This window comes from Streptomyces sp. AA4, assembly GCF_000158875.1.
GTDB lineage: Bacteria > Actinomycetota > Actinomycetes > Mycobacteriales > Pseudonocardiaceae > Amycolatopsis.
The window spans coordinates 6290829-6347421 of the sequence record NZ_GG657746.1 but is presented as its reverse complement, the minus strand read 5'-3'; the positions used below and the strand labels follow the sequence as shown (position 1 = coordinate 6347421).

Genomic DNA, 56593 nt, shown 5'->3' with positions numbered 1-56593 from the left:
GAGCCGCTTCGTTGCGCTCGCCGAAGTAGCGCAGCCTCGTCATGTCGGTGTCGAAACCCTCGCCGCGCCATTGCGCAGAGATGCGGTCCAGGCGTTCCTTCGTCTTGTCCTCTTCGCCGGGGCGCGGGTTGGGCCGGTTTTCGGTGGCGACGCGGCTGCCCGGCGCGCTGAGTTCGGTGATGGTGTCCAGCAATCGATCTTGCGCTTCGGGCGGCAGATATCCCAGCAGGCCCTCGGCGCTCCACGCGGTCGGCCGCGCCGGGTCGAAACCGGCGGCACGCAGGGCGGCGGGCCAGTCTTCGCGCAGGTCGACGGCGACCGGCCGCCGGTCGGCGGTGGGTTCGGCGCCCAGTTCGGCCAGGGTGCGGGCCTTGAACTCGACCACCGGTTCCTGGTCGATCTCGTACACGACGGTTCCGTCCGGCCAGGGCAGCCGGTAGGAGCGGGAGTCCAAACCGGACGCCAGGATCACGGCCTGGGCAATGCCCGCGGCGGCCGCGTCGAGGAAGAACTCGTCGTAGAACTTGCCGCGGATCTTGGCCGCGTCGACCCAGACCTGCCCGACGAGGGTGCCCGACGCGGTCTCCCCGGACGCCAGTTTGGCGAGCAGGTCGACGCCGACCGCCTGGACGAGCGGTTCGGCGAACCGGTCGGAGAACAGCGTGCCGTCCTCGCGGGTCGCGATCGCCCGCGCCGCCGCGGCCATCGTCGCGGTCGCGCCGACACTGGACGCCAGGTCCCAGGTGTCTCCGTCGTGCCGGGCAGAAGTCATTGTGCCGCCTCGTCTTTCGCCGGGTGCCGAGACCGCAACCTACTCCGATCTCGACACCGTGTCGCACAGTTCGCCAGGTTTCTTCCGGCACCGCGTCGGAGCGTCCGGCCCGCCGTGCTGCGTAACGTGCGGGGCCGTCGAGGCGGTGAGGAGACGACATGACGGCTGCCGCGCGGTTGCTGGAAACCTTGGCGCAGTGGGGAGTCGAGCACGTTTTCTGCTGTCCCGGCACCAGTGAGATACCAGTGCTGGAAGCTCTGATGACCAGCCGGGGCGCACCCGAGTTCGTGCTGACCACCCATGAGGCGATCTCGGTGTCGATGGCCGACGGCTACGCGCGCGCCTCCGGCCGGATCGGCGTTGCGTACCTGCACACGAACGTCGGGGTCGCGAATGGTTTGGCGCATCTGTACGCGGCGCAGGTCGCGCGCAGCAGCGTCGCGATCCTCGCAGGAATCAAGGGAACTGCGACGCTTCCGCACCGCGCGTTGACGACTTCGCCGCGTCTGCTCGAAACGGCCGCACCGTACGTCGGCCACGCCTGGCAGAACCTCCGCGCCGAGGACCTGCTGGAAGATCTCAGCCGGACGCTGTGGCATACCACGGTCGTTCCGGAGCAACCGGCGATTCTCGCGATCCCGCAGGACCATCTGGTCGCGGAACCCGGGGTCGCGCCTCCGGTCCGCTGGGGCGCCCGGCAAGGTCCGGCGGCGGAGGCGGTTCGGCACGCGAGCGCGCTGCTCGACGCGGCACGGCGGCCGGTCGTGGTCGCGGGGTCGGACGTCGCCCGCCGCCGAGCCGAGGCGGACTTGGCCCGGCTGGCGGAACGGCTCGGCGCGCCGGTGTTCGTGGAGTCCCGGCGCGACCTCGAACGCTGGTCGTTCCGCACGGATCATCCGCTCTACGCCGGACTGTTCGAGCCCCGCGCGCCGTTGCTGGCCGAAGCCGACTTGCTGGTGCTCGCGGGCATGCCGACGCCGTTGGAGTTCTCGGCCGAGGTCGCGGCGCTCCCGCCCGGCGTCCCGATCCTGCATCTCTCCGAGGACGCTGCCGAGCCCGGCCGCCGCTATGTCCCAGCCGGAGCTGTCGTCGGCGACACCGCGGCGGTGCTTCGCGGACTAGCCGAAGGGGTTCGCCCGGAGTGCGCGCCTTCGCGGAGCGAGTGGCTTGCCCGAGTGCGCAAGGACAGCGAGGACCGACGCTCCCGCTGGGAGGCCGAAGTCCCGGTGGACGGGGAGTTCAGTGCCGCGGTGGCGATGCGCACCGTTGCGGACGTCATCGGCGGCAAGCGTCTGCTGGTCCTCGACGCGGTCACCTCGACCCTGCCGTTGCTGCGTTTTCTCCAGCGCACGCGGGCGGATTCGCTGTTCGCCACGGCAAGCGGTTCCCTTGGCTGGGGAATGGGCGCCGCGGCAGGCGTTGCGATGGCGCGGCGCGAGCGGGTGCTCGCGGTGGTCGGCGACGGCGTGGTCCAGTTCGGGGTGCCCGCGTTCTGGACCGTGGTACGCCACCGGCTGCCGGTGACATATCTCGTGGTGAACAACGGGAAGTACCAAGCCGTCGTCGCCGGTCTGCGGAAGAGCGGAGGCGAGCGGGCGGAGTATCCGCTCACGGACATCAGTGGCGTTGAGATATCAACGTTGGCGCAAGCGTTCGGCATCAAGGCGTTGACGGTCGACGACGCCGACGGGCTGCGGGCCGCACTCGCCGAGGACCCCGGCCCGGAGGACGGCCCGCGGCTGATCGAGGTCCGCGTGAATGACCAGCTGTGGCAGTGATTCCGACCGTCTGATTCCGACACCGTGTCGGGTCGCGGGCGCGGGATTTGCGTCGCCGAGGCGATGAAGCGAGGGCTCGCGCCGACCTAGCATCGCGGCGATCTCCGCACCCGCACCAGGATTGGCAGGCGACGACGATGGCCCGGTGGGATCTCAGCGAGGCAGACGGGCATCTCTACTCCGGCGGTTGGCGTACCGGAGGGGGAGGCACGGAACCGGTCGTCTCCCCGGGCGACGGCGGGAAAGTGGGCCTGGCCGGCCTCGCTGACCAGCACGACGTCGAACGGGCCGGAGCCCGCGCCGCACAGGCGCAGGCCGGATGGAGCCGAGCGTCGTACCGGACCCGGGCCGACGTCCTTACGCGAGCCGCGGACGCGTTGCGCGACATCCGCACCGACGTCGAGGACGTCCTCGTCCGCGAAAGCGGTTCGCTGCCCGCGAAGGCGAAGCACGAGGTCGACAAAGCGATCGACGAACTGATCGCCGCGGCCGGGCTGGTCACGATGTCGCAGGGCGACCTTCTCCCGGTGGAAGACCCGGCGACGCTGGGTCTGGCCCGGCGGATCCCGGTCGGCGTCGTCGGGGTGATCGCACCCTGGAACGCGCCGCTCATGCTCGCCGTGCGCTCGGTCGCCCCGGCACTCGCGCTGGGCAACGCGGTGCTGGTCAAACCGGACGTGAAGACCGCTTTCTCCGGCGGCGCGGTGCTCGCGCACATCTTCGAGCAAGCCGGTCTGCCCGACGGCGTGCTGCACGTCCTCCCGGGCGGTGCGGCGACCGGCGAGGCGGTGGTGCGTTCGCCGCACACGAACGCGATCTCGTTCACCGGCTCGTCCGCCGCGGGGCGCCGGGTCGGCGAGATCGCGGGCGGCCTGCTCAAGCGGGTAGTGCTCGAACTCGGCGGCAACAACGCGTTCATCGTGCTGGCCGACGCGGATCTCGACCGCGCCGCGGCCGGTGGCGCCGCCGGGACTTTCCGGCACCAAGGCCAGATCTGCATGGCCACCGGACGGCATCTCGTGCACGAAAGCATCGCCGACGAATATGTCGCACGGCTCACAGCAGCGGCGGAGAAACTGCGGCTCGGCGACCCGAAGACACCCGGGACAACGCTCGGCCCGCTGATCACGACCGCGCAGGCCGAGCGGGTGCACGGCATCGTCGAGGCCGCGGTCGCCGACGGCGCGCGGGTCGTGCACGGGGCCACGCACGACGGCGCGTTCTACCAACCCACTGTCCTGGACGGCGTAACAGCTGACAACGCAGCTTTCCGCAGTGAGATCTTCGGCCCGGTCGCGCCGGTAACCCGCTTCTCGACCGAAGAAGAAGCACTCGAACTCGCCAACGCGACCGAATACGGCCTGTCCGCGGCGATCCACAGCCGCGACGTCGCGCGTGCCCTCGGCTTCGCGTCCCGGTTGCGCGCCGGGATGGTCGCGCTCAACGGCCAGACCATCTACGACGCGGCGCACATCCCGATGGGCGGTCTCGGCGCGTCCGGCAACGGCGGACGGCACGGCGGGCACTGGAACCTGGACGAGTTCACCTACTGGCAGTGGGTGACGGTTCCGACCGTCCAGTCCTGAGCGTTTCCGACACCGCGTCGGACTTTCCTACACGGTGTCGGACGCCCGCGGCGGAGATTCCCGCAGCGGACCGATTCGCCGGCGCGGCGATTTCCGTAGCTTCGAATCGTCGCCCGGTGCGGGCCCGTCACAGACAAAGGAGTCGGAGTACATGGACATTTCCGGTGCCACCGGGGCGCTGACCGGCGAGCAGTACAAAAAGAGCCTCGACGACGGCCGCGAGGTCTGGCTCGACGGCAAGCGGATCGGGAACGTCGCGGAACACCCCGCGCTCAAGCCGACCGTCGACGAGTTCGCCCGGCTGCTGGACCTGCGGTTCGCCACCCCCGAGGGGCGGGCGGCGACCCTGTTCAAGTCCGAGGAGACCGGCAACGAGGTCAGCTACGCGTTTTCGCTGCCGAAGACCCCGGAGGAATTGCGCGCCAAATTCGCCGCGTCGGAATGGTGGATGCGGGAAAGCCTCGGGCAGCTCGGCCGTTCGCCCGACTTCATGTCGAATGTGGTCGCGGGACTCGCGGATTACGCCGACGAACTCGAACAGAACCGCGAAGGGTTCGGCCGGAACGCGCGCGATTACCGCCGGTTCGCGATGGAGCACGACCTCGTCCTGACCCACGCGCTCGGCGACCCGCAGATCGACCGCAGCGCCAGCCCGCTCGACGACCCGGACCTCGCCCTGCGGGTCGTCGAGGAGCGCGAGGACGGCGTCGTCCTGCGCGGCGCGAAGCAACTCGCCACGCTCGCGCCGTTCTCGCACGAGGTGCTGGTATATCTCAACGGCGTCACCGCGGCGCGCGGCGCGGAGGACTTCGTCATCTGGTTCGCGCTGCCGATGAACGCGCCGGGCCTGAAGATCCTGCTGCGCGAACCGCTCGGCGCGCCGGAGAGCGGCCACTCGCATCCGCTCGGCAACCGGTACGACGAGCAGGACGCGATGCTGTTCTTCGACGACGTTTTCCTGCCGCGCGAACGGATCTTCCTGCTCGGCGACTCCCTGCGCGCGCTCAAGGGCCTCGGCCGGATCAACGTCTGGAGCCTGCAGAGCACGCACATCCGCTTCCTCGCCCGGATGAAGTTCTTCACCTCGGTCGCGAAGAAGCTCGCGCACTCCATCGGCGTGGACACGTTCCGGGGCATCCAGGAACAGCTCGGCGAACTCATCTCCTACGTCCAGACGCTCGAACTGGCGATCAAGGGCGCCGAGGCCGACGCGGTCGTGACGCCGGGCGGGCACCTCGCGCCGGGCAATACCAACGGCGTCGGCTTCTGGTCGGCTGACATCTCAGCGCGGATGGTTCAGATCTTGCGCCAGGTCGCCGCTTCCGGCCTCATCATGCAGCCGACCGAAGCCGACCTGGCGAACCCGGAGCTGCGCCCGTTCCTGGACCTCTACATGCGCGGCCACGACATCGGAGCGGCGGAGAAGGCGCGGCTGTTCCGCCTCGGCTGGGAACTCGCCGGCTCGAGTTTCGGGATGCGCCAGGAACTGTACGAGTACCTGCACCGCGGCGACCCCGGCGCGGGCCGCACCCGGCTGCTGCGCTTCTACGACACGTCGGCGACGGACGCGCGCGTCGACGAACTCATCAGCAAGCCGCTCGGCTGAGACCGCAAGGAGCATCCCGTGATCATCGACGTCCACGGCCACATGTCCGCGCCGGACGCCTACTACGCCTGGAAAGCCTCGCTGCTGTCCCACCGCGGCGCGCACGGCGGCAAATCCCCGGCCATCAGCGACGACGCGCTCGCCGCCGCGTACCGCCATCCGCACCCGAGCTTCGGCGACATCTCCCATCTGGCGCACCTCGACGGCGCCGGGATCGACCTGCAGATGATCTCGCCCCGCCCGTTCCAGATGATGCACAGCGAACGTCCGGCCAAGCTCGTGCAGTGGTTCACCGAGGAGACCAACAACCTCATCCACCGCGCGACCGAACTGTTCCCCGGCCGGTTCAAGGGCGTCGCCGGACTCCCGCAGAGCCCGGACCTGACGCCGCGGGACTGGACCGCCGAACTGCGCCGCGCGGTCACCGAACTCGGCTTCGTCGGCGCGATGCTCAACACCGATCCGCACGAGGGCACGGAAACCCCGCTCGCTCTCGGCGACCGGTACTGGTACCCGGTGTACGAGGTGCTGTGCGAACTCGACGTGCCGGTGCTGCTGCACGCGGCCGGATGCAAGCCGCCCGCGCGCGAGCCGTACAGCCTGCACTTCATCCAGGAAGAAACCATCGCGGTGTGGAGCCTCGTCAACTCGACCGTGCTGAAGGATTTCCCGGAGCTCAAGGTGATCGTCTCGCACGGCGGCGGCGCGATTCCGTACCAGGTCGGCCGGTTCCTGCCGTCGGTGGTGCGCACCGGAGTGTCCTATCTGGACAAACTGCGCCGGCTGCACTTCGACTCGTGCCTGTACACGCGGGACAGCCTGGAGCTGCTGATGAAGGTCGTCGGCACCGACCGGGTGCTGTTCGGCTCGGAGAAACCGGGCACCGGCTCGCAGCTCGACCCGGACACTGGCCGTTGGTTCGACGACATCCATCTGCTCATCGACGACATCGCCTGGCTCGGCGAAAAGGAGCGCGCCGACGTCCTCGAGAACAACGCCCGCGCGCTCTTCCGGCTCTGAGGGGAAGGTCATGACCGAGATCGTCGCCGGGATCGGCACCTCGCACGGACCGCAGCTGAAGGCGCCACCACCGCACGCCTGGGATACCAGAGGCACGGCGGACCGCGCCAGCAAAGCGCTGAAGTTCCGCGGCGAGACCTACACCTACGAGGAACTGCGCGAGCTGCGGGAGGACTTCTCGAACGAGATCGCCCCCGAGGTGATGGCGCGCCGGTGGGAAAGCTGCCAGCGGTCGATGGACCGGCTCGCGGACTTCCTGCGCGCCCAGGAGGTCGACGTCCTCGTCATCGTTTCCAGCGACCACAAGGAAACCTACGGCGACGAATGGCTCGCTCCGTTCTCGGTGTTCTGGGGCGACGAGGTCGCGCACGTGCCGTTCACCCGCGCGCAGCTCGACGCGATGGCCCCGGGCCTGGCCGAGGCCGCGGCCGGCGACGTCCCGGACCGCACGATCATGCGGCCCACCCACCGCGCGCTCGGCAAGCACATCATCCAGTCCACGCAGGCCGACGACTTCGACACTGGCGCCACCGAGGTCATCCCCGCCGGACGGTACGAGAACCACACGATTCCGCACGGCTTCGGGTTCATCTACCAGCGGTTCCTCGGTCAGGAATCGACGTTGCCGATGGTGCCGATCTTCATCAACACGTTCTGGGAGCCGAATCCGCCGGGCGCCAAACGCTGCTACGACTTCGGGCGCGCGGTCGGCCGGGCGATCCGGTCGTTCCCCGGCGACCTGCGCGTCGGCGTGGTCGCTTCGGGCGGGCTCAGCCACTTCGTGATCGACGAGAAGCTGGACCAGGAGTTCCTCCAAGCCCTGCGGGACCAGGACGCCGGCTACCTCTCGTCCGTTCCGGCCGCCGAGATGCGCTCCGGCGCGTCGGAACTGCGCAACTGGATCGCGGTCGCCGGCATCGCCGACGAGGCGGGGCTCGCGGTGACGAGCGTGGACTACGAGCCGTGCTACCGAACGGAAGCCGGCACCGGCAACGCGATGGGTTTCCTTACCTGGGAACGGAAGTGACTATGTCTCCCGAAGAAATCATCACCGCACTGCGTGGGCTAGACAGCTGCGCGGTGTCCGATGCACTGGACACCCTCGGCCTGCCCGGCGCGGTCACCGCGCTCAAGCCGATGTGGCCCGTCGGCACCGTCCTGGCCGGTCGTGTGCGCACCGTCACCGCCGCGCCGAAAGCGACCGCCGGACCGGCGACGCACATCGCCACTCCGCTGGTCGCGATCACCGAGCCGGACGACGTCGTGGTGATCGACAACCACGGCCGCACGGACGTCTCGTGCTGGGGCGGGCTGCTCGCCGAGGCTGCCGTCCGGCGTGGCGTGGCCGGCGTCATCGTGGACGGCGCCTGCCGCGACGTCCAGGAGAGCGAAGCCCTGAAGCTCCCGGTCTTCGCGCGCACGGTTGTTCCGGTCAGCGCGCGGGGCCGCATCGTGCAGGCCGCGATGGACGAGCGTATTCAGATCGCTGGTATCTCAGTTGCCCCGCGGGACTTTGTGCTCGCGGACGGCAACGGCGTCGTCTTCGTCGCCGCTGGAGACGCCGAGCGCGTCGTCGGGCTCGCGCAGCGGATCGCCGAAAGGGAAGCCCGGATGGCGGAGGCGGTCCGGGCCGGCCGTGACGTGCAAGAAGTCATGCACGATTCCCAGTTCCCCTCAGTCACCGTGGAGCAGCGCTGATGTCTCTCCTCGACCGCTTCTCCGTGCTCGGCACCGCGACGGTCTCCGACGCGCTCGACAAGCTCAAGCGCCCGGGCAGCCTGCTCGGTCTCGCCCCGCTCGCGGACGGACAGCGCATGGTCGGCCGCGCGTTCACCGTGCGGTACGTCAGCGCGCAGGTCCCGGCGGGCACCGTCGGCGACTTCATCGACCAGGTCGAACCGGGCCAGGTGATCGTGCTCGACAACGACGGCCGGGTGGACTGCACGGTGTGGGGCGACATCCTGACCGCGGTAGCGCACCAGCGTGGTATCTCAGGCACGGTCATCGAAGGCGTCTGCCGCGACACACACCGCGCACTCTCCGTCGGCTACCCGATCTACAGCCGCGGCCGCTTCATGCGCACCGGCAAGGACCGGGTCGAGGTCGCCGAGGAACGCGGGCCGGTGACCATCGGCGGCGTGACCGTCCGGCACGGCGACATCCTGCTCGGCGACTCGGACGGGGTCGCGGCGATCCCGCAGGATTGCGAGGACGACGTCCTGGAGGTCGCCGAGATGATCCAGGCTCGCGAGGAAGCGATCCTCGCCGCCGCGCTCGGCGGCGCGACGATCGCCGAAGCCCGCGCGAAGTACGGCTACCACGATCTGCAGCGGGCGGACGCATGACCACGTTGGCGGAGGACACCAAGGAACTGCTGACGCTCGGCACGGCGACGCTGTACGAGGCTTCCGGTCTCGACTGCTTCCTCGACGCCGCGTTCCGGCCAGCCTGGGACGGTGCGCAGCTGGTCGGCCGCGCGGTGCCGGTGTCGGCGCAGATCGGCGACAACCTCGCGCTGCACCACGGCATCGAGGCCGCCGGACCCGGGGACGTGCTCGTGGTCGACGCCGGTGGCGCGCCGTTCGGGTACTGGGGCGAGGTGATGGCGGTCGCCGCGCAGGCGCGCGGCATCGCCGGTCTGGTCATCGACGGCGGCGTCCGCGACACCCAGCAACTCGCGTCGCTCGGGTTCCCGGCGTTCAGCACGGCGATCTCGATCCGCGGCACGATCAAGAACTGGCCGGGAACCGTCGGCCGCCCGATCACCTTGCGCGGCCGGGTCGTGCGCCGCGGCGACGTCGTCGTGGCCGACCGGGACGGGATCATCGTGTTCCCGGCGGACGAGTACGACCGGGTGCTCGCCGCGTCCCGGGCGCGGGCCGAGAAGGAAGCGTCCTATCTGGACCGTCTCCGGGCCGGAGAGACCACTGTGGACATCTACGAGTTCCGCCATCTCGGCGTTCCGGACGAGGCGAGGTGCGCCCCATGACCTCCGACCAGCAACGGATCGACAGTTTCCGCCAAGCCGCCGGGCGATTCGCTTCCGGGGTCACGGTGGTGACCACCGCACTCGACGGGCACCTTTACGGAATCACTGCGACGTCGTTCGTTTCCCTTTCGCTGAACCCGCTTCTGGTGACGGTCTCGATCAATTCGCACAGCCCGATCCTCGACGAGATCCGGGCGAGCGGGGTCTTCGCGATCAATGTGCTCGGCCGTCATCAGCAAGACGTGTCCGCGTGTTTCGCCCGACGGGGTCGCGGCCGGAGCAAGGAACGGTTCGACGAGGTCGAGACGCACACCGAGGCCACCGGTGCGCCGGTCGTCACCGGCGCGCTGAGCTGGTTCGACTGCACCGTGCACACGATGCTCGGCGGCGGCGACCACATCATCCTCGTCGGCGAAGTCGTTTCCGCGGGCGGCGGCACCGGGCAGCCGTTGCTGTACTGGTCCGGCGAATACCGCGAACTCAGCACGGCGGAAGAGGCCGAGGCGGACATCGGCCGGATCGCCGATTCGCTTTCCATCCAGCTGCATTTGCACGGGATGCGAACCGAACAGCTTCTGGAGGCGCAGCACGCGGTCGAACCCGCGGCCGCCGCGCTCGCCGCCCGGGCCGCGGCGGACGACCAGGTCGCGCAATTGCGGGCGCTGGTCGAGGAATCGGAGAAACACGTCCACGACGCCAGCCGGTACAACCCGCTGTCGCTGGAATTCCACGCCCGGCTCGGCTTGCTCAGCGGGAACCCGGCGATCGCCGCGTCGGTCGGCGCGCTCAACCGGCCGCGCGAGAGCGTGTATGCCGTGCACACCAATGCCGAACGGGCGACCCGCGCGGTCGACGCGCACCGCCGCATCCTCCAGGCCATCGAGGACCGGGACGAGGACGCCGCCCGCCGGCTGATGACCGAGCACCTTGGCGTGGTGGCGCAAGGAATGCCGTGCTGAACGGAGAAACCATGGACGCGGACGTCCTCATCGTCGGGGCCGGTCCGGTCGGCCTCGTCGCCGCTTTGGATCTGAGCAGCCGCGGCGTTTCGGTGCTCGTCGTCGAGGAGCGGGAGTTTCTCGAACCGCCGAACGTCAAGTGCAACCACGTCGCCTCGCGCACCATGGAGAGCTTCCGGCGGCTCGGGATCGCGGCGGAGGTGCGCGCCGCCGGACTGCCGCGCGACTACCCGCAGGACGTCGCGTTCCGGACCTCGCTGACCGGGCGGGAACTGTCGCGCATCCCGATCCCGGCGAGCGGCGAACGGTACACCTCGCGCGTCGGTCCCGACACGAGCTGGGCCACCCCGGAACCGCCGCACCGGATCAACCAGACCTTCTTGGAACCGATCCTCGCCCGGAACGCCGCTGCCGCACCCGGCGTGACGCTGCTCAACCGCACCCGGTTCCATTCGGTGAGCCAGGACGAATCGGCCGTGTCGGCAGTAGTGTCCGATGGTTCGGGCGAACGCACGCTGCGCGCGCGGTACTTCATCGGCGCGGACGGCGGCCGTTCCGCGGTGCGCAAGCAGATCGGCGCGAAGCTGAGCGGCGATCCGGTGCTCCAGCACGTGCAATCCACCTGCATCCGCGCGCCGAAGCTGTACTCGCTGATGTCCGCCGACGAACCGCGAGCGTGGGGTTACTACACGTTCAACTCGCGCCGCGTCGGCCACGTGTACGCGATCGACGGCACGGAAACCTTTCTCGTGCACACCTATCTTTCCTCGGCGGAAGAAGCAGTCGACCGGGACGAGGCGATCCGGGCGATTCTCGGCGTGGACGAGTCGTTCGAGTACGACGTTGTGTCCAAAGAGGACTGGGTTGCTCGCCGGCTGCTCGCCGACCGGTTCCGCGACCGGCGGGTGTTCCTTGCCGGGGACGCGGCGCACCTGTGGGTGCCGTTCGCCGGTTTCGGGATGAACGCGGGCATCGCGGACGTGCTCAACCTGACCTGGCTGCTCGGCGCTCGTCTCGCCGGCTGGGCCGAGGAAGGGATCCTGGACGCCTACGAAGCCGAGCGGCGGCCGATCACCGAGCAGGTGTCGCATTTCGCGATGAACCACCAGCGGAAACTCGCCCGGCCCGGACTTCCCGCCGCGCTGGAAGACCAGTCTCCGGAGGGTGAAGCCGCGCGGGCGTCGTTCGGTGCGGCGGTGCGGGAGTTGAACGAGCCGCAGTTCGCCGCCGCTGGCTTGAATTACGGCTACGCGTACCACGATTCCCCGATCATCGCCTACGACGGCGAGGAAGCGCCTGGTTACACGATGGGCAGCTACACACCGTCCACTGTGCCCGGTTGCCGTGCCCCGCACTTCACGCTGGCGGACGGATCCTCGCTGTATGACCAGTTTTCAGCTGGCTACACAGCCGTCACCGCCCGGGGAGTTGATATCTCAGCGCTGACCATTGAAGCGGCAGACCGAGGTATCCCATTCGCGGTCGTTGAAGTCGACGCGCTGCCGGACGAATATCTTTGCCCCATGACGTTGGTACGTCAGGACCAGACCGTGGTGTGGCGAGGTGCTCCGCCCGACCGGGCGGCGGCGGCCGAGTTGTGGGAAAAGCTTCGCGGCGCTTGACCCCCGGCCCACGGTGAAGGCCTCCTCGAGGAAATCCCTCCAGGAGGCCTTCACTGGTTTCCGGTGAGCGTCAGCGCCGGATGATTTTGCTGGCCGCCATGGCTTTCAAGCCTTCGACCCCGAACTCCAGCCCGTATCCCGACGACTTGGTCCCGCCGAAGGGGATCGCCGGATCGACGCCGCCGTGCTGGTTGATCCACACGGTGCCCGCCTCCAACCGCTGCGCCACCGCGTCGACCGCTTCGGCGTCCGCGCCCCACACCGAAGCGCCCAGCCCCTGTTCAGTGCCGTTGGCCCGGCGCACCGCGTCGTCGACGTCGGAGTACCGGATCACCGGCAGCACGGGTCCGAACTGCTCCTCGTCGACCACCGCGGCACCGTCCTCGACGTCCGCGATGATCGTCGGCCGGTAGAACAGCGGCCCCAGTTCCGGTGCCGGCATGCCGCCGGTGACGATCCGGGCGCCGCGCGCCCGCGCCTCCTCGACCAGCCGGGAGACGATCTCGAACTGCGCGGGATTCTGCACCGGACCGAGCCGGTTCGCCTTGTCCTGCCCCGGTCCCATCGGCGCCTTCTCCGCGCGTTCGGCCAGCGCGGAGACGACGTCGTCGTAGATCGATTCGTGCACGTAAAGCCGTTTGAGCGCGGCGCACACCTGGCCGGTGTTCATGAACGCGGCCCAGAACAGCTTGTCGGCGACGGCGTCGACGTCCGTGCCGGGCAGCACGATCGCGGCGTCGTTCCCGCCCAGTTCCAGGGTCAGCCGGGCGAGGTTGCCCGCCGAGCTTTCGACGATCCGGCGGCCGGTCGCGGTCGAGCCGGTGAACACGATCTTGGCGATCCGCGGATGCGCGGCCAGTGCCGCGCCGACCTCGCGGTCTCCGGAGAGCGCAGTCAGCACGTCCGCGGGGAGGTGACGGCGGAAGATCTCGGCGAGCGCGAGCACGCTCAGCGGCGTGTTCTCGGAAGGCTTGAGCACCACGGTGTTTCCCATGCGCAGCGCCGGCGCGACGTGCCACACCGCGATCATCACCGGGAAGTTCCACGGGCCGATCGACGCGACGACGCCGAGCGGGACGTAGTGCTGTTCCGCGCCGTCCGGCAGCGACTGCGGTTCGAGCACCGTGTCCGCCGCGGCGCGGAGCCAGTGCGCGGCGCCGTGCACCTCACCGGCACCGCCGGCTTTGCCTTGTTCCGCCGTGATGATCTCGCCGAGTTCCTCCGCGTGCGCGTCGAGGTCGTCCGCGATGACGTGCAGGATCCGCGAGCGTTCAGCGTGTCCCAATGCGGCCCAAGACGGTTGCGCCTCGGCAGCCGCGGTGATCGCGGCGTTGAGCTGGTCGACCGTGTGCACCGGTGCGTGGCCGACGACTTCCCGGGTAGCGGCGTCCAGAATCGGCCGCCCGCGGTCGTCGGCGACCGAGACGGTGGTCAGCAGTGCGTTCATGCGGGACCCTTCCGTAAAAGTTCACATTGAATATAGTCAATTGCGGGCCAAGGTGGCTAGCTGCGGCTAGCGAAGACCGGCGAGCGTCGCGATGCGCAGTCCGGCGTGGAGTTCGCGCCGCACCTTCCCGTCGGCGAGATCGACGTCGGCGACGGCGCGCACGCGATCCAGCCGGTAGTAGAGGGTGCTGCGGTGGACGTGCAGGGTCAGCGCGGTGCGTTGGGCGTCGCAGCCGCAGTCGAGGTAGGTCTCCAAAGTCTGCGCGAGGTCCGGTCCGGACTGCGCGTCGAGCAACCGTCGTACGGCATCGGGGAGATCTGAGATATCAAGGTCTTCGAGCGGGAGTTGCAGCAGCAGCCGGTCCAATCCCAACTCGGACCAGTGGACCACGCAGCCGGTGTCGCCGCCGCGCAAAGCGATCCGGGCTTCTCGTAGGGACCGATGCACTCCCGACAGCGGCGCGTGCGCTCCGCCGACCCCGGCGTGCAGGCCGGAAAAGGCAGGCTGCGCAAGCAATGTCGACAGTCGATCGGTGTCGATTTCGTACGGCACCAGCAGCACGGCCTCGCTGCCGAGCACCGCGCCGACGGCTTTCAGCGTGGGGAAGACGGGGATGCTCGACAGCGCCCGGTCCAGGACGAGCCGGAGCGTTGCCGAGCTGGGCTCGGCCCGCGGCGGGGTCGCGATCGAGATGACCGTGTAGTGCGGGACGGGGGAGAGCAGGCTGCTCGCGAGCAGTTCGTCGGCGGCGCGGACGCGCTGGTCGTCGTTGCCTTCGAGGAGGGCGGCGAGCAGCCGTCGCGCGCGGTCCTCGTCCTCGCGGTTGCCGAGTGCCATCGCGGCCAGCAGCAAGCCGATCTGCGCCCGGCGTTCGCGCAGCTCGTCGTCGTCCTCGTAAGCGGATACGTCGTCCTCGGGGATCGTCGAGGAGAGGTAGCCGACGAGCCGTCCCTCGTGCCGGACCGGGGCGACGAGCCGGGACTGTCCTCCGTCGAGCGGCGGGATCCGGACCGGGCCTTGGGCCTGGCCGACGCGGTAGTCCCGAATGGACTCCCGGGCGCGCGAAGATCCTTTGTGCGACAAGATGATCGCCAGCCGGGCGTGGTCGACGTCCTGGTCGTGCACGCTGAACGCGATCACCGTGAAGTCGACGTCGAACACGATGACCGGCCGCCCGAGCCGGTCGGCGTAGGCCTGCACCTGTCCTTCGAGAGTCATGCTCGCCTCTTCCGTTGCCAGCTGCCGGAGATTTGATCTATATTCATTATAGACATTTGACGAGAGGGATCCGCATGGCACAGATGACAGGCGGTGACGCGCTCGCCCGGGCGCTCATCAGCGAGGGCGTCGACACGGTCTTCGGCATTCCCGGGGTCCAGCTGGACGGGCTCACCGACGGCATGTACCGCGAGCGCGACCGGCTGGAGCTGGTCGTTCCGCGGCACGAGCAGGCGACGAGTTACATGGCGGACGGCTACTACCGCGCGTCCGGCCGTCCCGGGGTGGCGATGGTCGTCCCTGGTCCTGGTGTGCTGAACGCGGGCGCTGGGATGGCAACGGCGTATGCGTGTTCGTCGCAGGTGATGCTGCTGGCCGGGACGATTCCGTCGCCGCTCGTCGGCGGCGGGCTTGGCGCGCTGCACGAGATTCCCCGGCAGACCGACACGGTCCAGGGGCTGACCAAATGGTCGGCGCGGCCCAAGCGGGTCGAGGAGATTCCGGATCTCGTGCACGAGGGGTTCCGGCAGATGCGGACGGGGCGGCCGCGCCCGGTCGCGCTGGAGCTGGGGCCGGATCTTCTTCATGCGGTGGCGGATCTGAAGCCGGGGGAGCCGTTCGGGGTGCGGGAACCGGAGGCTCCGGAACGGGACGTGGTCGAGCTTGTCCGGTTGCTGGCGGCTTCTGAGCGGCCGGTGGTCCATGTCGGCGGGGGGATGCGGGATCCGCGGGCGTTCAAGTTGCTGGCCCGGCTTGCTGAGCTGCTCGATGCGCCGGTGGTGATGAGCGAGAACGGGCGCGGCGCGATCGACGCCCGGGATCCGCATGCGTTGCCCGCGTTCGCGTTGTGGGAGTTGCGGGCCACTGCGGACTTGGTGGTGTCGTTCGGCAGCCGGTTCCTGACGCCGTTCGGGCAGCAGTTGAATGTCGGGGACGCTCGGCTCGCGTTGGTGAATATCGACGCCGCTGATCTGCGTCCGCCGCGGCAGCCGGATCTTGCTGTTAACGCGGATGCGGTGGCGGTGTTGGGGGCGTTGGTCGAGCGGCTTTCGCCTCGCGTTGCTTGGGGTGCCGAGCTGGTCCGACTGCGGGAGGATTGCGAGGCTCGGATTCGTAAGCAGGCCGGGCCGCAGATGGAATTCGTGGACGCGATCCGGGCGGCGTTGCCGGAGGGCGGGGTTTTCGTCAATGAGTTGACGCAGATCGGGTATGTGTCGACTTATGGGTTTCCGGTGCGGGCTCCACGGTCTTATGTGTGGCCTGGGTATCAGGGGACGTTGGGGTATGCGATGCCTACCGCGCTGGGGGCTGCGGTGGGGGCCGGTGGGCGGCCGGTGGTCGCGGTTACCGGGGACGGGGGGATCGGGTGGTCTCTCCAGGAGTTCGCTACCGCCAAGAAGTACGGGATTCCGTTGGTGACCGTGTTGTTCGAGGACTCTCGGTTCGGGAATGTCTGGCGGATTCAGCGGGATAGTTACGGGGGCCGGTTCATCGGGTCTGAGCTGACTAATCCGGATTTTGAGATGCTTACCCGGGCGTTCGGGTTGGACTTCGCGCTTGCGGAGGACGCTGCGGCGGTGGAGAAGCAGGTGTCGGCGGCGATCGCGGCTCGGCGGCCTGCGGTGGTCGAGGTGCCGGTGGATGTGTTTCCTTCGCCTTGGCCGTTGATTCACGAGAAGCATTGAGGGGGCGGGTGGCTCGTCGCCTGGCGGCGACATTGCGCCTCGGTGTGGAGGCGGGCACCCCGATTTTTTAGTGTGACTACGGCGCTGGGGCGCTTGTCAAGGCAGGAAAGATGCCTTGACAAGCGCCCCAGCGCCGTGTTTTTGGCTTCGTATCGGGGATGGGGGAGGGGTGGGTGCCTCGTTGGCTGGGCGGATTGGTGCGGTTTTTTAGGGGTGGGTTAGGTGGCTTAGTGCTAGTGCGGCTAGTGCTGCTGACTGGTCGGGTAGGACGCTGTCGTCGAAGACTGCGCGGGGGGAGTGGTTCATTTCTGCGGTGTCTGGGTCGGTGCCGTTCGGGGTGGTGCCTAGGAAGATGAAGGCACCGGGGATCTCGTTGAGCACTGCGGAGAAGCTTTCCGACGCCATGATCGGGTGTTCCAGTGGTACCGCGCGTTCCGTGCCGAACAGATCGCCTAGCACGGTCAGCGCGTGTGTTGCGGTTTGTGGGTCGTTCGAGGTGACTGGGTAGACCGACCGGAATTCTGTTTCTGCTCGGCAGCCGAAGGCTGACGCGATTCCGTTTGCCAGTCCAGGGAGTTCGTGGGCCAGGATGTCGACGTTCTCTGTGGACAGTGCGCGGATTGTCGCGGCTAGCGTTGCTTCGTCGGGGATGGCGTTGATGATGTCGCTTGCCTGCATTTTGGTCACTGACAGCACGACGGGATCGAAGACTGGGAAGCGTCGAGTGACGTAGGTGTGCAGGGCGGAGATGATCTGTGCAGGCTGCTGGCGCCCGCCATGACCGAGCCGGGGCGGGTTGTGAATACGCCAGCGTGGCCGGGCAGTACGTGGATGCCGTAGGCCGCTTCGACGCCGGAAAGGATTCCCTCGTCGATCATTCGTCGTGCGCCGCCACCGGCTTCCTCGCCTGGTTCGAACATGAAGACCACGGAGCCGGCGATTTCGGCTCGGCGGGTGTTCAAAAGCTTCGCTGCGCCGACAAGTGCGGCTGTGTGCAGGTCGTGGCCGCAGGCGTGCATCAATCCCGGCGTCTGGGAGGCGAACGGCAGGCCGGTCTCTTCCGTGACGCGCAGTGCGTCCATGTCCGCGCGCAGGAGGACTGACGGTCCTGGGCGCGCGCCGCGCAGGATCGCGACGATCGAGGTGAAGTCGTGGGGGCCGGGGGTTGCTTCCAAGTCCAGCGGGGCCAGTGCGGTCAGCACCGTCCGCTGGGTGCGGGGCAGGGCGAACCCGGCTTCGGGGTGGGCGTGCAGGGTGCGGCGGAGTGCGACCAGGTCGGGCAGGAGGGCGGCGGACTCGGCGAGGATCGAGGAAACCGGCAAGATGGGCTCCTTGGGCAACGGTGCGTACCGCGCTGGTGACGCCAGCGGCTAATGTCTACAATCAATATAGACGATGCCGGGTGTTCGGGGTTCCGGTGCGCCTCTAATCTGTCACTACGCGTGACCCGCGTCGGCGACGTCACCGGACCGAGTACTTCGGAGGACCCTTGCCGCAGATCACGAACACCGCCGCTGCCGTCCAGGTCGCTCGTGCGCTCGAGGACGAGATCGTCTCGGAGGGCTGGAGCGCCGGGCACTTCGTCGGGCGCCGTCAAGAACTGATGGCGCGCTTCGGGGTCGCGCCGGCGACGTTGAGCGAGGCGATCCAGCTGCTGCGCGCCCGCGGCATCGTGGACGCGAAGCCGGGTCCGGGCGGCGGGATCTTCGTCGCGACGCGCTCGCCGTTCACGCACCTGAGCGATCAGCTGCTGCAACTGCGCGAGGGGAAGGCGACGGTGGAGAACTGCCTGCGCGTGCTGGACGCGCTCGACGGTTCGGTGCTGCACGACGCGGTCGAGAACGCGAGCGACGAGGACATCGCTGATATCTCAGCGTGCGCCGAGACGTTGAAGGCGGCCTGGGATTCCGCCGAGGCTCCGACGGCGATCTGGGCGCTGCACGCGCGGATCGCGCAGGTGTCGCCGAACGAGCTTTTGCGCAGCCTGTATACGAATCTCGTCGACTACATCATCGCCGCGCGGCTCGAGGGCGTCACCGCGCCGACCACGCAGGAGCGGTTGCGCACGCACCTCGACTTCGCCGAGGCGGTCCTGAAGCGCGACCACGAGCTGGCGGAGTCGGCGATTTCGCGGCACCGCCGGCCTGCGGTGGCAGCCCGGCCTTCCTGAGATCTCAAGACGGCGAACTTGATGGATGTACACGCGCTCAGAATTATGTATATTCATTACAGTTAATCACCCGGCTTGAGGAGGATGCATGCTGCTGGAGCTCCGCAGTGTGGTCGACCGCGTGCTCGCCGCCCCCGATCGCTCGTCCCGCGGTGCGCAGCCGCCGATCCGCTTGTCCCAGAACGAAATGCCGTGGGCTCCCGCCGACGTCATCGTCGCCGCGATGACCGAAGCGGCCCGGAATGCCCACCGCTACCCCGATTACCACCGCGCCGCGGCACGCGCCGCCGTCGCCGGGGCGATGGGTCTGGACGCGGGGCGCATCGCGATCGACAACGGTTCCGGCACGCTGCTGCACGCGCTCGCCCGCCTGGTCTGCGAACCCGGCGTGCACGGCGTCCGTCCGGCACCGTCCTTCGAGGCGTACGCGGCGGCGCTTTCGCTCGCCGGCGCGGAGTCCACAGAGGTCGGTCTCGACGCGAACGGCGCGATGGACCTCGACGCGATGCTCGCCGCGATCGGCCCGGAAACCCGCATTGTCTACCTCTGCAATCCCAACAACCCGACTGGCGGGCTGCGCGGTGTCGAGGATATCCGGGTCTTCCTGAAAAGCGTTCCGTCGCGCGTGCTGGTTGTTGTCGACGAGGCGTACCGCGAGTTCGTGTCTGCCGAACCGGTGGACGCGACTGTCGGATTGCTCGACGAGTTCGAGAATCTCGTGCTGCTGCGGACCCTGTCCAAAGCACACGGTTTGGCGGGAATCCGCGTCGGTTATGCCGCCGCCGCACCGCGGATCGCGGAAGCCCTGCGCCGCACGTCCGTCGGGTTCGCGCTCAACAGCGTGGCCGAGGCGGCGGTCATCGCGGCGTTGAGCGCCGAAGGATTGGCTGTGGCGAAGGAAAGAACCGCCGTCATCGTCTCCGAGCGCGCCCGCGTCGAGGCCGCGCTGACCGCGGCGAACGTCGCGTTCGTGCCCAGCCAGGCGAATTTCCTTTTCCTGCCCGGAGACGCCGCCGAGCTGCTGTCCCGTTTGGAGGCTCGCGGCGTGCTCGCGCGGCCGTTCCCGAAGGCGGGCGGGGCGCGCGTGACGATCGGGCTGCCCGAGGAAAACGACGCGGTGCTCGCCGCCCTGATCTGATCAGCGGTTTCCTCCGACACCGTGTCGGAGGAAACCGGGAGGACTTCGGAGAGCCGCTCGAAGAGCCGCCGCACCCGAGTTCTTACGCTAACCGGCAGGACGGACGGAGCGGTTCGTCCCCGCGGCGGGCAACCGGCCGCTCGCAGGAAGGAACGACTGCAGTGACGGAGCGCCTTTTCGAGCACGACCGGCGGGCGTCGGTGCGCCGCTCGGTGACCGGCGGTGTGCTCAAAGCGACCCTGCTCGCCGGGCTCACGCTGATTTTCGTCTATCCGGTCGCGATGATCGTGCTCGGCGCCTTCCGCGACGGGCTGCCCTCGGACAACATGCCGTTCACGATGAGCGGCCTGCTCGCGGCGTTCGACTCCCCGGAAACGTGGCACACGCTGTGGAACTCGATCGTGCTGGTCGTCGTGTGCGGCACGATCTCGGTGGCCGGCGGCGGGCTGTTCGCCTGGATCGCGGCCAACACCAACGTGCCCGGCCGCAAACTGCTCACGCCGATCATGGTGATCAACCTGTTCGTCCCGCCGCTGTTCCACACCCTCGGCTGGATCATGCTCGGCAACGCGCAGAACGGCCTGCTCAACCAGCTCGGCCGGACGCTCGGCACGCACGGTCCGCTGATCAACATCCAGGGCTGGGGCGGGCTGATCCTGCTGACTTCGCTCGGCTATATGCCGTTCGCGTACCTGCTGCTGCTCGGCGCGTTCAAGAACCGCGACCAGTCGCTCGACGAGGCCGCGGCGATCAGCGGCGCGGGAACGGTGCGGACGTTCTTCACCATCACCATCCCGTCGGTCGGCCCGGCGATCACCGGCGCGGCCCTGCTGATCGCGGTGCTGGTGTTCCAGTCGTTCGACGGGCCGCAGCTGATCGGCCGCCAGGCGGGCATTTACGTGTTCTCGACGCAGATATACCACTACGTCCGGGATGAGGCGCCAGCCGAGTACACCAAGGCGTTCGCGCTGTCCCTCGTGCTGATCCTGCTGGTGCTGCTGCTGTTCCTCGCGCAGCGCTGGATGCTGCGCGGCCGCAGCTTCACCACGCTCACCGGCAAGACGTCGCGGCGCGATCCGCAGGAGCTGGGCCCGGTCCGCTGGGTGCTGTCCGCGCTGATCGTCGTGGTGGTGCTGCTGAACTTCCTGCTGCCGCTGTTCGCGATGGTGCTCGGCAGCCTCCAGCCGATCTTCGGCGTCATGAGCACCGGGCTGACCCTGGACAACTACGTCACGATGCTCACCGACCCGCAGTTCAGCTCGAGCCTCGCGCTCACCGCGTGGCTCGCGGTCATCGGCGGCTTCGGCTCGATCTCGATCGCGCTGCTCACGACGTACGTCACCGCCCGGCGCCGGGGTTTGCTGCGCAGCTACACCTCGTTCGCCGTCTGGATTCCGTGGGCGTTGCCCGGCGTCGTGCTCGGCCTCGCGTACATGTTCGCGGTGCTCTACCTGCCGGCGTTCCGCGGGCTCTACGGTTCGGCGTTCCTGATGACGCTGGTGCTGGTCGTCGCGACGATCCCGGTGTCCAGCCGGATCGCCGAGGGCGCGCTGGCCCAGCTGTCGCCCGAACTGGAGGAGGCCGGCCGGATGTCCGGCGCGAGCGCGGGACGGGTGCTGGTGACCATCGTGCTGCGCCTGGTCATCCCGAGCTTCCTGGCCGGCTGGTTCCTGTCCGCGCTGTTCATCTCGGGCAACCTCGCCGTGCCGATGCTGCTCGCCCCGCCCGGTCTGGAACCCGTGTCGCTGACCGCTTTCCAGCAGTTCCTCACCGGCGAGATGTCCCGGGGCGCGGCGCTGTTCATGATCATTCTGCTCGCCGCGTTCGCCGTCCTCGCGCTCGCCGCGGTGTCCGTCAAGCTCGGCGGCCGGCTCCTCGGCCGCGAACGTTCCGCAGGTCCGCTCTCCCGTCTCACCCCCTGACCCGAGAGGAAGAACAATGAAGTTCTCCCGTACGAAACTGCGCGCGCCGGCGCTGGCGCTCACCGCCGGTCTGCTCGCCTCGCTGACCGCCTGCGCGTCCGCGGGCGCGACCAAGTCGAGTACTCCAGTCGAGGTTCCCGGCGCGTCAGCCGCGGCCAACAAATATATGAACGAGCTGTACGACAAGGCGTTCGCGGCCAACCACACCCAGCTCGTGCTGTACGGGCCCGGCGTGACCGCGAACCAGGCGCTGAACGACGTGTTCACCAAGCGCTTCCCCGGGATCAAGCTGCTCCCGCAGGACCAGGCGGACGCGCAGATCCTGACCAAACTGGACACCGAGGCGCAGAGCGGGAACCGGATCGCGGACATCTACGTCGGCGGCGAATCCCCGCAGGCGGCGGCGAAGCCGAACATCTGCACGACCGCGGACGTGCGCACCGCCGACCCCGGGTTCAAGGTCCCGACCGACAACGACGGCAGGCTCACCTACTTCGCGTTGCGCTACTTCGGGTTCGTCTACAACACCGACCAGGTGAAGAAGCAGGACGCGCCGAAGAACTGGCACGATCTGCTCGACCCGAAGTGGAAGGGCAAGATCGCGGTCGGCGACATGACCGTGCCCGGCGGCATCCGGTACATCCTCGAATCGCTGATGCTGCCCGAGAACGAGAAGAAGTGGGGCCGCTCCTACCTGGAGAAGCTGGCCGCGCAGGACCTGCAGATATCTCAATCCGAGCCGATGGTGCCCACAGACGTCGCCAGTGGCCGGTTCCCGGTCGGCATCGCGGTATATCAGGGCTACTTCGAGGCGCAGAAGCAGAAGGGCGCGCCGATCGACATGGTGTTCCCGCTCGACGACGGCGGCAACTACATGGCGCGCTCGGCGCTGTGCTTGATCAAGGACGCGCCGCACGCCGAGGCCGCGCAGCTGTACGTCAACTGGCTGTACTCGCCGGAAGGCCAGAAAGCCTTGGCGGAGAAGGACAACTCCTACGGCCGCACGCCGACCGCGCCCGGCCCGCCGGGGCTGCCGTCGCTCGACAAGCTGCCGCGGCTGCCGTTCTCGAACCCCGACCCCGCGTTCAACAAGCCGTACTTCGACTTCCTCACCCAGGCGTTCAAGAAGTAGCACCTCGCCTCCCGGCCGAAGAGAAAGCGCAGGTCACGATGACCGAGGTCCAGGTATCCGGACTCACCAAGAAGTACGGCGCGAAGGCGGCGCTGCACGAACTGGATCTGACGATCGAGTCGGGGCAGTTCGTGACGCTGCTCGGCCCCTCGGGCTGCGGCAAGACCACGACCTTGCGCTGCCTGGCCGGGCTGGAACGGCCGAGTGCGGGCCGGATCGTCATGGGCGACCGGGTCGTGGTCGACACTGCGCGGCGGACGTTCGTTCCCGCGGACAAACGCCGGGTCGGCATGGTGTTCCAGAGCTACGCGCTCTGGCCGCACCTGAGCGTGACGGACAACATCGCGTACCCGCTGAAGGTCGCGCGGATGCCCGGCCGGGAGCGCGCGCAGCGGGTGCGGGAGATGCTGGACGCGGTCGGCCTGTCCGACCTCGGGAAACGTTCGGTCACTGCCCTGTCGGGCGGTCAGCAGCAGCGGGTGGCGCTCGCCCGTGCGCTGGCCGCCCGGCCGGGCATCATCTTCTACGACGAGCCGCTGTCCAATTTGGACAGCAAACTGCGGTACCAGATGGGCCAGCAGGTGCGCTCGCTGCACAACCGCTTCGAGACGACGTCGGTCTACGTGACGCACGACCAGGAGGAAGCGATCACGCTGTCCGACCGGATCATCGTGATGAGCGAGGGCGTGATCGTCCAGTCCGGTACGCCGAGCGACCTGTACGACCGCCCGAATTCGGCGTATGTCGCGGATTTCATGGGCTTTCAGAACATCCTGCCCGGGACCGTGACCGGGGTGCGCGGAAAGACCGCCGACGTGCGGGTCGACGACACGTCGCTGGTCTTTTCCGGGATCACGACCGGTGAGGTTTCCATCGGGGACCGGGCCGACATCGCGTTCCGCGCGGCGCATGCCCGGCTGTCTCCGGACGGTTCCGGTCCGGGGCGGTTCCGGGGAATTGTCGAGCGCACCACTTATCTCGGCAGTGCCGTGAATCTCCTTGTCCGTGCGGACGGTCTCCCGATGCGCGTGCGGACCGAAACGGCCGAGCTGTCCGCGGAATCCGTCCCGACCGCGGGCGAGGAACACACTTTCGCGGTGAGCCCCGACCGCGCCGTCGTCATCCCGCACGAGAACGCGGCCCCCGCCGACGACGAGTACCTGACCACGATGACCGATGCCGCCGTCGCGCCCCGCTGACGCCGGACGAAGGGAAGAATCCGTGCCCTTGAATACGCCGCGTTCCGACGGGCCGCGGATCCGGGAACTCGCCGAGATCGGCGGTCGTACCGACACCCGCGACGTCCTCGCCCACGCGACCAAACAGGCCGAGCGGGAGTACGACGACTATTTCATCGTCGACATCGACGCGCACGTCTCGGAAGACCATTTCTGGGGCGAGGTGCTGGAACTCATCGACAACGATGTGTGGCGCCAGATCGGGATGGACCAGTTCGGGAAGTTCGCGGGCAATAACGCGTTGCTGAACATCCAGCCTGGTATGTCGCATCAGAGCGTCGGCGGGCGGATCGGGCATCAGGGGCGCAAGGAGCCGCTGGACGGGGTGTCCGGGCATCCCTTCGTCGCGGCCGCCCGGCGCGGGATGGACGCCATGGGGCTCGACTATCAGGTGGTCTTCCCCAGTGCGATGCTGCTGCTGGGGATGCATCCGCAGGACGAGGTCGAGGTGGTGCTCGGGCGAGCGTTCAACCGGTGGCTGACGGAAGTCGTTCTGCCGCAGGACGATCGGCTCAAGGGCATGTTGTATCTGCCGTACAACACGCCTGAGGTGTGCGAGGAGCTGGTCGAGAAGTATGCCGACAATGAGGGCATTATCGGGTACACGGTGTGTTCTACGCGGAACAATCCGGTGCATTCGGATGTCTACACCCGGTTGTACAAGCTGATCGAGGACAGCGGGAAGCCGCTCGCGTTCCACTCCGGGTACCACTGGGGCGATCCGTCGTTTGCTCAGCTCAACCGGTTCCTGTCGATGCACGCACTGTCGTTCACGCATTATAACCAGATTCACGTGACCAACTGGATTATCAATGCGATGCCGGAGCGGTTTCCCCGGTTGAAGATGGTGTGGGTGGAGAGCGGGCTCGCGTGGATTCCGTTCCTCATGCAGCGGCTCGACCACGAGGTGCTGATGCGGCCGAGCGAGGCTCCTGGGCTGACCCGGTTGCCCAGTGAGTACATGAAGGACATGTGGTACACGAGTCAGCCGATGGAGCGGACCAGCATGGAGTTGCTGGAGGCCGGGATGAAGGCGTTCAACGCGGAGACCCAGTTGTTGTATTCGTCCGACTGGCCGCATTGGGATTGGGACGCGCCGTCGACGATTACCCGGCTGCCGTTTTTGTCGGAGCAGGCCAAGCGGAACATCCTCGGGCTCAATGCTGCCCGGGTTTTCAATCTTCCTACTGACCGGCGGAAGCCTGCTGCGCGGAGCGTGCTTCACGAGCGTCCTGGGGTTTCGTGATGACATCCGAACTGACCACGTTGGTATCTCGCTTGGGCGAGTTGACCTCGGAGATCGCTGCGGAGGACCGGGCTGCCGCGGTGCCTGATGACGAGATCGCGTCGCTGTTGTATGCGGCGGCGCGGTTGTTTTCCGCCAAGACGGACCGGGTCGGGAAGATTTCCTGGCCGATTCGCGAGGACGCGTTGACTGCTACTGAGACTGTGGTTTTGGTTACCGCGTTGCTGGATGCCGCGGATGTGAACCTCTTTGACATGGCGATCTGGTATCGGAGGGCCGAATGAGTGCTGTGCGGCGGGATGTCGTGGTCGCCGGTCTTGCCGATCTTCGGGAGCGGGGACGGGTCGTGGTGGAGGTCGACGGGGTCGAGGTGGGGGTCTACTTCCATGCCGGGGAGGTGCGGGCTTGGCATAACGTGTGCCCGCATCAAGGGGGGCCGGCTTGCCAGGGGAAGATCATGCCGCGGACGATTCAGCCGGTTCGGGAGGATCGGAAGAGTGCCGGGCCCGCGTTTCATCCGGCTGATCGGAATATTGTTTGTCCTTGGCACGGGTTTGAGTTCGATGTATTGACTGGGCGGCATCCGGCGGATGGGCGGGTGGGGTTGAGTGTTTGTTTTCGTGTGCGGGTGGTGGGGGATGAGGTTGTGGTGTAGTCTTTTACGGTCTCTTTCGGCTCGTCGCCCTGGGGGGCGACATTGTCCTTCCTTTGTTTTTTTTGGTGGGGAGGGGGGGGGGGGGGGGGGGGGGGGGGGCTCTCGTGCGCCCTCTCCGGGGGGTGGGTGTGTCGGTCTTGGGGGGTGGGGGGGGGTGTGTGTTTTTTTTTTTGGTGTATTTGGGTGGGGGGGGGGGGGGGGGGGGGGGGGTGGGGGGGGTGGGGGGGGGCTGGATCTATATCTATATATATATATATGTATGGATATAGGGATGGATGTATGGATATATATATATATGGATATATGGATATATATAGATATAGATATGTATATATGTATATGTATAGGGGGGTATAGGTATAGCTGTAGATATGGATATATATATATATATATATATATATATATATATATATATATATATATATATATATATATATATATATATATATATATATATATATATATATATATATATATATATATATATATATATATATATATATATATATATATATATATATATATATATATATATATACACCCAGACCGCAGGGCGGCTTTGTATCGGGGATGGGGGAGGGGTGGGTGCCCCCGGGGTTTGGGTGTGGCGGCGGCGGTTTGTTGCGCGGCTTGGGGGGTGTGTTGCTTAGGGTTCGCGGCGTGCGGGTAGCGCCCCAATGTGGCATTGGGTGCATGCGACGCACCCAATGTGGCATTCGGTGCATGTGACGCACCCAATGTGGCATTGGGTGCATGTGACGCACCCAATGTGGCGTTCGGTGCGTCTGACGCACCCAATGCCACATTGGGGGATCCCGGAGGGGTCGGCGGGAGCGGTCCGTGAAGGGCTCCTTGAGGGAATTAGATTCCCTCAAGGAGCCCTTCACGTCCGGCGGAGGGTCGTGAGGGGAACCCTGAGGGACTCTGAGTCCGTGAAGGTGGCCCTCACGGACGGTGCGCGTCCGGTCAGAGGGTGTGGGGGTCCACGTCAACTGCTGCGAAAAGCGTTCTCGCGCACAGATCCCGCAGTTCCTCGGTGCTGATCTTCGGCTCGTCCAGCCAGTCCAGGATCAGCGTCGCCACAAACGAAAGCCATCCTCGCACTGCCAGTTGCGTCGTTGGCGTGACTGGGCGCAGCAGGCTCACCGCGGACAGGATGCGGTCCGCGTTCGCGGCCATTCCCGCTTCGCAGATTTCCCGGATTTCGCGGTCCGCGTCGCCGGCGCTGCGGTGCACTATTCGGTAGCCGTCGGGGTGGGTGCGGGCGAATTCCAGGTATACCTCCAGCCCGGCGCGGAGTTGTTCGGCCACCGGCAGGGCTGGGTCGGGTTCGCTCATCTTCAGCAGCTGGTCGCGCTGCTCGCGCACGATCGCGGCGAAGAAGTCCTTCTTGGTCGGGAAGTAGTGGTACAGCAAACCCCGCGAGACGCCGGCGATTTCGGCTACCTCTTCGATCCACACCTCGTCGTACGGGCGGCCCGCGAAGAGGCCGGCGCCGATGGTCAGCAGCTGTTGCCGCCGCTGTTCGGTGCTCAGGCGCGTCCGCATCCTCCCAGCTTACTTGACACGGGTTCAGCAGCGGGGGATCGTGACCCTATTGGATGTGGGTTCAGTAGGAGAGAGCGAACGTTGGACACCACCGCGATTCCGCACCGGCCGGGTCGGCTGCCCGTCATCGGCGACCTGCTCGGGGCCAGTTTTCGTACGCCGCTGCAGGGCACCATGCGGGCGGGCGAGAAGCTCGGGCCGATCTTCACGCGCAAGTTCTTCGGTCTCGAGATCGTGTTCGTCACCGGGATCGACCTGGTCACGGAGCTGAACGACGAGACGAAGTTCGGCAAGCACGTCGGGCTCGGCGTGGAGCGGTTGCGCGCGGTCGCGGGGGACGGGTTGTTCACGGCGCACACCCGGGAGCCCAATTGGCGGCTGGCCCACGACATCCTCCAGCCCGCGTTCTCCGCCGAGTCGATGCGCCGCTACCACGCGACGATGCTCGAGGTCGCCGGCGAGCTGACCGCGGCGTGGGACCGGGCGACCGGTCCGGTCGACGTCGCTGCCGACATGACGCGGCTGACGCTCGAGACGATCGGCCTCGCCGGGTTCGGCTACCGGTTCGGGTCGTTCGAGCGGGCGGAACCGCATCCGTTCGTCACCGCGATGATCCGGGCGTTGCGGTTCGCGCAGCTGGAGAACGTCAAGGTGCCGTTCGTGCGGTATGCGCTGGCTGGGTCGGCGGCGCAGAACCGGGCCGACATCGCGACCATGACGGACCTGGTCGACGAGGTCATCGAGACGCGCCGCAGGGAAGGCGGCGAAGTCCGTGATCTGCTCGGATTGATGCTGGCCGAGGGGCATCCGGAGACGGGCGAGCAGCTCGATCCGGTGAACATTCGCAATCAGGCCATCACTTTCGTCGTCGCGGGGCACGAGACGACGTCTGGTGCGCTGTCGTTCGCGTTGTACTACCTCACGCGGCATCCGGAATTGCTGGCGAAGGCGCGCGCCGAGGTCGACGCCGTGTGGGGCGATCGCGAACCGGCTTTCGGCGACGTCGCGAAGCTGCGCTACGTCCGTCGCGTGCTCGACGAGGCGATGCGGCTGTGGCCGACCGCGCCCGGCTACTCCCGGGAAGCCCGCGAGGATCTGGTGCTGGGCGGAAAGTACCCGATGCGCAAGGGCGATTCGGTCATCGTGCCGCTGCCGATGCTCCACCGCGACCCGGCCGTGTGGGGGCCCGATCCGGAGAAGTTCGACCCGGACCGCTTCGAGCCGGCGGCGGTGCGGAAGCGGCCGGCTCAGGCTTACAAACCGTTCGGCACCGGGGAGCGCGCGTGCATCGGCCGCCAGTTCGCGTTGCACGAGGCGGTGCTGGCGCTGGGGATCATGCTGCAGCGCTACGACTTCGAGGCAGACCCGGCGTACGAGCTGAAGATCGTGGAATCGCTGACGCTCAAGCCGAGCGGGTTCACCGTCAGGCCGCGGCTCCGCGAGCGGGCAGCGGTGCTGACCAGCTGATCTCATCGGAAGCGTTGTGGTGCCCGTCCGAGGAGATCTACTACGACCAGGTCGCCTAGGTTGAGATGTCAACGGGCGCGTCAACCTCGCCTGGTTGCCCGGAATTGCCCGACTCGTGGCCGGGAGTTTGATCGGGAAGCCCGCAGCGCTCATCGCGACCGTGCACCATTCGGCGAGGGAAGGAACCGACCGTGAACCCGATCGCGCGCGCGGTCTTCAAGGCGCCGGCGAAGCTGGACGACCGAGACCTCGGATGGTCGCTGGGCAAGCGTTTCCTGCGCCTGACCCACTTCGGCTGCGAATCCGGTCGCCGATACCGGACGGCCCTGGAGTGACCGTCCGCATGGCGACGTGGTGCTGGCCATCGACGGGCTGGGACCGTCCTCGGACTGGTTCCGCAACATCCAGGCGGAGGTCGCGATCGGCCGCCGGGAGTTCGTGCCCGCGCACCGGGTCCTTGACGAATCCGAAGCAGCCGACGCGATCGCCGGCTGCGAACGGCGTAATCTCCTGCTGCGCCCGGTTGTGCATCCCGTGCCGAGCAAACTGGCACTACGACGGCTCCGTTGCGACCCGGCACCGGATGCTCGTCGCCGTCCGTCCGCGCGGCGGAGCCGAATCCGACCAAGAAGGTACTGACCGCTGATGAACTACATCGCCGAACTGCGCGCACTGGTCGGCACCCGTCCGCTGATCCTGCCCGGAACGTCAGTGCTGATCGCCGACGAACGCGGCCGGTTGCTGCTGGTGTTCCGCGAGGAGAGCCAGGACTGGGGGCTGCCCGGCGGATTCCTCGATCCCGGCGAGTCCTATGAGGACGCCGGCCGCCGCGAGGTGCGCGAGGAAATCGGCCTGGTGGTGCGGGATCTCGAACTGTTCGGCGTCTACTCCGGACCGGAGTACTTCTACCGGTACCCGCACGGCGACGAGGTCCACAACGTGACCGCCGCGTTCACCGCGACCGTCGAGAACACCGAGGTCGCGGTGGACGGCGACGAGATCACCGGCTACGAGTTCTTCGAGCTGGACCGGCTTCCGGACGACATCATCGCTCCGGAAAGGCCGATCGTCGAGGACTACGCGAAGCGGTTCGGCGGAGCGGGACCGAAGCGCTGAGCGTTCGGCTGTCGCGCCCGCGGTGCCCCGGAGACCGTCCCGCGCGGGCGCTGTGCCATCTCAACTTCTCCGGCTGCATGCACCAGACAAGGCGTTGAGATATTTCCTGGCGCGGTTGGCGGAAGCGGATCCTGGCGACGGAGTCACCTCGCGGAGGGCTGGAAAAGGCGGGACGGAACTGGACTGAATTCGACCGACCTGCCAGTGCGCGCGGAAGGCACCAGCTGGCCGGTAGGCCCCGCCGCGAGAGACGAGGCCCACCGGAGCAGAGCCGGGGCCGCCAGTTACTTGCCGAGCGCGTCCACCCCGGCCTGGGCGAAGGTCTCGTCCTGCGCGCCCGACGGCGCACCGGCCACGCCGACCGCCGCGATCGGGGCGTTGTTCGCGTCCACCGGGACCGCTCCGGCGAGGAACAGGGTGCCCTTGATGTCCTTGAGGGTCGGCGTCTGCTGCAGCCGGCCGGTCAGCTCCGAGGTCTTCGCGTTCCACGAAACCGCGGTGAACGCCTTCTCCTCGGCCGACGAGTACGACTGCGGGCCCGCGCCGTCGCCGCGCAGCGTCACGATGGTGTTGCCGTCGCGGTCGACCACCGCGACCGACACCTTCTGCCCGGCCTTCTGGGCGGCGTCGAGCGCGGCCTGCGCGGCCTTCTGCGCGGCGGCGATCGACAGGTGCGTGGTCTGGACCAGCCCCTTCGGCGCGGCCTGCGCGGGAGCCGCGGCGGGGGCGGCCGGAGTGGCGGCGTTCGCGGCCAGCGCGCCGGTCGTGGCGGCTCCGATCACGGCGAGCCCGCCGACGACGGTGGCGATACGGGTCTTGGCGGTGAAGTTCTTCATCGGGTGCTCCCTGGCTTGTCCGGCTTGATGCGTTCATCGTGCGTCCGGGACCGCCTTCACCGGATCGGAGTCTCGGCTCGCCTCGCGGCGCGGAACGGCCGACACTCGGGTCATCCGATCGGCTGATGCCGAGCGGGTGCGCACCGGTCAGGCTCCGGAGCGGAACGGGACAACGGAGGGCGGCGATGACCGATCGGGACGGGCGGTGGCTCGCCGCGACCATGCACACAGCGTTCTTTCTGCTGCTGGTCGCGTCGATCGTGCGCTTCCTCGACCACCACCACGGCGAACCGGCCGCACCCTGGGTGATCGCGCTGACCGGCTGCCTGGCCGCGGTCTACGCGGTCGGCCTGGTACTGAGAGTGACCGGCCCCGAGCAGGTGACCGTGCCGTATCTGGCCTGGCTGACCGTCGTGACCGTGCTGTGGGTGGTGCTCGTCCTGCTCGCGCCGAGCTTCGCGTGGTGCGCGGTTCCGCTGTTCGTCACCGGACTCCGCACGCTGCCCACCAGACCCGCGTTGGTGCTGGTCACGCTGGTGACCGCGCTGGTGGTGATCTCGCAAAACCGGCTCTCGACCGGCTTCGACCCGAACCTGACGATCGTGCCGGTGGCCGTCGCGGCCGTGACTGCGGCGGTGATCACGTACCTGCGGCGCCAGGCGGTGCGGCTGCGGGAAACCGAGCGTCGCGCCGGGATGCTGGACGAACGCCAACGGCTGTCGCGGGAGATCCACGACGCCCTCGCGCAAGGTCTGTCCAGCCAGGCGATGCTGCTCCAGGCCGCCGATCGCGCTTGGGACAACCCGGACCTGGCTCGGGAGCATTTGCATGCGGCACAACAGATCGGCACGCGGAATCTGGCCGAAGCCCGCGGTCTCGTGCAGGATCTGGCCCCCGCCGACCTCGACGGACACTCGGTCGAGGAAGCCCTGCGGAACGTCGCCGAACGGGAGCCGCAGCCGGTGCGCGTCCAGGTCGACGGGCCGGCGCGGCCGTTGCCCAGCCGAGTGCAGTCCACGTTGGTGCGCATCGCGCAGGGTGCGCTGGCGAACGCGCGCGAACACGCCGACGCCTCGGGAGTGGCGCTGACCCTCACCTACCTAGACGATGAGGTCGTGCTGGACATCACCGACGACGGCCGCGGTTTCGACCCGGCCGCCCCGAGCACCGACGGCCGCGGCCACGGCCTGCCCGCCATGCGCGCGCGAGCGACGCAGCTCGGCGGCCGGTTGACCGTCGAATCCGCGCCCGGGCAGGGTACGGCTATTTCGGTCGCGATTCCGTTGGGGCAGCCCCGTGTCTGACGATCGGCATATTCGCGTTGTGCTCTGCGAGGACGACGCCATGGTTCGTGCGGGATCGAGGTTGTCGGCGAGGCTGTGCCCGGGCTGGGTACGGCTATTTCGGTCGCGATTCCGTTGGGAGCGTCCAGTGTCTGACGATCAGCTCATTCGCGTCGTGCTTTGCGCCGATCTAGCCATGGTGCGTGCTGGTCTGCGGGCGGGCGGGATCGAGGTCGTCGAGGAGGCCTCGGCTGGGCAGGGGACGGCTATCTCGGTCGCGATTCCGCTGGGGGCACCCCGTGTCTGACGATCAGCCCATCCGCGTCGTGCTCTGCGACGATCACGCCATGGTCCGCGCTGGCTTGCGGGCGTTGCTGGCCGGTGCGGGAGGGATCGAGGTCGTCGGCGAGGCCTCGACCGGGCAGGAAGCGATCAACCTCGCCGCGGCGCTGCGGCCGGATGTGGTGTTGATGGATTTGCAGCTCGGCGACGGAATGGACGGGGTGGAGGCGATTCGGCGGCTTCGCGCCGCTGCCGAGCCGCCTCGGGTGTTGGTGCTGACCACCTATGACACTGACGCGGACATCACGCGGTCTATCGAGGCTGGGGCGACCGGGTATTTGCTGAAGGCCGAGTCCGCGGACGAGTTGTACGCGGCGATCCGGGCGGCCGCGGCTGGGCGGACCGCGCTGTCGGCTCCGGTGGCGGACCGGATGATGGCGCAGTTGCGCGCGCCTCGGCCCGCGTTGACCGACCGCGAGCGCGACATTCTCGAGCAACTCGCGCAGGGGCTGGGGAATCGGGAGATCGCCCGTCGGCTGTTCATCAGCGAGGCGACGGTGAAGACGCATTTGGGGCGGATATACGAGAAGCTCGGCGTAGATACGCGGGCTGGGGCCGTTGCGGTGGCCAAGGAGCAGCGGTTGTTGTCTTGATCGCTGTGGTTGAAGGGACCCCGGCCGGCGTCACGGATATCGCGCCTTGCGTCCTACTCCGGCCAGCAGCAGCGATTCGCTGGCCGCGTCCAGCGGGATGGTGCGGTCGTCCGGGCCCGCTTCCTCCGGATGCCACAGCGGGGTCCAGGTGACGCCGGGATCGACCAGAGTGAAGTCCCCGAACAGCGCGGTGATCTCGGCGCGGTCGCGGTAGATGAGGTCGGTGCCCGCGGCGGCGTAGCGATCCTTGGCGTCGGCGAGGAGTTGTTCGCAGTGCGGCGGGACGCCCTCGTCGGTGACGTGGGACAGCGCCAGGTACGAATCCGGCGCGAGCAGATCGCGGTACGCGGCGGTGACACTGGGCCCGAGGTCCGCGGTGTCGTGGCTGCCGGGTGCGGGCGGTTGTTCGATGTGCAGCACGCAGATGAGCAGGAGCGCGATCGGTTCGTCCAGATCGAAGACGCCCGATCCGGCGAGCAGGGACCACAGCCGCCTCGGGTCGCGCAGGTCGGCGTGCAGGGCGACGTGGCGGGCGGGGTCGCCTCTTTCGCGCAGCAGGCTGGTGGAATGCGCGACGGCGACGGTTCGCAGTCGACGTACGCGACCTTCACCGCGCCCGGCGCGATCTGCTCGGCGATTTCGTGCGCGTGGCCCATCGTGGGAACGCCGGAACCGAGGTCGACGATCTGCCGGATTCCCTTGCGCACCAGGTGCCGGACCACCCGGTGCAGAAATCGCCGGTTGGCCTGTGCGATCGGGCGCACCGCCGGATAATCGCGCAGCATGCGCTCGGCGAACTGCCGGTCGATTTCCCAATTGGCGGTTCCGCCGAGGTAATAATCGTAGACGCGCGCCACGCTGGGACGGCTGAGATCGATCCCCGGCGGCGGAAAAGATTCGTGCTCCAGGCCAGTCACCAGTTTCTCCTCGTGGTCGACGGCGCAAGATCAGCGTAGCGGCTTTCCCGGCCCTCGACCAGCGGGCGGACGGGTGCTGAGCAGATCCGCTTCGGCCTCTTCGAGCAGAATCGCCGATTCCTCCGCCGAAAGAGCGACACTCGAAAGGGATTCCCACGATTGCAGATCCGTTTCGTAGGTTTCGGTGTCGTTCAAGAAAGACTGGACGCCGTTCGACGTTTCGGCGAACGAACGGTCCAGGGCGCTGTTGACGAACTGCAAAATCGTGAAATCGGGGCCGACGTGCAACGGGCCCCCGGCGAACGGCACGAACCGGATCGTCGCCGCGGGATAGTTGCGGGCGAGGTTCAGCAGATGCCGGACCTGGCCGAGCGCGACGTACGGATTGTCTGTCTGCGCTCGCGTCAGCCGGTGGACCGCGCTTTCGCTGAGGATGAACTTGTACGTCCGCTCCGGGTGGTCGTCGAGGAGCTTGGCCCGCAGTTTGCGCTCGTGCACGGCGTCGGTCACGTCCGTGCGGCCGTACGCCTGGAACTGCTCCATCATGTAGTCCTCGGTCTGCAGCATCCCGCTGATGCGCTCGCCGGTCCACTTCAGGACGATCGCGGCCTCCTGCTCGGCCTCGAACACCGGATGGAACCACGCCGGGCTGGCCGCCAGGCGGCGGGCGTTCCACACCCGGTCGGCGCGGGCGGCCAGGTTGTACCGCCGCATCCGCTCCGCCTCGGCGGAATCGATCTCCAGGACGGTGATCCATTTGTCGAGCAAATGCGGGTGGATCCGCGTCTTGCCGCGTTCCATCTTGCTGATGTTCGGCTGCGTGTAGCCGAGGGCGTCGCCGAGTTCGCCCTGGGTCAGCCCGCGTTCGACGCGGGCGGCGACGAGAATTTTGCCCAGTTCGACCAGCTGGGCCTCGACGGAAAGCCGGCTCACGAGACGCGAGCCGTCCGATCAGGGGAGAAAACCACACCTTTTCCGGGCACGAATTCATGATAGTCCCTCGCATTACGGAGGGCCAAGACGGACTGGTTCGCCCGGTTGTCCGGGAGGCGGCGCCGAATGGGGGACCGGGAACGACGATCTGTGCGCGTTCAGCGGTCGAACTGTCCCTCGCGCAGCGCTCCGGCGAATGCCGCCCATTCCCGATTGTCGAAGACGAGCGCGGGAGAACGGCCGATCTTGGAATCCCGCACCGCGACGACGTCGGGGTCGCTGAGATTGATCTCTACGCAGTCGCCGCCGTTGCCGCCGCACGCCGACGGCCGCTGCCAGGCCGCGTCGTCGAGCGAAGAACTCACGGTGTTCGGATCGTAGGAACTCATGGTTTCGTCCTTGTCAAGCGGTAGACCTTTTTCGGAATATTCAAACCTCAGGATCGGGCATGGAATATGCCGAAGCAAGGCGCGGACTGGCTTAACGCTGAAATGGGCCGATATATTCACCTGTTTGGCGTCGGGACAGTTTTCTCGTGGTGATCGGGTCGGTGGACGGTGTCCTTTTTCTGGCCGCGATCTGTCCGGTGCGGTCGCGTTGTGCGCTGGTCGACGCCTTCCGGCGGCTTGCGGCCGGGGTGCCGGAGACGGTAAACGCAAGGCATGACAGAATATTCTGCCTAGGCCGGGCAGGCATGCATATTCCAGTCGGCAGGGGTCGCTGGACATGCGATAAGCGGAGCACTTCGCGGTCGGTTGACTGAATGCCAATTTTCTGCGACGACGCGGTTTTCGCGGAAAAATCACTGGTCAGGGCTCTCTCCTGTCGTGGTGCCGGAGTTTTTCTTGATCAATTCTCGGCGAACGCAGCACGCCACTCTTGTGAGTGATGAAAAGCTGTTCTCGATGCGCTAGGAATCGCCGCTGTCTACCGCTGCGACGAGCGTTTCCGCTCCCTGCCGAGGTCTCGCGTGCAGTGTTTGCCCCGGCTGCTAGCGCAGGTAGCGGCGGGTTGGTGCGCGGTAGGACGGCGGCGAACGGGAGTTAGGCCGGGCGGTTCGTTTTCGCCGAAGTGACCGGGGCTGTCGCGCTGAACCGGCGGACTGATATTGCGCACGGTAGTTCGCCGTATCTCTTTGCCGTTAACCGACGGCTGTGCGCCGCTCGGCGAGACGACCGTCAGTGGGTATCGAGGTCTGTGCGCGCTCGTGGCCAAGATGAGAAGTATCGAACTGGGCCGCGCCCGGAGAGATAGGTGTGGCCCCCTGCGGGAACAGGGGGCCACGGGGACGTCTGAAACCCGCTTCGAGGCAAAGGAACAGACCGAATGACTTTACCGCTGGAGAACACCGGACCGCTAGACCACGACCGTGCCGGAAGGGTGGAACGCGTCGAATTCGGCGCGGCCGTCGCCCCGGCCCGCGGCGGACGGCGGATCGCCACTCGCGACGAGATGCTGGCCGCCGCGACGAAAGTCTTCGCCCGCCGCGGCCCGGGCAGGCATCGTAAGCCCGCCGCCCGGGGCCGGTGGGTGTGCGCGGCGTCCGAAACGCTGGCGTGGCTGGCCCCGGTGCTGTGGGGATGCCTGCAGCTGACCTTCGCGGCGAGCGTCATCAGCGCGGTGACGCTGCTGATCAGCCCGGTGGTCGGGGTCGCGGTGGCCGGGCTGGTGCTGATTTGCAGCGCGGTGCTGTCCAACCAGGCCCGGCCCAGCCATCGCCGGTAGCTTTTCCCTTCTCCGACACCGTTCCCATTCTTCAGGGAGCTTTTTCCTGCCTGGCGAAACCGGTGGGGCGCTCAGTTCGGCGCGGCCACCGTTGCGTCCGCGGCTGACTCCCGGGCACTGACCTGCCGAAGCAAGGTCAGCGCCTCCTCCGAAGGCGAGCCCGCCGGAGTTGTGCACACGATCAGCACCTGCTCCGGCGACCGGGCCACCGACAGCGTCTGCTGAGTCACCGTCACGCGGCCGACCAGCGGATGCCGCAGCTCGTATGCATCGGCGTCGCACGGGCCCACCCGGTGGTCCTGCCACAGCGAGACGAATTCCGGGCTCTTCATCGTCAGCTCGCCGATCAGCTCGGCCAGCAGCGGGTCGTCCGGGTGTTTGCCGACGGTGATGCGCAGGTTGCCGACCACTGCGCGGGCTTTGCGTTTCCAATCCGCGTACAGCTCGCGGCAGTGCGGGTCCAGGAACAGCATCCGGCTCAGGTTGGGGCGCTGGGCGAGGTCCAGGTGGCCGGCCAGCAGGGCGTGCCCGAGGGTGTTCCACGCCAGTACGTCCGTCCGGCGGCCCAGCACCAGCGCCGGGACGCTGTCGAGCGCGCGGAGGAGGTCGCGCGTTTCGTCGGCCAGCTTCTCCGGGCGCGGACGGCGCGGCTGGGGCGTGCGACGGGCTGCGTCAGCGAGGCGGTCCAGGTGGGCGCGTTCGTGGGTGTCCAGTTGCAGGGCGCGGGCGATCGCGTCGAGCACTTCGGCCGACGCGCCGCGGGAGAGGCCCTGCTCGAGCCGCGTGTAGTACGAGACGCTGACGCCGGCCAGGTGCGCCAGTTCTTCCCTCCGCAGGCGCGCGACCCGCCGGCGCGGACCGACGTCCCGGAGGCCGACGTCCGAGGGGCGCAGCCGGGCGCGTCGTGCGTGCAGGAAGTCTCCCAGCGGTCCAGCCGTCATGGATTCCACTATCCGCCGCGTGAGATATCACTGCCACGCCCTGCGCGGGGTAGGACAACGCGGGAGTGGTCCGCGCGCGCCGGTCCGCGCAGGCTCGGTCGCATGGACGAGATCATGCTGGGCGACGTCACGGTCACCCGCGTCAAGGAGTTCTGCGGTTCGGTCGAGATGGGCCCGGACCAGTTCTTCCCGGACAGCCCGCCGGGCTCGTGGGAGGAGCATCGCGGCTGGCTGGCCCCCGATTTCTGGGACCCGGAGACCGGCGAATGCCGATCGGCGATCCAGTCCTGGCTGCTGCGCAGCGAGGGCCGCACGATCCTCGTCGACACCGGCGTCGGCAACCACAAGGACCGGCCGTACGCGCCGGTGTGGAGCCGCCTCGACACCGGCTACCTCGACCGCCTCGCGGCCGTTGGTATCTCACCCGAAGACGTTGATGTCGTGATCAACACCCACTTGCATATCGATCACGTCGGCTGGAATACCCGCCTCGACGGCCGCACCTGGGTGCCGACCTTCCCGAACGCCACGTACCTGATGCCGTCGCGGGACTTCGAGTTCTGGGACCCGGCCAACGAGAACGAGTCCGTGCTCGGTCGCGGGAACCAGAACGTCTTCGAGGACAGCGTCGCTCCGGTGCGGGAGGCGGGACAGGTCCAGCTGTGGGACGGGACGTACCGGATCGACCGGAACCTGCGGCTCGACCTCGCGCCCGGGCACACTCCCGGTTCGTCGGTGCTGACGCTGGACTCCGGCGGCGACCGGGCGCTGTTCGTCGGCGATCTGGTGCACACGCCGCTGCAGATCGCGGAGCCGGAGACCAACTCCTGCTTCTGCGAGGACCCGGCCGAGGCGCGGGCCACCCGGCGCATGCTGCTCGGCCGGGCTGCCGAGGACAACGCGCTGCTCTTCCCGGCGCACTTTCCCGGGTCGGGCGCGGCGGAGGTCGAGCGGCACGGGGCGAAGTTCGCGATCAAGAAGTGGGCCGGGTTCTCCCGGATCTCCTGAAGGAAGTGATTCTGGTGTCTCAGCAGGAAAATCCGGTAGTCGAGACTGCGATGGGAGCCGTCCGCGGTCTCCGCGACGCGGCAGGCGAGTGGTACCGGGCCATTCCCTACGCGGCGGCCCCGATCGGACCCGGCCGGTTTGCTCCGCCCGCGCCGCATCCTGGCTGGTCCGGAGTCCGCGACGGCACCCAGCCCTCGCCGACTGCCCCGCAGCCGGTGCGCGACTTCGGACGCCTCGACCTGAGCCCCTATTTCGGACCGGGCTGGGTTCGCGGCGAGGAATACCTGACGGTCGACGTCCGCACCCCAGCCGCGGACGCGGGCAACCGTCCAGTGATGGTCTTCGTGCACGGCGGCGGGTTCGTCACTGGTTCGACTCGTGCCGCGCTCTACGACGGCAGTGCGTTCGCCCGTGACGGCATCGTGCTCGTGACGGTGAACTACCGGCTCGGCATCCCCGGTTTCCTTGCCTTGGAAGGTGCTCCGGACAATCGTGGGTTGCTCGACGTCGTTGCCGCGCTTCGGTGGGTGCGGGATTCGATCGCCGCGTTCGGAGGGGATCCGTCGAAGGTCACGTTGTTCGGGCAATCCGCGGGGGCCACGTTGACCGGTGCGCTGCTCGCCACTCCGGAGTCGACCGGACTGTTTCGGCGCGTGATTGTCCAAAGTGGAAGCGGCACGGGTGCGTTCACTCCGGAGCAGGCGCAACGGGTCACTACCGCGGCGGCTGCGGCATTGGGCGTTGAACCGACTGCCGCGGCGTTCGGTGATATCTCAGACGAACGGTTCTTGGATATCTTGCCCGCGCTGGCAGGACTGGACCTGCGCACCGCCACCGCCGCGGATCCGCTTGCCGGGCTCAGCTCGTTCAGCCTGGTGCTGCCGGTGCAGCCCGCGGACAGTCTGGTCGGCGACGTCGACCTGATGCTCGGCACGAACACCGAGGAGGGGCGGCTTTACCTGGTGCCGCAGGGTAAACCGGATGCGGCCGCCGAACAGTTGGGCGAGTTGCTGTTCGGGGCGGGCACCGCTCGGATGGCACGGGCGCACGCTGAGATCTCAGCCGGGCGTACTTATGTCTATTCGTTCGGCTTCCGCTCGACCGCGCTGGACGGTCGGCTCGGTGCGGCGCACACCGTCGAGCTGCCGTTCGTCTTCGATCTCGCGGACGAACCGTGGTTGCACGGCGACACTGGCCTGTTGGGTCCCGATGCCGCTCCGGTGGGTCTCGCGGAGGAGGTGCATGGTGCGTGGGTGGCGTTCGCGCGGGACGGGAGTCCGGGCTGGGCGGCGTACGACCCGGGGCGGCCCGAGGTGTGTCGGTTCGGCCCCTGAGCAGAGGGGCTGGGGCACCGGGAGGGGCTAAGCGTGGCCGGGTAACTTCCCGGCGTCTGGTCGAGGGTCGCGGCAAGACGGATGAGCGGAGGACCGTTACGCGGCAAGCACTTCATCGGCACACCGGTCCTCGAACTGGACCTCGGCATGACTGTCCACGGCGGTTGCGCTTAAAAGAACGGGAAAATCAGCGCGGAAGGAGAAGCACCGGGTCACGAATCCGCGGGACTGATCTCCAACGGTGCGGCAGCCCCGCCGCCGAGTTGTTGTCGCTGGGTGACGGCGTGGTCGAGCTGCCGCGCCAGGTGCGGGACGTTCGCCGAGGTCAGGTAGGTCTCCGCGCCAGCGTCGAGGAGCCGCCGGACCGGTCCGTGGTAGCTGACGCCCAGTTCCGCGTCCTCGACCTCGGCGAGGACGACCCGCGCCTGCGGGAACTTCGCCCGGAGGCTCCCGATCAGCTGCGGGCTGACCGGCGGCACGAGCAGCACGTCGGCGGTGGCCGGCGCCGAATGCAGGTCCAGCACGAGATAGTCGGAGCCGAGTTCGGCGGACAGCGACATCCGGGCCGAGGCCGACAGTTTCATCGCGGTGGCGACCACCGTCACGTCGTCGTAGTCCGTGCGCGGGGGTTCGGGCCGGACCCCTGCGGGGGAGATCGTCGCGACCGGGTCGCCGTCCCTGGTGACGACCAGATTTTCGCCAGGCCCGAGCGTTTCGATGAGGTTCAGGACGTCCTCGGGGAGACGGCCGGCGTCGATCTGCCGCGCCCGCTCGCCGTTCATGACCGGACCGGTCGGCTCGGCAGCTTTCTGGAGCGCGGCGCCTGCGGTGGGGTCGTCATGGAACTCGATCATCCCACAACCGCGACGCCTTGTCCGGTGCTTCGCGCGCACCATGGGTGACGGCGGTTTCTCGCCAGCTTTCCGGTCCTGTTCTTTCTACGCTCGGCCTGTGCATTCACAGAACATTCGCGGCTCTGTCGTCTGGTTCGCCTCGCTCGCTGCCGCATTGGGCACCGCCGCCATTTACCCGTTGCAGCCCGCGATCGCCGAGGTCGGCAGCGCGCTCGGCGCGTCGCTCGGCGCGGTCGGCGTCGCACTCGCGTGCGGGCCGGTCGGCTACCTGTGCGGACTCGCGCTGCTGGTGCCGCTCGTCGACCAGTTTCCGCCGCGCTACGTCCTGTCCGCGCAGTTCGGCGCGCTCGCCGTCGCGCTGGGACTGAACGCGGTCGTCGGCCAGGTGTGGCTGCTCGCCCTGGTGCTCGGCGTGCTGGGCGCGTGCTCGTCGGTCGGGGCCGGGCTGAGTTCGGTGACCGCCCGGCTGGCGAGCCCGGACCGGCGGGCCACTGCGCTGGGAATCGTCACCGCTGGTATCTCAGCGGGCATCCTCGCGGGCCGGATCGTCGGCGGCTGGCTGTCCGACCTGATCGGCTGGCGCGCGATGCTGGGCGTTTTCGCCGCCGGATGCGCGGTGGTCGCGGTCGCGGTGCTGTTCGTGCTCCCTCCGGCAGCCGGTGCGAACAACCGGGGCTACCTCGCCACATTGCGCTCGATTCCCGGGCTATACCGGCGATATCCGGTACTGCGCCTCGCGGCGGTCCGGGGCACGCTCTGGTTCTTCGCGTTCTGCGCGGTGTGGTCCGGAATCGCGGTCGCGCTGTCGAAGCCGCCTTTTTCGTACTCCGCCGAGCACATCGGCACGTACGCTTTCGCTGGCGTCCTGGGAATTTTCGCTACCCGAATCGCCGGTGCGTGGACCGATCGCGTGGGGGCGCGCCGGGTCATTCTCTGCGGGCTGAGCCTTGCCGGTGCCGCGAGTGCGGTGCTTGCTTTTGCCTTGCCCAGCACCGTTTCGACGTTGCTCTGCCTGGCCCTGTTCGACGCGGGTCTTTTCGCTGCCCAAGTCGCGAACCAGAGCACGGTGCTGGCGATCGAGCCCAGCGCACCGGCGCGGTTCAACAGCGCTTACATGGTCGTGTATTTCGCTGGTGGAAGCCTCGGCACCGCGTTCGGTGCTACGGCGGCTGAGCGGATGGGCTGGCCGGTGACCGTATTGAGCACCGCGGCGGTGCTCGCGGGCGCGGCTGTGGTCACTCTGGTCCACCGGGCGCGGGTGGATGCGGTATCAGTTCAGGTGAGTTGAGATATCACTGTGCCGCAAGGAGAATCGCGGCCCGGACCGCTTCCTCGATGTGCTCGTGCGCCGTCCCACCGTGGCGCAGCGCGTCTTCGGCGAGTTTTTCCAGCCCTCCGAACAGGATCAGCGCACGGGCACGGGACAGCGGAGCGCCGCCGGACTTCTGGAATTCGGTGCCCGCCGAGATGGCGCGTACGACGTTGACGTACGCGTCGTGGTTCAGGTCGGCGGAGATCGGGGCGTCCAGCAGCGGTACGTCGCGGAGGTAGCTCAGCATGACGGCCGGCCGGGCGTCGACGACGCCGGTCCACGCCGTGACGAGCTGGCGGAGCTGGGTTTGCCAGGGCGCGGTGCGGTCGACCGCGGCGGAGACCTGTGCGGATCCGGTTTCGGCCGCTTCCTTGAGCAGCGCGAGCAGGCAGGCTTCTTTGGAGTCGAACTGCTCGTAGAAGCCGCGGCGGGACGTGTGCGCCCGGCCGACGAGGTCGCCGATCGTGATCTTCGGGAAGCGTTTTTCCGCCAGCAGCGACTCCAGCGCTCCGGTGAAGCGGCTCCGGTAGGCGCCGGGATGCTCGACGGGCGTTTCCGGCTCTGCAGCGTGTGACACCGCGCGAGACCTTCCCTGTCCGCGGTTGTCCGGCGATTCTACCAGTGCGACCGCGCGCGGTATTCCGAAACGGGAGCGGGATATCCGCGGAATTCCGGGCGGAAAGAACGCGGCGGCATTCGGCGGTGCCGGCTGGTCTGATCGGCACTGGCCCATGCGGCGATCCGGGAGCGGCTGCGCCATCCCAGTGACATCGCGGAAAGAGGTTTGGCCGGGTGCGGGCACGTTCGGTAGTGTTTGTTCCAGCGTCAGATGGGGGTGTCGAGCGCTAGGGGGATTCAGGTGTTTTCGCCGCTTTTCTTCGCGGCCGAATAGACGTGCGCGTGCCGGTCGGCCGCGCCTGCCCGCGGAAATGCTGGGGAAACCGGAACGAGAATGCGGAATCAGGACAAAGAGGTCTGTCCGGAATCGCGCATCCCACACGTGATCGTGGCCTGACGTCCCGGGCATGATCACCGCGATGCGGTGCCGGGCCAACGGCGTCCCGGTACCGCATCTCCAACCGCCGGCGGTCATTGAAGCCGCAGCACCGCCGGTTCCCGGGAAGCGCACCCGGGTTCGTCGATCGGCGGCAGGATGTCCGCCGGATCGGCGCACACGCCGCGGATCACGTCCGCGACCCGGAGCAGCAAACCGAGCCGGGGGTGGTGCGGCGGCCAGGCGATCCCGATCTCCCGCGGCGACACGATCTCGCTCAGCGAGAACCGCATGACGCCGGGGTGCCGCTGGCCCAGCGCGAGCTGCGGCACGATCGAATACCCGACGTCCGCGGCCACCAGCGGTTCCACGACGTGGATCTTGTCCGTGCCGAAAACCCAGTTCGGCTCGATGCCCTGGCGGCGCAGTTCCGCGGCGACCTCGAGTTGTTCGCTGGTCAGGCACACCATGGGCAGGCCGCGCAGGTCCGCGGGCCGGACCCGGGCGACCGACGCCAGCGGCGCGGTGCGGGGCGCGAGCAGGATGAACGGGTCGCTGAACAGCTCCAGTCCGTGTGCTTCGCCGCTTTGCAGCGGGAAGATGACGAACGCGATGTCGATCTCGCCGTAGCGCAGCAGTTCCTGCAGGCGGACGTCGTCGTCCACCTCGACGGGTTTGATCCGGCACGGCAGGCGCTGCGTGCGCGTCGCGGCCAGCACCAGCGGCATCACCCGCACCGCGACGCTCGAGAACACGCCGATCCGGACGGTCGGTTCGCGGCCGTCGCGCATGTCCTGGATGTGCCTCGTCGCGGTGCGGAGGATGACCTGCACCTGTTCGGCCGCGTTGACCAGCGCGACCCCGGCGTCGGTGAGCCGCACCTGGCGTTGCCCGGACGTCCGGCGGACCAGCACGACGCCGAGCCGCCGTTCGATCGACGCGATGCGCTGGCTGACCGCGGGCTGGCTGCAGCCGAGCGCGACCGCCGCGGCCGCGAACGAGCCTTCGTTCGCGACCGCGTACAGCGCTCTCAGCTGCAGCAGGGTCAGGCGGCCGCCGTCGGACCAGATGGCGTCCAGCACCACCCGGCCGAGCCGGTTCCGTCGTTCCGCGCCGATCATGGGCGGCCTCCTTGCCAGAGCGGGGACTCAGGGATCCCGCGGCGAGCGGCTCATCGGGTGCCTCCGGCGAGGCAGAACGCGGTGGCGAGATCGATCGTGCCGGCCAGATCGGCGAGATCCGCCACCTCGCCGGAACTGTGCATGTGCCGGATGGGGATATTGAGGACGCCGCAGCGGATGCCAGCGGCGACAGCTGCCATGGCATCGGCGTCGGATCCGCTTTCGTCGCCGTAAGCCTCGATGGTGTAAGGGATTCCGAGTTCCTTGGCCAGCGTGCGCAAACTGCGGGCCATCGGTTCGTCGGTGACCGCGCCGCGGCCGATCGCCGGGCCGGAGCCGAGCCGGTGGTCGCCCGTTTTGTGTTCGATGCCGTCTTCCGGGATGTCGCTGGCGAACGTCGTGTCGATCGCGAGCGCGAAATTCGGTTCCGTCGCGTAAACGGCTCCCATCGCGCCGTGGTAACTCGTTTCCTCGCGCACGCTCGCGACCGCGGAGATCTCAGCGGTGACCGACGCCTCGGCCGTCGCGCGGGCCGCTTCGAGGACGGCCAAGGCGCCGAGCCGGTTGTCCAAGGCCGGGGCGGCGATCCGACCGTTGCGCAGGTCGACCGGGGACGCGCCGAACACCACCGGGTCGCCGACCGTGATCACCGATTGCGCGTCGGCACGGCTGGTGGCGCCGATGTCGATCCACAAATCGGCCATTTTCGGCGTCGAATCCCCGTCGTTCAAGTGCGGCGGCGCGGTGCCGATCACGCCGGGCACGCGGCCGTTTTCGGCGAGCACCACGACGTGCTGGCCGTACAGGATCGCGGCGTCCCAGCAGCCGATCCCGACCGCCCACAGCCGTCCGGCGTCGTCGATGTGGCTGACGCTCAGCCCGATCTCGTCGATGTGCCCGATCAGCGTGATCCGCGGACTGCCGCCCGGATTCACGACCGCGTGGCCGCTGCCGAGCGGATCGACGTGCACGTCCGCGAATTCGCCCGCCAGGTCGAGCCAGGCGCGCACTGGTTCGTCCTCGTAGCCGGAGGGCCCGCGCGCGGCGAGCAGCGGCAGGAGACGCCGGCGCAACGTGGCGGCGTCGGGCGCGTATCGCGGGGAACCGTCGGGGTTCGGCATGCCACTCCTTCGCTGGGCGGGGATAGCGGGGAAAGCTCAGCGCAGCCAGGCGACGCCGGGCAGGAAGCCGAATTGGCCGCTGAACCGGTAATTGCCGAGCCGCGCCGACGTGAAATCAATCCATTTCGGCACGTACATCGAGATCCACGGGGCCTGGTCGGTGACCGCGCGGTCGATCTCGGCCCACCTCGCGTTCGCCGCGTCCGGGTCGGTGTTGGCCAGCCGCAGCGCCTCGGTCATCCGGGCGTCGACGGCCGGATCGCAGAAGCCGCCGATGTTCGGGCTCGCGTCCGAATTCGGCACGAACGCGGCGCACGACGTCAGCACTTTCAGGAAATCGCTGGCCGCCGGATAGTCCTGGGACCAGTCGGTCAAGGCGGCTTCGACGTGGTTTCCGGAATTCTGGACAAAGGGGTATTGCAATCCCTCGTCCATCGGTTTGAGTGTCGCACGATAGCCCAAATCGGTCAACAGGGTCTGCAGGTATTCGCCCATGGCGATGTGCATCCGGTTGTTTCCCGGCACGACGGAAACCGCGGCTCCGGCGGTCCCGGATTCGGCGACCAGGCGCTTCGCTTTGACGAGATCGGGCCCGCGCCACGGTCCTCGGCCGTTCGGGGCCGGGTTGCTCGTCCACGGGCAATACTGCTGATAGCCGGGGATGTTCGGGACCAGGACCTGGCAGGTCGGGATCGCCAGCCCGGGGCCGCCCGCCTGCAGCACCGCCGAATTGCGGTCGAACGCGTAATTGACCGCCTGCCGGGCCTTGAGGTGGTCGAACGGAGGAATGCGAGTGTTCAGCGCCCAATACCAGACGTGCCCGAGCTGGTCGGTGTGCAATTGCCGAGGATGGTCGACGCTGATCTCGTTCAGCCGGTCCGGCGGCGGCTGGTCGGACGCGAGATCGGCCTGCCCGTTGATCACCGCGGTGACCTGGTCGGTCGGTTCGAGGCCGAATTTCTGCACGATCTGGTCCGGATATCCCTCGGGCGCGGCGAGCGGCGACCAGGAGCGGAAATACGGATTGCGTTTCAGCACGACGCGATCGGTCGGATCGTAGCTCGCCCAGTAATACGGGCCGGTCGAGCGCAGTTTCGACACGTCCGAACCGAGGTCGGCCGGCGGGGTGTCCGCGGGCAGGATCGACGCGAGCGGCTGGCCGAGCTGCTGGGGGAGTTCGGGATCCGGTTCGGTCAGGGTGAAAGTGATCGCGCGGGTCGCCTCGTCGATCGCGATGCCTTTCGACAGATCGCAGGTTTCCGGGGTGTCGAGGCATTCCTTCGCGCCGGCGAGGACGTCGAATTGCGAGGAAGTCGTCGGGCCGTGCACCTTGAACATCCGCTCGAACGACGCCTTGACGTCCTTCGGCCGGACCTCGCGGCCGTCGCTGAACCGGATCCCGGACCGCAGGGTGAACGTCCACTTGAGACCGTCGGCGGTGGGCTTCGGGATTTCGGTGACGAGGTCCGGGGCCACGTGCTGCCCGGTTTCCGGGCCGGACTTGGTGAACGCGGTGAGGCCGTCGTAGGTCGCGGTGAAGAGCGTCCACGACGAGGTCGAGAAGTTGACCATCGGATCGGCGGTGCCGATGTTGCCCGAGGACAGCAGCACCTCGATCCCGCCCTGATGGCCGTGATCGCCGGGCGCGACCGACGTCAGGTCCAGCGTGTCGTCCACTGCGCATCCGCTCGCGGCGAGGAGCAGCAACGACGCGAGCACCGCCCGTTTCCGTTTCATCGCGCCACTCCCTCGCGGTCGACCGGGGGCAGGATCTCCGCCGAACGGGCGCACACCCGCTGGATGATCTCGATGACTCCGCGAATGAACGCCAGCCGCGGGTGATAGCGCCGCCAAGCGATCCCGACGGTCCGTGCCGGGACGATGCCGGCGAGGGAAATCCTTCGCACGCCGGGAGTTCGGCCGCCGAGGGTGAGCCGGGGCACCGCACCGCAGCCGAGCCCGGCGGCGACCATCGCCTCGACGGCGTGGTTGGTTTCCATCTCCAGCACCCAGTTCAGCTCCGCGCCGACGGACGCGGCCCAGATCTCCATCGGATCGCGCTGTCCGCGCAGGCCGATCAACGGCAGCCCGGCGAGTCGGCCGAGCGACACCGGAGCGGCCCCGGCAGGCAGGAGCAGCACGAACGGGTCGGTGAGGAGTTCCGCGGTGAGCAGCGCCGGGTCGGCGATCGGCAGCTTCACGAAGGCGAGGTCGATGTCGCCGTTGCGCACCAGCCGGGAAACTTCGGCCTGCTGGTCCAGTTCGACGAGTTCGATCCGGTAGTCGACCGGCTGCCGCCGCAGTGCCGCCATCATCGGTGGGATCACCCGCTCGCTCGCGCTGGTGAACAAACCGATCCGGACCGTCGCGTTGAGACCCTTGCGGATCGTTTCCACCTGGCTCAGCGCGACCGAGAGGATCCCGCCGACCTGCTCCGCGGCGGCGACCAGGGTGTCGCCCGCTTCGGTGAGCGACACGCGGCGCTGCTGGCGGGACCGGTGCACGAGGAGGACTCCGAGGCCGCGTTCCAGGCTCGCGACCCGTTGGCTCACCGCGGACTGGGTGCAGCCGAGTGCGGTGGCGGCTCCGGCGAAGGAGCCGGTGGCGGAGATGGCGATGAGCGCGGCGAGCTGGGGGAGGGTCGGGCGGGCGGAGCGGCCGGTGTCGGTGCTAGTCATCGCGTGCGGCCTTGGGTTCGGTCGGCGTCAGCTGGACCGCCGGGGCGAGCGGATGGTGGCAGGCGACTTCGTGTCCCTCGTTTTCCGTGATCAGCAACGGTTCCGTCGTCCGGCACACGCTGGTCGCGCGCGGGCAGCGCGGGTGGAACCGGCAGCCGCTCGGCGGGTCGAGCGGGCTGGGCACGTCCCCGGCGAGCGTCGTGTCCCGCCAATCCGCGCCCGCCGCCGGATCCGGGATCGGCACGGACGCCAGCAGCGCCGCGGTGTAGGGATGGCGCGGCGCGGCAAAGATCTCAGCGACCGGGGCCTGTTCGACGATCCGGCCGAGATACATCACCGCGACCCGGTCGGAGGTGTGCCGGACGACGCCGAGGTCGTGCGCGATGAACACGTAGGTGAGGCCGAGCCGTTCCTTGAGGTCGTCGAACAGGTTCAGGATCTGCGCCTGCACCGAGACGTCGAGCGCGGACACCGGTTCGTCGGCGACCACGACCCGCGGCCGCAGCGCCAGTGCCCGCGCGATGACCGCGCGCTGCCGCTGGCCGCCGGACAGTTCGTGCGGGAACCGGTCGGCCAGTTCGGCGGAAAGTCCCGTCAGGGCAAGGAGTTCGGCGAGGTCCGCGCGCGTCGCGGGAAGGCGGTGCACGCGCAGCGGTTCGGCGACCGAATCGCCGATCCGGCGGCGGGGGTTCAAGCTGGCGTACGGGTCCTGGAAGATCATCTGCACCGAGCGGCGGACGGGACGCAGCCCGCGCCGGCCGGTCCGGCTGATCTCTCTGCCGTCGAAGGCGATCGACCCGCTGCTCGGCCGGTACAGGCGGACGAGGCACCGGCCGAGGGTGGACTTGCCGCAGCCGGATTCGCCGACGAGCCCGAGCGTTTCGCCGCGCCGCACGGACAGCGAAACCCCGTCGACGGCACGCAGCCGACCGGGGCGGCCCAGCCGGTTTCGCCGTACCGGGAACCATTTGACCAGGTCAGTCGTCCGCAGCAGTTCGGCCATCAGGCGGTTCTCTTCTCGTCCGGGGGCGACGCGTGCCGCAGCAGGCAGGCGTCGAGATGCTCCGCCGCCGACGGCAGCAGTACCGGCCGTTTCCGGACGCAGACCGCCTCCGCCTCCGGACATCGCGGCGCGAACGCACAGCCCGGTCCGAGGTCGGCCGCGAGCGGGGGCAGCCCCTCGATGGACGGCAGCCGGGCCGGCCGCGGCACGTCCAGGCGGGGGATCGAGCCGAGCAGCCCGACGGTGTACGGATGCCGCGGCCGGGCGAACAGCTGCGCGGTCGGCGCCTGCTCGACGATCCGTCCGGCGTACATCACCTGCACTCGCGACGCGATTCCGGCGAGCACCCCGAGGTCGTGCGTGATCAGGATGACGCTGGTGCCGGTGCGCGCGCTCAGGTCGCGGATGATGCGCAGGATCTGGGCCTGCACCGAAACGTCCAGCGCGGTGGTCGGCTCGTCGGCGATCAGGACGTCGGGTTCGCAGGACAGCGCCATCGCGATCATCACCCGCTGCCGCATGCCGCCGGAGAACTGGTGCGGATAGTCCCGCGCGCGAGCGTCCGGGCTCGGGATGCCGACGAGGTCGAGCAGTTCGACCGCGCGGCGGCGGGCGGCTCGAATGCCAATGCGCTGGTGCTGGCGTATCTGCTCGGCGATCTGCCATCCCACGCGGTACACCGGGTTCAGCGACCGTCAAAAAAATCCTGGAAGATCATCGCGATCCGGTCGCCCCGGTAGCCGCGCATCCGCTTCGGCGGCAGGGCGAGGAGATCCTGGCCGTCGAACCAGACGCGGCCGCGAACGATCGCGTTGCCGTCGCGGAGCAGGCCCAGCAGCGCGAGCATGGTGACCGACTTCCCGGACCCGGATTCGCCCACCACGCCGAGGGTTTCGCCTTCGGCCAATTCGAACGACACATCGTCCACCACGCGCACCAAGCCGTTGCGCGTGCGGAACTCCACGGTCAGGCCTTCGGCGGACAGGACTTTCGCGGGCCGGCTCGTCATCGCACTCGGATCCTCGGGTCCAAGGCCGCGTAACCGAGGTCGACCAGGAGGTTCACCAGCACGACGGCGAACGCGCCGTACAGCGTCACGGCCATCAGCACCGGCAGGTCGAATCGGCTGAGCGAGTGGAAGGTGAGGTTGCCGACCCCGGGCAGGCCGAAGACCTGCTCGGTGAGCACCGCGGCCCCGCCGAGCATGGCTCCGAGGTCGAGGCCGAAGAGGCTGACGAACGGGATCAGCGAGTTCCGCAGCACGTGCCGGAACAGCACGCGGGATTCGGAAAGTCCTTTCGCCCGCGCGGTGAGCACGAACTCGGACCGGTCGACCTCGATCAGGTCGGCCCGCAGCACCCGCGCGTACAGGCCGGCGGTGCCGATCGCCAGCGTGATCCACGGGAACAGCAGCTGCCCGAACCACTTCAGCGGGTCGACGTTGATCGGCGTGTAGCCGAGTTCCGGCAGCCAGCTGAAGACGCTGGTATGCCAGGTGCCCTGGGTGAGCAGATTAACCACGCCGCCTAGCCAGTACACCGGAAGCGACATGCCGACCAGGCCGAGGCCCATCAGCAGCGGATCGACCGCACGGCCGCGGAAAACCGCGGCGAGCGTGCCCGCGCCGAGCGCGAGCAGCAGCCAGAGCACCGCAGCGCCGCCGACCAGCGACAGCGTCACCGGGACCGCCTTGGCCACGCGGGAGAGCACCGGGCCGCGATCGGTGTAAGAGACCAGGTCCCGGTCGATGACCAGGCGTTTTATCATGGCGAAGTACTGCACCGGCAACGGTTTGTCGAGGCCGAAGTCGGTCCGGATCTGCGCGATCACCTGCGGGGTCGCCTGTTTGCCCGCGATCTGCCGCGCCGGGTCGACGCCCGGGGTTTTGAAGAAGATCAGGAACACCAGGACGCTCACCGCGATCAGCACGCCCGCCGCGGAGAACACGCGGCGCACGACGTAGGCGATCACCGCGCACGCATCCGCAGTTCGGCCTTCGGGTCGAAGGCGTCCCGGATCGCGTCGCCGAGGATGTTCAGCACGCAGACGGTGGTCGCGAGCAGCGCGCCGGGCACGATCGCCATCAGCGGCCGGTTGCGCAGCAGCTGGGTGCCGTCCTCGATGATCGTGCCCCAGCTCGCGGCGGGCGGATGCACGCCGATGCCGAGGAACGAGAGGCCGGATTCCAGCAGCATCGCGGTCGCCACCATCAGCGGGAACAGCACGACCACGCGGGACAGCACGTTCGGCAGGATCTCCCGGCGGATGATCCGCCCGTGCCCGGCGCCGTAGGACGTGGCCGCGCCGACGTAGTCCGCGGCGCGCACGGACAGCACCGCGCCGCGCACCGGCCGCGCGACATAAGGCACGTAGACCACTCCGATAATCAGGACCGGCAGCGCGAGGCTGCCGGAACTGACCCGGACGAAACCGAGGCTGATCCCGGACGCGAAGCTGATCGCGGAAATCGAAATCGCCAGCATCAGCACCGGAAACGCCCACACGACGTCGAGGATCCGGGACAGCACGCCGTCGACGACCCCGCCGACGTACCCGGCGAGCAGCCCGACCACCAGGCCGCCGGCACAGGCGACGAGGCCGGCGAGCACCCCGATCACCAGCGTGTTCCGTCCGCCGTACAGGATCCGCGCGGCGATGTCGCGACCGTCGCCGTCCGCGCCGAGCAGGAAATGCGCCTGCCCGGTCGGGCCGAGCGGCAGCACACCGACGCCTTGCGGCGCGGGTTGCAGCAGCGGCACCACGGTCCCGTCGTCGAGCACGGTGGTGCCGACCGGGTCGGCGACGAACGGGTCAGTGCCGGAGATGTGGCTGGCGTAGAGGGGGGCGAGCAGGCACAGCACCACGATCACGGCCAGCACCGCGGCCGAGACCATCACCCGGGAGTTGCCGAGCAAGGCTTGGAGGCCGCGTCGCCACGGTCCGCCGCCGGGCGCCGGTTCCGCTCGCGTCGCGGCAGCATGGGGCTCGGTCACCAGGCCACCCCCCTCGGTTTCGCCGTCCTGTGGGCAAAAGCTAGAGAAGGGGCGCGTTTTCCGGCAAGAAGACCGGCATCGGGTTCGATAAGACGGCCTAATCGGCTGAGCGATTCGGCCCCGGCCGGAATACCTTCCGGTAGGCGCCGGGCGTCACGCCGACCACTTGGCCGAACTGGGAACGGAAGTTGCTCGTCGTGGGGAATCCGGTCTGCGCGGCGATCCGGTCGACGGTGTGCTCGGTGGTTTCGAGCAATTCCTGCGCCTGCCGGATGCGCACCCCGGCCACCCATTGCATGGGGCTTTGGCCGGTTTCCTCCTTGAATCTCCGGGTGAGCGTGCGCACGCTGAGCCCGGCCGCTTCGGCGATGTCGGCGAGAGCGAGGTCGCGGTAGGCGTTTTCCTCGATCCACGGCAACACCTGGCCGAGCGTGGTCGGGCGGCGGGGCGCGCGGTTGCGGACGATGTATTGCGCCTGCCCGCCGGGCCGGTGCAATGGCGCGACGGCAAGGCGGGCGGCGTCGGCCGCGACGGCGGTTCCGTAATCGTTCTGGACAATGTGCAGGCACAGATCAATTCCGGCCACCGCGCCCGCCGAAGTGAGGATTTTTCCGTTGTCGGTGTAAAGCACGTCGGGATTTACGCGGACCGCCGGGTATCTCCTGGCGAATTCGTCGGCGGCGAGCCAATGCGTGGTCGCGTCGCGGCCGTCGAGCAATCCTGCTTCGGCGAGCGTGAATGCGCCGACGCAGATCGACGCGATTCGGGTGCCGCGGTCCGCGGCCGCGCGCAATGCGTCCAGGACGACCGGCGGAGTCGGCGCCAGCGGGTTGTTCCGTCCGGGCACCACGATAAGGTCGGCGCGCTGGAGGGCGTCCAGGCCCTCGTCGACGGTCAGCCGCAACGGGCCTGCCGCGATCTCGCGCTCCGGACCGGCGACGAACGTGCGGTATCCCGAGCGGCCGTCGGGCAGTCGCACGCGCCCGAAGGTTTCGATCGGCGTGGCCAGATCGAAGGGGATCGCGTCCGGGACGGCCAGCACCGCTGTGGTGTACATCCCGGCAGGATAAGCCATCGGCGACGTGGCCAGATCTGAGTGGAAGTTGTCCAGGTAGCCACTGGGAAGATCATCGCGGATGCCCTTCGATAGACGAAAGAGTCCAGCGAAAGGAACCACTCATGCTTCGGGCCCAGTTCGTGCTCTTCGACGGGTTCGACCCGCTCGACGTCGTCGCTCCGTTCGAGGTCCTGACGGCGGGAAGCGACTTCCTCGGCGGCAAGCTCGCCGTCGAACTCGTGAGCGCGGACGGTCCCGGCGTGGTGCGCTCCGGCAATCCCGGGCTCACCCTGACCGCGACCGCCGCGTTCGACCCGGACGCGCCCGGCTACGTCCTCGTCCCGGGAGCCGCCGGCCCGGTCGACGGCGACCCGGACACCGGCGTGGAGACCATCCCCGTCCTGCTGTCGCGCTTCGCGTCGGGCGACGCGATGCCCTTGCTGCGGCGCGCGTTCGACAATCCGGACAGCACGGTCGTGACCATCTGCGGGGGTTCGCTCGCGCTGGCGATGGCGGGTCTGCTCGAAGGCCGCGCCGCGACTACGCATGTGCTCGGCATCGACCTGCTCGAAGCGACCGGAGCGAAGGCCGTCCGCGCCCGCGTCGTGGACGACGGCGACTTGATCAGCGGCGGCGGGGTCACTTCGGGGCTCGATGTGGCGCTTTACGTGCTGGAGCGAGATTTCGGTTCACCGGCCGCGCTCGCCGTCGAGGAGCTTTTCGAATACGAACGCCGCGGCACCACCTGGAAAGCTTCGCACTGAAGGGAAATACATGAACACCATTGTCGGCACCTGGCTGCTGCGGATGAAAACCCCCATCGGAACCATGGAAGCGACTTATACCTTCGAAGAAACGAACGGCGTGCTCCAGGGCAGCGCGACCGGATTCGGGGAAACGTCGCCTCTCACCGACCTCGCGGCCGATGGAGACAGGCTCACCTGGCGGCAGCGCATCACCCGGCCGATGCGCCTCAATCTCGACTACGCCGTGACCGTGCACGGCGACTCCCTTTCCGGCGAATCCCGCGCCGGACGGCTTCCGCGCACCAGCGTGACGGGCGAACGGATCTCCGCGTGAACGCTTTCCTGCTGTCGGTGCACGTATTGGCGGCCATTCTCGCCATCGGCCCGGTCGCCGTCGCCGCGAGCATGTTCCCGAGCGCCGCCCGGCTCGCCTCCGACGATCCGAAGAAGGCCGCGACGCTGCAGGTGCTTTACCGCACGACCCGCGTCTACGCGGTGATCGGCGTGCTGGTGCCGGTCTTCGGCCTCGCGACCGGCGCGCGGATCGGGGTGCTGGGGAATGCCTGGCTGATCGTCTCGCTGGTCCTGACAGTCGCCGCCGCCGGAATTCTTATCGGGTTGATTCTGCCGGGGCAGAAACGCGTCGTCGACGCTGTCGGCGCCGATCGGCCGGTGCCGGTCCGCCTGGGAATGACGACCGGCATCTTCAATCTCCTCTGGGCGGTGGTCGTCGTGTTGATGATCTACCGCCCCGGCTCGACGACGGGAGTGGGACTGTGAGCCCGCGACGGATTCTGGACCTCATCGGCGCGGTGGAATTGGTGACGCTGGTGCTGATGCTGGGAAATATCGCGACGGTGCACCTGCGGGAGATCTCGGGAGTGCTGGGCCCGGTGCACGGATTGGCTTATATGGCAACGGTGATCACTGCGGTACTGGTGATGAACGGCCGGCGGCGGGTATGGCTGCTGGCCCTGATTCCGGGGATCGGCGGGCTTTTGGCGGCACGGGCCGCTTCGCCGCGGAGTTCGTCCTCGGCCGAAGGCGCCTAGTCCGAGTCGAGGAGATCAGGCATATCTCTGAGCTGTCTCCGTGACGTGATACCGAGCTTCCGAAAGATATTACGCAGATGCGCATCCACCGTCCGCGGGCTGAGGAACAGCCGCGTAGCCACTTCCTTCGACGTGGCTCCCGCGGCGACCTCGCGGGCGATGTGCGTTTCCTGCATGGTCAGCCGGTCATAGGTATGCGAGGTGCGGCTGCGCGCCACCTCTCCGGTAGCGCGCAGCTCATCGGCCGCCCGTCGGGTGAACGCTTCCAAGCCGATTTTCGACAGCTGCTCATGCGCAGCACGCAGTTGCTCGCGCGCATCGCGACGGCGGCCCGCGCGGCGCAGCCATTCTCCGTACCGCAGGTGCGCCCGCGCACTCTGCACGGCCAGCGGGCTGTCCGTGAGATATGACAGCGCCGCGACGTAGTCGTCTTCCGAATCGTTGACCATCGCCCGTGCGCCAGCCGCGACGCCCAGGGCGAAGTTGGTGCCCGCCGGTTCGGTGCGTTCGATCAGGGCGTCCAGGGCTGACCGGGCGACGGCGGTCTCCCCGCATCGGACGGCGGCCTCGATCTGCTCGGGCAGCGCGATGCCGGTTAGGAAGAGGTCGCCGCTCGCGATCGCGCGGGTCGCGGCTTCCAGCGCGGCGGGGTAGTCGCCGAGGCCGTTGCGCAGGACGGCCAGCGCCCAGTGGGCGTTCGCGGTCAGCTGGTCGGTGCGTCGGTTCGTGGCCTCGGCGAACAGGTCGAGCACCTCCTGGCGGCGTCCGCGCATCGCCGCCAGGTGCACTCGCGGGTAGAGCTGCGGCGGATCGCCGAGGGCGTCGGCGATGGCTTCCTCCTCGGCGATCGCGGCCATCGCCTGGCCGAAATTCCCGGTGAAGACCGCGGACAACGCCGCTTGGGACAGGCCGAGCCGGACGGTCATCGGGGAACCGGTCGACTCTCCGGTCCGCGCCAGCCAGTCGACGATCGTGCGGTGCAGATCGAGGTCCCACAGTTCGCCCGCGAGCACAGTGGCCAGGGCTGGCGTGCGGGTCCAGCCCTCGTCGTCGCCGGTGAGGGCTTGGCGGATCGCGGGTACTCCGGCGCGGTGTCCTTCGGTGGTCAAGCGCACCAGCGCCGTGAGGAGATCCGGCGGTCCGGCCGGGGGCGCGGCGGCGAGCACCCGGTCCAGCACCCCGGCGGCCCGCCCGACGACGAGCCCCATTTCCAGCGCCGCCACCAAGAACTCGCGTGACCGTTCCGGGTCGCTGGCACCGAGCTGCTCCGCCGCGCGCAGGATGATCTCCGGACCGCGAACCGCGCCGTCCGGGCCCTGGACGAAGGCGATCTGTCCGCGGAGCAGGTCGACGGAGGCGCGCTGCGGGACCGCCAGGGTCGAGGTGTCGATGCTGGTCAGGAGGTCTGCTGCGGCGTCGGTCCGGCCGGCGGCGAG

Annotated in this window: 55 protein-coding genes and 1 pseudogene (2 of these 56 only partly in view); 32 read left to right on the top strand and 24 right to left on the bottom strand. The window is 68.2% G+C overall.

Annotated features, from left to right (window positions below):
- Positions 1–772, bottom strand: the 5' portion of a protein-coding gene (locus SSMG_RS28965; protein ID WP_009081897.1) for an SAM-dependent methyltransferase. 137 nt of this gene lie to the left of the window's left edge; the window shows 772 of its 909 coding nt (coding positions 1–772); the start codon lies at positions 770–772; its stop codon lies beyond the left edge, outside the window.
- Between the two features lie 158 nt (positions 773–930).
- Between SSMG_RS28965 and SSMG_RS28960 the strand changes: the two genes are divergently transcribed.
- From SSMG_RS28960 to SSMG_RS28915, 10 genes are all read left to right on the top strand, one after another.
- Positions 931–2550, top strand: coding sequence for a thiamine pyrophosphate-binding protein (locus SSMG_RS28960; protein WP_009081895.1), 1620 nt, complete (start codon positions 931–933; stop codon positions 2548–2550).
- A gap of 137 nt (positions 2551–2687) precedes the next feature.
- Positions 2688–4136, top strand: coding sequence for an aldehyde dehydrogenase family protein (locus SSMG_RS28955; RefSeq protein WP_009081893.1), 1449 nt, complete (start codon positions 2688–2690; stop codon positions 4134–4136).
- Between the two features lie 151 nt (positions 4137–4287).
- Positions 4288–5742, top strand: coding sequence for a 4-hydroxyphenylacetate 3-hydroxylase family protein (locus SSMG_RS28950; RefSeq protein WP_009081891.1), 1455 nt, complete (start codon positions 4288–4290; stop codon positions 5740–5742).
- A gap of 18 nt (positions 5743–5760) precedes the next feature.
- Positions 5761–6762, top strand: coding sequence for an amidohydrolase family protein (locus SSMG_RS28945; RefSeq protein ID WP_009081890.1), 1002 nt, complete (start codon positions 5761–5763; stop codon positions 6760–6762).
- Between the two features lie 10 nt (positions 6763–6772).
- On the top strand, positions 6773–7789 hold the full coding sequence (locus SSMG_RS28940) for a hypothetical protein (RefSeq protein WP_009081888.1): 1017 nt from the start codon (positions 6773–6775) through the stop codon (positions 7787–7789).
- Positions 7790–7791: 2 nt separating this feature from the next.
- A complete protein-coding gene (locus tag SSMG_RS28935) occupies positions 7792–8460 on the top strand; it encodes an RraA family protein (protein WP_009081886.1) in 669 nt (222 codons plus the stop codon).
- A complete protein-coding gene (locus SSMG_RS28930) occupies positions 8460–9107 on the top strand; it encodes an RraA family protein (RefSeq protein ID WP_037715179.1) in 648 nt (215 codons plus the stop codon). Before SSMG_RS28935 ends, SSMG_RS28930 begins: the two co-directional genes overlap by 1 nt.
- A complete protein-coding gene (locus tag SSMG_RS28925) occupies positions 9104–9751 on the top strand; it encodes a 4-carboxy-4-hydroxy-2-oxoadipate aldolase/oxaloacetate decarboxylase (protein ID WP_009081883.1) in 648 nt (215 codons plus the stop codon). Before SSMG_RS28930 ends, SSMG_RS28925 begins: the two co-directional genes overlap by 4 nt.
- A complete protein-coding gene (locus SSMG_RS28920; protein ID WP_009081881.1) occupies positions 9748–10710 on the top strand; it encodes a flavin reductase in 963 nt (320 codons plus the stop codon). The genes SSMG_RS28925 and SSMG_RS28920 overlap by 4 nt, the downstream gene beginning before the upstream one ends.
- The gene (locus SSMG_RS28915; protein WP_009081879.1) at positions 10704–12332 is read left to right on the top strand and encodes an FAD-dependent monooxygenase; all 1629 of its coding nucleotides are present in this window, start codon (positions 10704–10706) and stop codon (positions 12330–12332) included. The genes SSMG_RS28920 and SSMG_RS28915 overlap by 7 nt, the downstream gene beginning before the upstream one ends.
- 70 nt (positions 12333–12402) lie before the next feature.
- On the opposite strand, the gene SSMG_RS28910 is transcribed toward SSMG_RS28915, so the two are convergent.
- Together SSMG_RS28910 and SSMG_RS28905 are read right to left on the bottom strand one after the other, a co-directional pair.
- Entirely contained in the window at positions 12403–13779 is a 1377-nt protein-coding gene (locus SSMG_RS28910; RefSeq protein WP_009081878.1) for an aldehyde dehydrogenase family protein, read from the bottom strand.
- Positions 13780–13845: 66 nt separating this feature from the next.
- Positions 13846–14997: a CdaR family transcriptional regulator gene (locus tag SSMG_RS28905; protein WP_100266918.1), complete on the bottom strand. Its 1152-nt coding sequence runs from the start codon at positions 14995–14997 to the stop codon at positions 13846–13848.
- A gap of 14 nt (positions 14998–15011) precedes the next feature.
- Here SSMG_RS28905 and SSMG_RS28900 point away from each other — a divergent pair, with 14 nt between their 5' ends.
- A complete protein-coding gene (locus SSMG_RS28900; protein ID WP_009081877.1) occupies positions 15012–16682 on the top strand; it encodes a thiamine pyrophosphate-binding protein in 1671 nt (556 codons plus the stop codon).
- Positions 16683–16889: 207 nt separating this feature from the next.
- On the opposite strand, the gene SSMG_RS47265 is transcribed toward SSMG_RS28900, so the two are convergent.
- Both SSMG_RS47265 and SSMG_RS47260 read right to left on the bottom strand, forming a co-directional pair.
- On the bottom strand, positions 16890–17378 hold the full coding sequence (locus tag SSMG_RS47265) for a M20/M25/M40 family metallo-hydrolase (RefSeq protein WP_234392764.1): 489 nt from the start codon (positions 17376–17378) through the stop codon (positions 16890–16892).
- Complete coding sequence (locus tag SSMG_RS47260; protein ID WP_234392763.1) at positions 17366–18004, bottom strand: M20 family metallopeptidase; 639 nt, start codon at positions 18002–18004, stop codon at positions 17366–17368. The genes SSMG_RS47265 and SSMG_RS47260 overlap by 13 nt, the downstream gene beginning before the upstream one ends.
- Before the next feature lie 167 nt (positions 18005–18171).
- On the opposite strand from SSMG_RS47260, the gene SSMG_RS28890 reads away from it, so the two are divergent.
- From SSMG_RS28890 to SSMG_RS47780, 8 genes are all read left to right on the top strand, one after another.
- Positions 18172–18852: a FadR/GntR family transcriptional regulator gene (locus SSMG_RS28890; protein ID WP_009081874.1), complete on the top strand. Its 681-nt coding sequence runs from the start codon at positions 18172–18174 to the stop codon at positions 18850–18852.
- A gap of 88 nt (positions 18853–18940) precedes the next feature.
- Complete coding sequence (locus SSMG_RS28885) at positions 18941–19990, top strand: histidinol-phosphate transaminase (RefSeq protein ID WP_009081873.1); 1050 nt, start codon at positions 18941–18943, stop codon at positions 19988–19990.
- Positions 19991–20151: 161 nt separating this feature from the next.
- Positions 20152–21912, top strand: a complete 1761-nt coding sequence (locus tag SSMG_RS28880) for an iron ABC transporter permease (RefSeq protein WP_009081872.1) — start codon at positions 20152–20154, stop codon at positions 21910–21912.
- Positions 21913–21928: 16 nt separating this feature from the next.
- Entirely contained in the window at positions 21929–23044 is a 1116-nt protein-coding gene (locus tag SSMG_RS28875; RefSeq protein ID WP_009081871.1) for an ABC transporter substrate-binding protein, read from the top strand.
- 38 nt (positions 23045–23082) lie between these two features.
- On the top strand, positions 23083–24243 hold the full coding sequence (locus tag SSMG_RS28870; RefSeq protein WP_009081870.1) for an ABC transporter ATP-binding protein: 1161 nt from the start codon (positions 23083–23085) through the stop codon (positions 24241–24243).
- A gap of 22 nt (positions 24244–24265) precedes the next feature.
- Positions 24266–25528 carry an amidohydrolase family protein gene (locus SSMG_RS28865; protein ID WP_009081869.1) on the top strand — a complete coding sequence of 421 codons (1263 nt, stop codon included), beginning with the start codon at positions 24266–24268 and terminating at the stop codon, positions 25526–25528.
- Complete coding sequence (locus tag SSMG_RS28860; protein ID WP_037718171.1) at positions 25528–25812, top strand: hypothetical protein; 285 nt, start codon at positions 25528–25530, stop codon at positions 25810–25812. Before SSMG_RS28865 ends, SSMG_RS28860 begins: the two co-directional genes overlap by 1 nt.
- Entirely contained in the window at positions 25809–26183 is a 375-nt protein-coding gene (locus SSMG_RS47780; protein ID WP_009081867.1) for a Rieske 2Fe-2S domain-containing protein, read from the top strand. The genes SSMG_RS28860 and SSMG_RS47780 overlap by 4 nt, the downstream gene beginning before the upstream one ends.
- A gap of 966 nt (positions 26184–27149) precedes the next feature.
- On the opposite strand, the gene SSMG_RS28855 is transcribed toward SSMG_RS47780, so the two are convergent.
- A complete protein-coding gene (locus SSMG_RS28855; RefSeq protein WP_009081865.1) occupies positions 27150–27731 on the bottom strand; it encodes a TetR/AcrR family transcriptional regulator in 582 nt (193 codons plus the stop codon).
- An 81-nt stretch (positions 27732–27812) separates the two neighbouring features.
- Here SSMG_RS28855 and SSMG_RS28850 point away from each other — a divergent pair, with 81 nt between their 5' ends.
- The 3 genes from SSMG_RS28850 (at position 27813) to SSMG_RS28840 (ending at position 30314) form a co-directional block, all read left to right on the top strand.
- Positions 27813–29198 (top strand): cytochrome P450, encoded by a 1386-nt coding sequence (locus SSMG_RS28850; RefSeq protein ID WP_050788309.1) that lies wholly within the window; start codon positions 27813–27815, stop codon positions 29196–29198.
- Positions 29199–29389: 191 nt separating this feature from the next.
- Entirely contained in the window at positions 29390–29533 is a 144-nt protein-coding gene (locus SSMG_RS45665; protein ID WP_158688115.1) for a hypothetical protein, read from the top strand.
- A 310-nt stretch (positions 29534–29843) separates the two neighbouring features.
- Positions 29844–30314 carry an NUDIX hydrolase gene (locus SSMG_RS28840; protein WP_009081863.1) on the top strand — a complete coding sequence of 157 codons (471 nt, stop codon included), beginning with the start codon at positions 29844–29846 and terminating at the stop codon, positions 30312–30314.
- Between the two features lie 284 nt (positions 30315–30598).
- Here the strand turns inward: SSMG_RS28840 and SSMG_RS28835 are convergent, their stop codons facing one another.
- Complete coding sequence (locus SSMG_RS28835) at positions 30599–31150, bottom strand: heme-binding protein (protein ID WP_009081862.1); 552 nt, start codon at positions 31148–31150, stop codon at positions 30599–30601.
- A gap of 185 nt (positions 31151–31335) precedes the next feature.
- On the opposite strand from SSMG_RS28835, the gene SSMG_RS28830 reads away from it, so the two are divergent.
- Together SSMG_RS28830 and SSMG_RS28825 are read left to right on the top strand one after the other, a co-directional pair.
- A complete protein-coding gene (locus SSMG_RS28830) occupies positions 31336–32454 on the top strand; it encodes a sensor histidine kinase (RefSeq protein WP_037715175.1) in 1119 nt (372 codons plus the stop codon).
- Positions 32455–32732: 278 nt separating this feature from the next.
- A complete protein-coding gene (locus tag SSMG_RS28825) occupies positions 32733–33368 on the top strand; it encodes a response regulator transcription factor (protein ID WP_009081858.1) in 636 nt (211 codons plus the stop codon).
- Between the two features lie 30 nt (positions 33369–33398).
- Here SSMG_RS28825 and SSMG_RS28820 read toward each other — a convergent pair.
- The 3 genes and pseudogenes from SSMG_RS28820 to SSMG_RS28810 form a co-directional block, all read right to left on the bottom strand.
- Positions 33399–34225, bottom strand: a pseudogene (locus SSMG_RS28820) (SAM-dependent methyltransferase).
- Between the two features lie 90 nt (positions 34226–34315).
- Positions 34316–35218: a Scr1 family TA system antitoxin-like transcriptional regulator gene (locus SSMG_RS28815; RefSeq protein ID WP_009081854.1), complete on the bottom strand. Its 903-nt coding sequence runs from the start codon at positions 35216–35218 to the stop codon at positions 34316–34318.
- A 158-nt stretch (positions 35219–35376) separates the two neighbouring features.
- The gene (locus SSMG_RS28810; protein ID WP_009081852.1) at positions 35377–35607 is read right to left on the bottom strand and encodes a DUF397 domain-containing protein; all 231 of its coding nucleotides are present in this window, start codon (positions 35605–35607) and stop codon (positions 35377–35379) included.
- 937 nt (positions 35608–36544) lie between these two features.
- Here SSMG_RS28810 and SSMG_RS28805 point away from each other — a divergent pair.
- On the top strand, positions 36545–36943 hold the full coding sequence (locus SSMG_RS28805; RefSeq protein WP_009081850.1) for a hypothetical protein: 399 nt from the start codon (positions 36545–36547) through the stop codon (positions 36941–36943).
- Positions 36944–37014: 71 nt separating this feature from the next.
- On the opposite strand, the gene SSMG_RS28800 is transcribed toward SSMG_RS28805, so the two are convergent.
- Positions 37015–37884, bottom strand: a complete 870-nt coding sequence (locus SSMG_RS28800) for a helix-turn-helix domain-containing protein (RefSeq protein ID WP_009081848.1) — start codon at positions 37882–37884, stop codon at positions 37015–37017.
- A gap of 102 nt (positions 37885–37986) precedes the next feature.
- On the opposite strand from SSMG_RS28800, the gene SSMG_RS28795 reads away from it, so the two are divergent.
- Both SSMG_RS28795 and SSMG_RS28790 read left to right on the top strand, forming a co-directional pair.
- Entirely contained in the window at positions 37987–38892 is a 906-nt protein-coding gene (locus tag SSMG_RS28795; protein WP_009081847.1) for an MBL fold metallo-hydrolase, read from the top strand.
- A 14-nt stretch (positions 38893–38906) separates the two neighbouring features.
- Positions 38907–40226 (top strand): carboxylesterase/lipase family protein, encoded by a 1320-nt coding sequence (locus SSMG_RS28790; RefSeq protein WP_037718164.1) that lies wholly within the window; start codon positions 38907–38909, stop codon positions 40224–40226.
- Positions 40227–40438: 212 nt separating this feature from the next.
- Here the strand turns inward: SSMG_RS28790 and SSMG_RS28785 are convergent, their stop codons facing one another.
- Entirely contained in the window at positions 40439–41080 is a 642-nt protein-coding gene (locus SSMG_RS28785) for a hypothetical protein (protein WP_199786015.1), read from the bottom strand.
- Positions 41081–41177: 97 nt separating this feature from the next.
- On the opposite strand from SSMG_RS28785, the gene SSMG_RS28780 reads away from it, so the two are divergent.
- Positions 41178–42368 (top strand): MFS transporter, encoded by a 1191-nt coding sequence (locus tag SSMG_RS28780; RefSeq protein ID WP_234392762.1) that lies wholly within the window; start codon positions 41178–41180, stop codon positions 42366–42368.
- 4 nt (positions 42369–42372) lie between these two features.
- Here the strand turns inward: SSMG_RS28780 and SSMG_RS28775 are convergent, their stop codons facing one another.
- The 11 genes from SSMG_RS28775 to SSMG_RS28730 form a co-directional block, all read right to left on the bottom strand.
- The gene (locus SSMG_RS28775) at positions 42373–42969 is read right to left on the bottom strand and encodes a TetR/AcrR family transcriptional regulator (protein WP_050788308.1); all 597 of its coding nucleotides are present in this window, start codon (positions 42967–42969) and stop codon (positions 42373–42375) included.
- Between the two features lie 512 nt (positions 42970–43481).
- Entirely contained in the window at positions 43482–44507 is a 1026-nt protein-coding gene (locus SSMG_RS42685) for a LysR family transcriptional regulator (RefSeq protein ID WP_009081836.1), read from the bottom strand.
- 50 nt (positions 44508–44557) lie between these two features.
- The gene (locus SSMG_RS28765) at positions 44558–45628 is read right to left on the bottom strand and encodes a M42 family peptidase (protein ID WP_009081834.1); all 1071 of its coding nucleotides are present in this window, start codon (positions 45626–45628) and stop codon (positions 44558–44560) included.
- Positions 45629–45664: 36 nt separating this feature from the next.
- On the bottom strand, positions 45665–47365 hold the full coding sequence (locus tag SSMG_RS28760; RefSeq protein ID WP_037715171.1) for an ABC transporter substrate-binding protein: 1701 nt from the start codon (positions 47363–47365) through the stop codon (positions 45665–45667).
- Positions 47362–48306 (bottom strand): LysR family transcriptional regulator, encoded by a 945-nt coding sequence (locus SSMG_RS28755; RefSeq protein ID WP_009081829.1) that lies wholly within the window; start codon positions 48304–48306, stop codon positions 47362–47364. The genes SSMG_RS28760 and SSMG_RS28755 overlap by 4 nt, the downstream gene beginning before the upstream one ends.
- Positions 48299–49309 (bottom strand): ABC transporter ATP-binding protein, encoded by a 1011-nt coding sequence (locus tag SSMG_RS28750; protein WP_037715169.1) that lies wholly within the window; start codon positions 49307–49309, stop codon positions 48299–48301. The genes SSMG_RS28755 and SSMG_RS28750 overlap by 8 nt, the downstream gene beginning before the upstream one ends.
- A complete protein-coding gene (locus SSMG_RS43030) occupies positions 49309–49980 on the bottom strand; it encodes an ABC transporter ATP-binding protein (protein ID WP_353611778.1) in 672 nt (223 codons plus the stop codon). The genes SSMG_RS28750 and SSMG_RS43030 overlap by 1 nt, the downstream gene beginning before the upstream one ends.
- 14 nt (positions 49981–49994) lie before the next feature.
- The gene (locus SSMG_RS47775) at positions 49995–50318 is read right to left on the bottom strand and encodes an ATP-binding cassette domain-containing protein (RefSeq protein WP_009081824.1); all 324 of its coding nucleotides are present in this window, start codon (positions 50316–50318) and stop codon (positions 49995–49997) included.
- Positions 50315–51280: an ABC transporter permease gene (locus SSMG_RS28740; RefSeq protein WP_009081823.1), complete on the bottom strand. Its 966-nt coding sequence runs from the start codon at positions 51278–51280 to the stop codon at positions 50315–50317. Before SSMG_RS28740 ends, SSMG_RS47775 begins: the two co-directional genes overlap by 4 nt.
- The gene (locus tag SSMG_RS28735) at positions 51277–52302 is read right to left on the bottom strand and encodes an ABC transporter permease (protein WP_009081822.1); all 1026 of its coding nucleotides are present in this window, start codon (positions 52300–52302) and stop codon (positions 51277–51279) included. The genes SSMG_RS28740 and SSMG_RS28735 overlap by 4 nt, the downstream gene beginning before the upstream one ends.
- Before the next feature lie 97 nt (positions 52303–52399).
- Positions 52400–53359, bottom strand: coding sequence for a GlxA family transcriptional regulator (locus SSMG_RS28730; protein WP_009081820.1), 960 nt, complete (start codon positions 53357–53359; stop codon positions 52400–52402).
- A gap of 122 nt (positions 53360–53481) precedes the next feature.
- Between SSMG_RS28730 and SSMG_RS28725 the strand changes: the two genes are divergently transcribed.
- Genes SSMG_RS28725 through SSMG_RS28710 form a run of 4 tightly spaced genes read left to right on the top strand, consistent with a single transcriptional unit; the run spans position 53482 to position 55157 of the window.
- Positions 53482–54123: a DJ-1/PfpI family protein gene (locus tag SSMG_RS28725; RefSeq protein ID WP_009081819.1), complete on the top strand. Its 642-nt coding sequence runs from the start codon at positions 53482–53484 to the stop codon at positions 54121–54123.
- A gap of 10 nt (positions 54124–54133) precedes the next feature.
- A complete protein-coding gene (locus tag SSMG_RS28720) occupies positions 54134–54439 on the top strand; it encodes a hypothetical protein (RefSeq protein WP_009081817.1) in 306 nt (101 codons plus the stop codon).
- Entirely contained in the window at positions 54436–54885 is a 450-nt protein-coding gene (locus SSMG_RS28715; protein ID WP_009081816.1) for a hypothetical protein, read from the top strand. Before SSMG_RS28720 ends, SSMG_RS28715 begins: the two co-directional genes overlap by 4 nt.
- Positions 54882–55157: a hypothetical protein gene (locus SSMG_RS28710; RefSeq protein WP_009081814.1), complete on the top strand. Its 276-nt coding sequence runs from the start codon at positions 54882–54884 to the stop codon at positions 55155–55157. Before SSMG_RS28715 ends, SSMG_RS28710 begins: the two co-directional genes overlap by 4 nt.
- Here the strand turns inward: SSMG_RS28710 and SSMG_RS28705 are convergent.
- Positions 55154–56593, bottom strand: the 3' portion of a protein-coding gene (locus SSMG_RS28705) for an AAA family ATPase (protein ID WP_009081812.1). The gene runs 1215 nt beyond the window's last position; 1440 of the gene's 2655 nt are visible here — the last part of the coding sequence; the start codon falls outside the window, past its right edge; the stop codon is at positions 55154–55156. The two genes, SSMG_RS28710 and SSMG_RS28705, sit on opposite strands and share 4 nt — an antisense overlap.

Excerpts from the sequence above, each read along its gene's own strand:
- SSMG_RS42685 (WP_009081836.1), bottom strand. The coding sequence starts at position 44,507 with ATGATCGGCGCGGAACGACGGAACCGGCTCGGCCGGGTGGTGCTGGAC.
- SSMG_RS28760 (WP_037715171.1), bottom strand. The coding sequence starts at position 47,365 with ATGAAACGGAAACGGGCGGTGCTCGCGTCGTTGCTGCTCCTCGCCGCG.
- SSMG_RS28940 (WP_009081888.1), top strand. The coding sequence starts at position 6,773 with ATGACCGAGATCGTCGCCGGGATCGGCACCTCGCACGGACCGCAGCTG.
- SSMG_RS28810 (WP_009081852.1), bottom strand. The coding sequence starts at position 35,607 with ATGAGTTCCTACGATCCGAACACCGTGAGTTCTTCGCTCGACGACGCG.
- SSMG_RS28835 (WP_009081862.1), bottom strand. The coding sequence starts at position 31,150 with ATGAAGAACTTCACCGCCAAGACCCGTATCGCCACCGTCGTCGGCGGG.
- SSMG_RS47775 (WP_009081824.1), bottom strand. The coding sequence starts at position 50,318 with ATGACGAGCCGGCCCGCGAAAGTCCTGTCCGCCGAAGGCCTGACCGTG.
- SSMG_RS28935 (WP_009081886.1), top strand. The coding sequence starts at position 7,792 with ATGTCTCCCGAAGAAATCATCACCGCACTGCGTGGGCTAGACAGCTGC.
- SSMG_RS28905 (WP_100266918.1), bottom strand. The coding sequence starts at position 14,997 with ATGACTCTCGAAGGACAGGTGCAGGCCTACGCCGACCGGCTCGGGCGG.
- SSMG_RS28785 (WP_199786015.1), bottom strand. The coding sequence starts at position 41,080 with ATGATCGAGTTCCATGACGACCCCACCGCAGGCGCCGCGCTCCAGAAA.
- SSMG_RS28840 (WP_009081863.1), top strand. The coding sequence starts at position 29,844 with ATGAACTACATCGCCGAACTGCGCGCACTGGTCGGCACCCGTCCGCTG.
- SSMG_RS28920 (WP_009081881.1), top strand. The coding sequence starts at position 9,748 with ATGACCTCCGACCAGCAACGGATCGACAGTTTCCGCCAAGCCGCCGGG.
- SSMG_RS28795 (WP_009081847.1), top strand. The coding sequence starts at position 37,987 with ATGGACGAGATCATGCTGGGCGACGTCACGGTCACCCGCGTCAAGGAG.
- SSMG_RS28930 (WP_037715179.1), top strand. The coding sequence starts at position 8,460 with ATGTCTCTCCTCGACCGCTTCTCCGTGCTCGGCACCGCGACGGTCTCC.
- SSMG_RS28750 (WP_037715169.1), bottom strand. The coding sequence starts at position 49,309 with ATGGCCGAACTGCTGCGGACGACTGACCTGGTCAAATGGTTCCCGGTA.
- SSMG_RS28870 (WP_009081870.1), top strand. The coding sequence starts at position 23,083 with ATGACCGAGGTCCAGGTATCCGGACTCACCAAGAAGTACGGCGCGAAG.
- SSMG_RS28830 (WP_037715175.1), top strand. The coding sequence starts at position 31,336 with ATGACCGATCGGGACGGGCGGTGGCTCGCCGCGACCATGCACACAGCG.
- SSMG_RS28925 (WP_009081883.1), top strand. The coding sequence starts at position 9,104 with ATGACCACGTTGGCGGAGGACACCAAGGAACTGCTGACGCTCGGCACG.
- SSMG_RS28960 (WP_009081895.1), top strand. The coding sequence starts at position 931 with ATGACGGCTGCCGCGCGGTTGCTGGAAACCTTGGCGCAGTGGGGAGTC.
- SSMG_RS28725 (WP_009081819.1), top strand. The coding sequence starts at position 53,482 with ATGCTTCGGGCCCAGTTCGTGCTCTTCGACGGGTTCGACCCGCTCGAC.
- SSMG_RS28950 (WP_009081891.1), top strand. The coding sequence starts at position 4,288 with ATGGACATTTCCGGTGCCACCGGGGCGCTGACCGGCGAGCAGTACAAA.
- SSMG_RS28730 (WP_009081820.1), bottom strand. The coding sequence starts at position 53,359 with ATGTACACCACAGCGGTGCTGGCCGTCCCGGACGCGATCCCCTTCGAT.
- SSMG_RS28875 (WP_009081871.1), top strand. The coding sequence starts at position 21,929 with ATGAAGTTCTCCCGTACGAAACTGCGCGCGCCGGCGCTGGCGCTCACC.
- SSMG_RS28765 (WP_009081834.1), bottom strand. The coding sequence starts at position 45,628 with ATGCCGAACCCCGACGGTTCCCCGCGATACGCGCCCGACGCCGCCACG.
- SSMG_RS28860 (WP_037718171.1), top strand. The coding sequence starts at position 25,528 with ATGACATCCGAACTGACCACGTTGGTATCTCGCTTGGGCGAGTTGACC.
- SSMG_RS28855 (WP_009081865.1), bottom strand. The coding sequence starts at position 27,731 with ATGCGGACGCGCCTGAGCACCGAACAGCGGCGGCAACAGCTGCTGACC.
- SSMG_RS28720 (WP_009081817.1), top strand. The coding sequence starts at position 54,134 with ATGAACACCATTGTCGGCACCTGGCTGCTGCGGATGAAAACCCCCATC.
- SSMG_RS28910 (WP_009081878.1), bottom strand. The coding sequence starts at position 13,779 with ATGAACGCACTGCTGACCACCGTCTCGGTCGCCGACGACCGCGGGCGG.
- SSMG_RS47780 (WP_009081867.1), top strand. The coding sequence starts at position 25,809 with ATGAGTGCTGTGCGGCGGGATGTCGTGGTCGCCGGTCTTGCCGATCTT.
- SSMG_RS28805 (WP_009081850.1), top strand. The coding sequence starts at position 36,545 with ATGACTTTACCGCTGGAGAACACCGGACCGCTAGACCACGACCGTGCC.
- SSMG_RS28800 (WP_009081848.1), bottom strand. The coding sequence starts at position 37,884 with ATGACGGCTGGACCGCTGGGAGACTTCCTGCACGCACGACGCGCCCGG.
- SSMG_RS28955 (WP_009081893.1), top strand. The coding sequence starts at position 2,688 with ATGGCCCGGTGGGATCTCAGCGAGGCAGACGGGCATCTCTACTCCGGC.
- SSMG_RS28885 (WP_009081873.1), top strand. The coding sequence starts at position 18,941 with ATGCTGCTGGAGCTCCGCAGTGTGGTCGACCGCGTGCTCGCCGCCCCC.
- SSMG_RS28755 (WP_009081829.1), bottom strand. The coding sequence starts at position 48,306 with ATGACTAGCACCGACACCGGCCGCTCCGCCCGCCCGACCCTCCCCCAG.